46 protein-coding genes and 3 tRNA genes (1 of these 49 running past the window's edge) are annotated in these 57,671 nt (G+C 67.1%); 16 read left to right on the top strand and 33 right to left on the bottom strand.

What is annotated here, in order from left to right; all coding sequences use genetic code 11:
* Together VNF71_03480 and VNF71_03475 are read left to right on the top strand one after the other, a co-directional pair.
* Positions 1–227, top strand: partial view of a DUF167 domain-containing protein gene (locus VNF71_03480; GenBank protein HVA73605.1) — the 3' portion only. It extends 49 nt beyond the left edge of the window; 227 of the gene's 276 nt are visible here — the last part of the coding sequence; its start codon lies beyond the left edge, outside the window; its stop codon occupies positions 225–227.
* Between the two features lie 502 nt (positions 228–729).
* Positions 730–2,175 carry a hypothetical protein gene (locus tag VNF71_03475; protein ID HVA73604.1) on the top strand — a complete coding sequence of 482 codons (1,446 nt, stop codon included), beginning with the start codon at positions 730–732 and terminating at the stop codon, positions 2,173–2,175.
* A 507-nt stretch (positions 2,176–2,682) separates the two neighbouring features.
* On the opposite strand, the gene VNF71_03470 is transcribed toward VNF71_03475, so the two are convergent.
* The 3 genes from VNF71_03470 to VNF71_03460 are packed head-to-tail and all read right to left on the bottom strand — an operon-like array spanning position 2,683 to position 10,784.
* The gene (locus VNF71_03470) at positions 2,683–3,180 is read right to left on the bottom strand and encodes a DUF4143 domain-containing protein (GenBank protein ID HVA73603.1); all 498 of its coding nucleotides are present in this window, start codon (positions 3,178–3,180) and stop codon (positions 2,683–2,685) included.
* A 57-nt stretch (positions 3,181–3,237) separates the two neighbouring features.
* Positions 3,238–7,209 (bottom strand): DNA-directed RNA polymerase subunit beta', encoded by a 3,972-nt coding sequence (locus tag VNF71_03465; GenBank protein ID HVA73602.1) that lies wholly within the window; start codon positions 7,207–7,209, stop codon positions 3,238–3,240.
* Complete coding sequence (locus VNF71_03460; protein ID HVA73601.1) at positions 7,209–10,784, bottom strand: DNA-directed RNA polymerase subunit beta; 3,576 nt, start codon at positions 10,782–10,784, stop codon at positions 7,209–7,211. The genes VNF71_03465 and VNF71_03460 overlap by 1 nt, the downstream gene beginning before the upstream one ends.
* A 497-nt stretch (positions 10,785–11,281) precedes the next feature.
* On the opposite strand from VNF71_03460, the gene VNF71_03455 reads away from it, so the two are divergent.
* Positions 11,282–11,698: a hypothetical protein gene (locus VNF71_03455; GenBank protein ID HVA73600.1), complete on the top strand. Its 417-nt coding sequence runs from the start codon at positions 11,282–11,284 to the stop codon at positions 11,696–11,698.
* The gene (locus VNF71_03450; protein ID HVA73599.1) at positions 11,695–11,895 is read left to right on the top strand and encodes a hypothetical protein; all 201 of its coding nucleotides are present in this window, start codon (positions 11,695–11,697) and stop codon (positions 11,893–11,895) included. The genes VNF71_03455 and VNF71_03450 overlap by 4 nt, the downstream gene beginning before the upstream one ends.
* Positions 11,896–11,918: 23 nt before the next feature.
* Here the strand turns inward: VNF71_03450 and VNF71_03445 are convergent, their stop codons facing one another.
* The 3 genes from VNF71_03445 to VNF71_03435 all read right to left on the bottom strand — a co-directional run bounded on the left by VNF71_03445 (position 11,919) and on the right by VNF71_03435 (position 17,551).
* The gene (locus tag VNF71_03445; protein ID HVA73598.1) at positions 11,919–13,211 is read right to left on the bottom strand and encodes an alkyl sulfatase dimerization domain-containing protein; all 1,293 of its coding nucleotides are present in this window, start codon (positions 13,209–13,211) and stop codon (positions 11,919–11,921) included.
* A 48-nt stretch (positions 13,212–13,259) separates the two neighbouring features.
* Entirely contained in the window at positions 13,260–15,686 is a 2,427-nt protein-coding gene (locus VNF71_03440; GenBank protein HVA73597.1) for a bifunctional diguanylate cyclase/phosphodiesterase, read from the bottom strand.
* A gap of 83 nt (positions 15,687–15,769) precedes the next feature.
* Positions 15,770–17,551: an EAL domain-containing protein gene (locus VNF71_03435; protein HVA73596.1), complete on the bottom strand. Its 1,782-nt coding sequence runs from the start codon at positions 17,549–17,551 to the stop codon at positions 15,770–15,772.
* Between the two features lie 263 nt (positions 17,552–17,814).
* Between VNF71_03435 and VNF71_03430 the strand changes: the two genes are divergently transcribed.
* Positions 17,815–20,379 carry an EAL domain-containing protein gene (locus tag VNF71_03430; protein HVA73595.1) on the top strand — a complete coding sequence of 855 codons (2,565 nt, stop codon included), beginning with the start codon at positions 17,815–17,817 and terminating at the stop codon, positions 20,377–20,379.
* 134 nt (positions 20,380–20,513) lie between these two features.
* The gene (locus tag VNF71_03425) at positions 20,514–23,093 is read left to right on the top strand and encodes an alpha/beta hydrolase fold domain-containing protein (GenBank protein ID HVA73594.1); all 2,580 of its coding nucleotides are present in this window, start codon (positions 20,514–20,516) and stop codon (positions 23,091–23,093) included.
* On the opposite strand, the gene VNF71_03420 is transcribed toward VNF71_03425, so the two are convergent.
* From VNF71_03420 to VNF71_03400, 5 genes are all read right to left on the bottom strand, one after another.
* Positions 23,083–25,695: a hypothetical protein gene (locus VNF71_03420; protein HVA73593.1), complete on the bottom strand. Its 2,613-nt coding sequence runs from the start codon at positions 25,693–25,695 to the stop codon at positions 23,083–23,085. The genes VNF71_03425 and VNF71_03420 overlap by 11 nt on opposite strands.
* 62 nt (positions 25,696–25,757) lie before the next feature.
* Positions 25,758–27,017 carry an AAA family ATPase gene (locus tag VNF71_03415; GenBank protein ID HVA73592.1) on the bottom strand — a complete coding sequence of 420 codons (1,260 nt, stop codon included), beginning with the start codon at positions 27,015–27,017 and terminating at the stop codon, positions 25,758–25,760.
* 217 nt (positions 27,018–27,234) lie between these two features.
* Complete coding sequence (locus tag VNF71_03410; GenBank protein ID HVA73591.1) at positions 27,235–31,680, bottom strand: choice-of-anchor Q domain-containing protein; 4,446 nt, start codon at positions 31,678–31,680, stop codon at positions 27,235–27,237.
* 97 nt (positions 31,681–31,777) lie between these two features.
* The gene (locus VNF71_03405) at positions 31,778–31,969 is read right to left on the bottom strand and encodes a hypothetical protein (GenBank protein ID HVA73590.1); all 192 of its coding nucleotides are present in this window, start codon (positions 31,967–31,969) and stop codon (positions 31,778–31,780) included.
* A gap of 126 nt (positions 31,970–32,095) precedes the next feature.
* Positions 32,096–33,079, bottom strand: coding sequence for a D-2-hydroxyacid dehydrogenase (locus tag VNF71_03400; GenBank protein HVA73589.1), 984 nt, complete (start codon positions 33,077–33,079; stop codon positions 32,096–32,098).
* Between the two features lie 83 nt (positions 33,080–33,162).
* On the opposite strand from VNF71_03400, the gene VNF71_03395 reads away from it, so the two are divergent.
* The 4 genes from VNF71_03395 (at position 33,163) to VNF71_03380 (ending at position 36,646) form a co-directional block, all read left to right on the top strand.
* Positions 33,163–34,056: a patatin-like phospholipase family protein gene (locus tag VNF71_03395; protein ID HVA73588.1), complete on the top strand. Its 894-nt coding sequence runs from the start codon at positions 33,163–33,165 to the stop codon at positions 34,054–34,056.
* Positions 34,057–34,061: 5 nt separating this feature from the next.
* Complete coding sequence (locus VNF71_03390) at positions 34,062–34,835, top strand: alpha/beta fold hydrolase (GenBank protein ID HVA73587.1); 774 nt, start codon at positions 34,062–34,064, stop codon at positions 34,833–34,835.
* A gap of 131 nt (positions 34,836–34,966) precedes the next feature.
* Entirely contained in the window at positions 34,967–35,578 is a 612-nt protein-coding gene (locus VNF71_03385) for a sulfotransferase (GenBank protein ID HVA73586.1), read from the top strand.
* Between the two features lie 132 nt (positions 35,579–35,710).
* Positions 35,711–36,646, top strand: coding sequence for a hypothetical protein (locus VNF71_03380; protein HVA73585.1), 936 nt, complete (start codon positions 35,711–35,713; stop codon positions 36,644–36,646).
* A 38-nt stretch (positions 36,647–36,684) separates the two neighbouring features.
* Here VNF71_03380 and VNF71_03375 read toward each other — a convergent pair whose 3' ends face one another.
* On the bottom strand, positions 36,685–39,189 hold the full coding sequence (locus tag VNF71_03375) for a S53 family peptidase (protein HVA73584.1): 2,505 nt from the start codon (positions 39,187–39,189) through the stop codon (positions 36,685–36,687).
* Positions 39,190–39,271: 82 nt separating this feature from the next.
* Positions 39,272–39,715, bottom strand: coding sequence for a hypothetical protein (locus VNF71_03370; GenBank protein HVA73583.1), 444 nt, complete (start codon positions 39,713–39,715; stop codon positions 39,272–39,274).
* Between the two features lie 85 nt (positions 39,716–39,800).
* On the opposite strand from VNF71_03370, the gene VNF71_03365 reads away from it, so the two are divergent.
* Positions 39,801–40,109 carry a hypothetical protein gene (locus VNF71_03365; protein HVA73582.1) on the top strand — a complete coding sequence of 103 codons (309 nt, stop codon included), beginning with the start codon at positions 39,801–39,803 and terminating at the stop codon, positions 40,107–40,109.
* A 14-nt stretch (positions 40,110–40,123) separates the two neighbouring features.
* Here the strand turns inward: VNF71_03365 and VNF71_03360 are convergent, their stop codons facing one another.
* Positions 40,124–41,680, bottom strand: coding sequence for a long-chain-fatty-acid--CoA ligase (locus VNF71_03360; GenBank protein HVA73581.1), 1,557 nt, complete (start codon positions 41,678–41,680; stop codon positions 40,124–40,126).
* Between the two features lie 139 nt (positions 41,681–41,819).
* Here VNF71_03360 and VNF71_03355 point away from each other — a divergent pair, with 139 nt between their 5' ends.
* Together VNF71_03355 and VNF71_03350 are read left to right on the top strand one after the other, a co-directional pair.
* A complete protein-coding gene (locus VNF71_03355; protein HVA73580.1) occupies positions 41,820–42,698 on the top strand; it encodes a hypothetical protein in 879 nt (292 codons plus the stop codon).
* 43 nt (positions 42,699–42,741) lie between these two features.
* Positions 42,742–43,821: a type IV pilus twitching motility protein PilT gene (locus VNF71_03350; protein HVA73579.1), complete on the top strand. Its 1,080-nt coding sequence runs from the start codon at positions 42,742–42,744 to the stop codon at positions 43,819–43,821.
* A 195-nt stretch (positions 43,822–44,016) separates the two neighbouring features.
* Here the strand turns inward: VNF71_03350 and VNF71_03345 are convergent, their stop codons facing one another.
* Both VNF71_03345 and VNF71_03340 read right to left on the bottom strand, forming a co-directional pair.
* Positions 44,017–44,289 (bottom strand): DUF6295 family protein, encoded by a 273-nt coding sequence (locus VNF71_03345; GenBank protein HVA73578.1) that lies wholly within the window; start codon positions 44,287–44,289, stop codon positions 44,017–44,019.
* 2 nt (positions 44,290–44,291) lie between these two features.
* Positions 44,292–45,065: a dienelactone hydrolase family protein gene (locus tag VNF71_03340; protein HVA73577.1), complete on the bottom strand. Its 774-nt coding sequence runs from the start codon at positions 45,063–45,065 to the stop codon at positions 44,292–44,294.
* Between the two features lie 276 nt (positions 45,066–45,341).
* Here VNF71_03340 and VNF71_03335 point away from each other — a divergent pair, with 276 nt between their 5' ends.
* Positions 45,342–46,577, top strand: a complete 1,236-nt coding sequence (locus VNF71_03335; GenBank protein HVA73576.1) for a PQQ-binding-like beta-propeller repeat protein — start codon at positions 45,342–45,344, stop codon at positions 46,575–46,577.
* Between the two features lie 118 nt (positions 46,578–46,695).
* Positions 46,696–47,559, top strand: coding sequence for a DivIVA domain-containing protein (locus VNF71_03330; protein ID HVA73575.1), 864 nt, complete (start codon positions 46,696–46,698; stop codon positions 47,557–47,559).
* A 57-nt stretch (positions 47,560–47,616) separates the two neighbouring features.
* On the opposite strand, the gene VNF71_03325 is transcribed toward VNF71_03330, so the two are convergent.
* The 12 genes from VNF71_03325 to VNF71_03270 all read right to left on the bottom strand — a co-directional run bounded on the left by VNF71_03325 (position 47,617) and on the right by VNF71_03270 (position 55,521).
* Entirely contained in the window at positions 47,617–49,179 is a 1,563-nt protein-coding gene (locus VNF71_03325) for a hypothetical protein (protein ID HVA73574.1), read from the bottom strand.
* A 327-nt stretch (positions 49,180–49,506) separates the two neighbouring features.
* Positions 49,507–49,893, bottom strand: a complete 387-nt coding sequence (gene rplL, locus VNF71_03320; protein ID HVA73573.1) for a 50S ribosomal protein L7/L12 — start codon at positions 49,891–49,893, stop codon at positions 49,507–49,509.
* Positions 49,894–49,903: 10 nt separating this feature from the next.
* The gene (gene rplJ, locus VNF71_03315; protein ID HVA73572.1) at positions 49,904–50,515 is read right to left on the bottom strand and encodes a 50S ribosomal protein L10; all 612 of its coding nucleotides are present in this window, start codon (positions 50,513–50,515) and stop codon (positions 49,904–49,906) included.
* Positions 50,516–50,643: 128 nt separating this feature from the next.
* The gene (locus tag VNF71_03310) at positions 50,644–51,555 is read right to left on the bottom strand and encodes a sulfite exporter TauE/SafE family protein (GenBank protein HVA73571.1); all 912 of its coding nucleotides are present in this window, start codon (positions 51,553–51,555) and stop codon (positions 50,644–50,646) included.
* Between the two features lie 25 nt (positions 51,556–51,580).
* Positions 51,581–51,907, bottom strand: a complete 327-nt coding sequence (locus tag VNF71_03305; GenBank protein ID HVA73570.1) for a DUF3817 domain-containing protein — start codon at positions 51,905–51,907, stop codon at positions 51,581–51,583.
* Positions 51,883–52,425, bottom strand: a complete 543-nt coding sequence (locus VNF71_03300) for a hypothetical protein (protein HVA73569.1) — start codon at positions 52,423–52,425, stop codon at positions 51,883–51,885. The genes VNF71_03305 and VNF71_03300 overlap by 25 nt, the downstream gene beginning before the upstream one ends.
* 10 nt (positions 52,426–52,435) lie before the next feature.
* Positions 52,436–53,170 carry a 50S ribosomal protein L1 gene (rplA, locus tag VNF71_03295; protein HVA73568.1) on the bottom strand — a complete coding sequence of 245 codons (735 nt, stop codon included), beginning with the start codon at positions 53,168–53,170 and terminating at the stop codon, positions 52,436–52,438.
* Between the two features lie 63 nt (positions 53,171–53,233).
* A complete protein-coding gene (gene rplK / locus VNF71_03290) occupies positions 53,234–53,659 on the bottom strand; it encodes a 50S ribosomal protein L11 (protein ID HVA73567.1) in 426 nt (141 codons plus the stop codon).
* A gap of 11 nt (positions 53,660–53,670) precedes the next feature.
* A complete protein-coding gene (gene nusG / locus VNF71_03285) occupies positions 53,671–54,198 on the bottom strand; it encodes a transcription termination/antitermination protein NusG (protein HVA73566.1) in 528 nt (175 codons plus the stop codon).
* 257 nt (positions 54,199–54,455) lie between these two features.
* Positions 54,456–54,767 carry a preprotein translocase subunit SecE gene (secE, locus tag VNF71_03280; GenBank protein HVA73565.1) on the bottom strand — a complete coding sequence of 104 codons (312 nt, stop codon included), beginning with the start codon at positions 54,765–54,767 and terminating at the stop codon, positions 54,456–54,458.
* Between the two features lie 37 nt (positions 54,768–54,804).
* Positions 54,805–54,878, bottom strand: a tRNA-Trp gene (locus tag VNF71_03275).
* Between the two features lie 127 nt (positions 54,879–55,005).
* Positions 55,006–55,521 (bottom strand): hypothetical protein, encoded by a 516-nt coding sequence (locus VNF71_03270; GenBank protein ID HVA73564.1) that lies wholly within the window; start codon positions 55,519–55,521, stop codon positions 55,006–55,008.
* 149 nt (positions 55,522–55,670) lie between these two features.
* Between VNF71_03270 and VNF71_03265 the strand changes: the two genes are divergently transcribed.
* On the top strand, positions 55,671–56,189 hold the full coding sequence (locus VNF71_03265; protein HVA73563.1) for a MarR family transcriptional regulator: 519 nt from the start codon (positions 55,671–55,673) through the stop codon (positions 56,187–56,189).
* Positions 56,190–56,207: 18 nt separating this feature from the next.
* Here VNF71_03265 and VNF71_03260 read toward each other — a convergent pair whose 3' ends face one another.
* The 5 genes from VNF71_03260 to VNF71_03240 all read right to left on the bottom strand — a co-directional run bounded on the left by VNF71_03260 (position 56,208) and on the right by VNF71_03240 (position 57,669).
* Positions 56,208–56,606 carry a hypothetical protein gene (locus VNF71_03260; protein HVA73562.1) on the bottom strand — a complete coding sequence of 133 codons (399 nt, stop codon included), beginning with the start codon at positions 56,604–56,606 and terminating at the stop codon, positions 56,208–56,210.
* A complete protein-coding gene (locus VNF71_03255) occupies positions 56,590–57,210 on the bottom strand; it encodes an RNA polymerase sigma factor (protein ID HVA73561.1) in 621 nt (206 codons plus the stop codon). The genes VNF71_03260 and VNF71_03255 overlap by 17 nt, the downstream gene beginning before the upstream one ends.
* A gap of 104 nt (positions 57,211–57,314) precedes the next feature.
* On the bottom strand, positions 57,315–57,479 hold the full coding sequence (gene rpmG / locus VNF71_03250) for a 50S ribosomal protein L33 (GenBank protein ID HVA73560.1): 165 nt from the start codon (positions 57,477–57,479) through the stop codon (positions 57,315–57,317).
* 39 nt (positions 57,480–57,518) lie between these two features.
* Positions 57,519–57,595: transfer RNA gene (locus tag VNF71_03245), tRNA-Met, on the bottom strand.
* Between the two features lies 1 nt (position 57,596).
* Positions 57,597–57,669 (bottom strand) — tRNA-Thr (locus VNF71_03240).
* Positions 57,670–57,671 lie beyond the last annotated feature (2 nt).

Below are 57,671 nucleotides of genomic sequence, written 5' to 3'. Positions count from 1 at the left end.
GCCATGACGGAGCGCTCGTCGTACGCGTCGCCGAGCCGGCCGAGCGCGAACGCGGGACCCGTGCAGCGCTGCGCGCGCTGGCCATGTCGCTCGGCGTGCCGCCCTCGAGCGTTACCTTGGCCCGCGGGCCCACCAGCCGGAGGAAGGTCGTCGAGATCGCCACCACAGCCGAGCAAGAGCCGGTGGTCGAAAGCCGACTACGGAGGCTGCTTCACGGCGAGGGGTGATCGTCCCCGGGGATCGGGCGCGCGACAGGTAAGAGTGTCTCGCCACCCGACTCCGGGGGGCGCGCCACCTCGCCCCCTGGACCCCCCGGTGCCCGAGCCGGGCACCGGGGGGTTGAGGGCTGGGCGCTGCGGCCCGGACCGCGGCGGAGCCGCCGGCCGGGAGCGTCAGGTTCAGGGCGCTAGAGACCGAGGCCCAGTCGGGTGAAGGTGTCCTTGAGGAGGGTAGGCGTCGTCTGCTCGCTGAGCGCCAGGATCCGGGTAGCGGGAGCCTTCGTGGCGGGCGAGAGCTTCCTGGTTGTCCCCCCAGATACCGGCTCCGGAAACCGCCTGCGTTGCCGTCGCTCAGAGTCGGCAGTCCCTGACTGCCCCTTGGGGCAGAGGATGTGCCCCCATAGACATCCCAACCAGGACGATCATTGCCGGTGGTGGATTCGGCAACGTGGCGACAGCGGACGTAGTGCGGACATCGCTGTGCCGAGGACCTGACTACTGAGGAAACACGTTGGCAGATCGACAACGAGCAGGAGCGGAAGCCGCCGCTGGATCTGGTGACCGCCGGACGGAGCGTGCCGGCCAGACGAGTGTGATCGGCGCTCCTCTTGGTGCGCTCGTTCCCGCCGCTGTCCTCGACATCCAACGTCTCGCCGGCAACAAGGCCGCGCGCACCTTGGTGGTGCAGCGGCTGCCCGGGCAGACGGCGGACACCGCTCAGGCTGCCCAGCCGGCCGGTGGAGCCCAGAGCACCGGGTGGGTGATCCCGTTCAAGATCGGCACCGCCCTGACCAACGGCGACGCTGTTCGCGGCCTCGAGCGGATGGAAGACGTCTTATTGAATCTGAAAGAGGCTGTCGACCTGCCCGACATCCAACGGGGCTGCGATCAGATCATCAACACCTCACTCCGCTCGGAGATCGAGCGCCTGCTTCAGTTGAAATCTGCCGACGCCCTGAGCGGAGAAGAAACCGACGCCCTGCGCCAGCTCGGAAAGTACGTGGCAGACGACTACAGGGACTTGACGAACGCAGTCAAGAAGAAGGTGCAGGGCGCGCTCGAAAATGTCAAAGCCCGCTCCACCTCCGCCGAGGAAGCCCAGGTCGCCGAGGAGCTCCACAACCGATTCCTCGAAGGAGACAAGGAGGGAGTCGAAGCCGCCAAGGAAGGCCTCGAGGGGATCAAGAAGTACTCCGAGTCAGCGACCAAGGTCGCTCAGTGGGCCGACCGTATCCGGGGCGTCGTCAAGATCGTGGGCCCCGGGGAGGAGGAGGTCGAGGAGGACGAGCTCATGGAGCTACTGCAGGGCAAGAGCACGTTGTCGGAGGGCCTCGAGCACGTCAACCAGATGTTGTCGGCAGCCGGCGTGATCGCCGACATCGTGGGGATCGGACACGATCCGAAGGATTCCATCGACCGCACGGTCGACGAGATGGACGCCACCATGTCCGCCATCGGCGTGGGGCTCTCGTTCGTGAAGGCGGTTCCGTTCATCGGTGACCTCTGGAACAAGTACTACCTGCCCCTCACCCAGGCCTGTCTGAGAGGGATCAAGGTGCTGGCCCGCTATCAGGACGAGCAGAACCGCCAGTGGGCCTACGTGGACAAGAGCTCGACCCCGGCGGGCCAGGTCCCGATGATCCCCCAGGAGAGCCTCGCCAACTTCCCGGGAGGCCAGGAGGTCTTCGACTACATGTACCGCCTGGTCAACAACATGGGCCCGCGAATGAACGAAGACGTGTCGGATTGGTTCCTCGACCATCGTGAGATCCTCCAGGCGGGCGAGAAAGACGAGACCGGAGCAAAGGACGAGATCGACGTCGAGGGCGGATCCGTGTGGTGGGACCCTTTCACCTACGGTGACAAGGAAACATCGGCTGGACTCGAAGGATGGCTCGAACGCCACCGGGACACGGTCTGGGCGGAGTTGTACGGCAACATCCCGAAACACTGGTAACGGTGGTCGTTCCCCACGCACCGATAAGTAAGCACCTACTGACCTATATCTAGCCAGCCGCCGACCGGGTAGTCAACCGGCTCTTCCCGCCCCTTTCGATGACTGCTGACGCCGCCCGGCTCGTGTCGCTGTTCGAGCGTGGCGAGCGCCTGTCCGCCGCGGGCAAGACCCTGATGGCGGCCAGGGCGGTGGAGTGCCACCAGTGGGCGCGCGACGGAGCGCAGTCCCCCCGGGAGTGGCTGTCCCAGGTTTCTGGTGTTCCTCTCGGCTCGGCGCAGCGCACCCTGGACACCGCGGAACAACTTGTGGCCCAACCCGAGCTGGCCGGCGCCTTCAAGGCCGGCGACCTGTCGCCGGCTCAGGCGGCTGAGATCTCCTCCGCGGTGGCCGAGAACCCCGCGGCCGCCCCCCGGCTTCTGCGAACTTCTACCGGATGCGAAAGCGCGCGCTGCAGGCGATCGTCTCCACGCTCGTCTCGCAGGTCCGGGAGTCGGTTCCGGTGGGAGGCTAAGGGCCGAGCAGCGCGAGGGGAACGACTCCTATGCCGTCTGGGCGGCGGTACGCCTCTGCACCAGTTGTGAGGATTATGGCGTCCAGGAGGTCGTCTCCGATGCGCTGGGCGAGCCATCGCACATGCCGGACGTCGCGGTCATTGACCGCCTGGGACAACTTGACCTCCACCGCGACGACACGCCCGTCCCCCCGCTCCACGATCATGTCGACCTCCCGATCGCCTGAATGGGTGCGGAGGTGGGCGACGCCGGCATCCAGGCCTTGCGCGTACACGCGAAGCGATAGAGCGGCCAACGATTCGAAGAGCGCCCCGAGCAGGGTGCCGTCGCGTGGGACCTCCGGACCGGTCGGGGCGTTGTCGATCAGGCCGTCGGCGCCGATGCCCAACAAGCGTGCGGCTAGGGCCGGGTCGGCGAGATGGTGGCGTGGTGCGCTGGCGAGGCGGGACAGATGGTTGCGGGTCGGGAGCCAAGCCGGGAGCTCGTCGAGGATCCACAGCTGTTCGAGGATCCGGCGACTACACCGCTGTTTCGTGCGAAGCCGGCCTCGCTACGAAGCCGACTCCTCGTCGGACCCATTGAACCCGGCGCCGGCGCCGGCATCCCAGCCCTCGCTCCCGTCGGTCCCTTCCGAGCCGATCGACGCCAGCCAGGCGGCCAGGTCTTCGGTGCCGGCCTCGTCGTCACCCGACGTCCAGAACGTCATCCGCTCCGCCTCGGGGGCGTCCAGGATCAGGTCCCGGTAGCGGGGCATGCCGGTCCCGGCGGGGATCAGCGTGCCGATGATGATGTTCTCCTTCAGGCCGAAGAGGTGGTCTGACTTGCCCTCGATGGCCGCCTCGGTGAGCACCCTCGTCGTCTCCTGGAACGACGCAGCCGACAGCCAGCTGTCCGTCGCCAGCGACGCCTTGGTGATGCCCATCAGCTCGGGGCGACCCTCGGCGGGGCGCTTGCCCTCGGTGACCAGGCCCCGGTTGACCTCGGCGTAGGTTCGGGAGTCGACCCGCTCGCCGGGGAGGAACGGGCTGTCGCCCTGCTCCGCCACGAGGACGCGACGCAGCATCTGGCGAACGATCAGCTCGATGTGCTTGTCGTGGATCGACACGCCCTGGTCGCGGTACACCTGCTGAACCTCGTTGACGAGGTACTGCTGGGTCTCGCGGATCCCCTTGATGTCCAAGAGCTGCTTGGGGTCCTTGGGCCCGTCGACGATCGGATCGCCGGCGGCGATCTCCGCACCGTCGTGGACGCCGTCGGCCAGCTTCGAGCGGACGCTGATGCTGTAGGCCTCCTCGGTGCCGTCGTCGGCGACGACGATCACCCGGCGGGCGTTGTCCTCCTCCACGACCCTCACGACGCCGGAGGTGCGGGCGAGGATCGCGGCGCCCTTCGGTGTGCGAGCCTCGAACAACTCGACGACGCGCGGCAGACCGTGGGTGATGTCCTCACCGGCGATGCCACCGGTGTGGAAGGTACGCATGGTCAGCTGCGTGCCCGGCTCACCGATCGACTGGGCGGCGATGACACCGACCGCTTCGCCGAGCTCGATGTGCTGGTTGGTCGCGAGCGACCGGCCGTAACAGGCTGCGCACACGCCGTGCTCGGCCTCGCAGGTGAGCACCGACCGGGCTGTGATCTCGGTGACCGACGGATCGTCGCGCAGCGCGACCATGATCGCCGGGGAGATCTCCGTGCCCTCAGGCAGCAGCGTGCCGTCCGACAGCTTCACTTCTCGCGAGAGGATCCGCCCGTCGATGCGCGTCTCGAGGTAAGCCCTCACCTTCTCGTCGTCGGGCTGGATCTCGCCGATGCGGACGCCGCGGGTCGTGCCGCAGTCCTCCTCCCGGACGATCAGCTCCTGGGCGACATCGACCAGACGGCGGGTCAGGTAACCCGAGTCGGCGGTACGCAGAGCTGTGTCGGCCAGTCCCTTACGTGCGCCGTGGGTGGAGATGAAGTACTCCAGTACCGACAGTCCCTCACGGAACGAGGAGAGGATCGGCCGGGGGATCATCTCGCCCCGTGGGTTGGACACCAGGCCCTTCATACCGGCGATCTGGCGGACCTGCTGCGGGTTACCGCGCGCGCCGGAGTCGACCATCATGTCAAGCGGGTTGAACTTGAACGTGTGGAGGGTCTCCTCCATCGCCTTGCCGACCTCGGAGTTGGCGGAGGTCCAGATCTCGATTTCCTTCTGGCGGCGCTCGTCGTCGGTGATGATGCCACGCTTGAACTGGCTCTCGGCCTTCTGCGCCTCGTCCTCGTGGCGGCGGATGATCTCGCCCTTCGACATCGGGGTCTTGACGTCGTCGATCGAGATGGTCAGGCCCGACTGCGACGCGTAGCGATAGCAGAGGTCCTTGATCATGTCGAGGCTGTTGGCCACCTCGAATCGGTTGTAGCGATCCGCCAGCTTTTCGACGATCGAGCCGATGGATGTGTTGCGCTTCCCGACGATGTCGTTGACGTACTCGAAGTCCGCCGGCAGGGCGGTGTTGAAGATGATCCGACCCGGCGTGGTCTCTAGCTCCTCCCACGCCACCGCGCCGTCGTCCGCCTCGCCGTCAGCCGGGACAGGGGTCGGCCGGCGCCACTTGACCACGGCGTGCAGATCCACGTCACCGTTGTCGAACGCCCTCTCCACCTCGTGGATGTGGCGGAACACCCGCCCCTCTCCTACCGCGCCTTCCTTGACGAGGGTCAGGTAGTACGCGCCGAACACCATGTCCTGGGTCGGGGTCACGATCGGGCGACCGGTCGCCGGCGAGAGGATGTTGTTCGCCGAGAGCATCAGGATCCGCGCCTCGGCCTGCGCCTCCGCGGACAGCGGGAGATGGACTGCCATCTGGTCGCCGTCGAAGTCGGCGTTGAAGGCGGTGCACACCAACGGGTGGATCTGGATTGCCTTGCCCTCGACCAGCACCGGCTCGAACGCCTGGATCCCGAGACGGTGAAGGGTGGGCGCGCGGTTCAGCAGAACCGGGTGCTCTTTGATCACCTCTTCGAGGACATCCCACACCTGCGAGCGGCGGCGCTCCACCATCCGCTTCGCCGACTTGATGTTCTGCGCCAGCTCGAGATCGACGAGGCGCTTCATCACGAACGGCTTGAACAGCTCCAGCGCCATCTGCTTGGGCAGGCCGCACTGGTGCAGCTTCAGAGTCGGGCCGACGACGATGACCGAACGGCCGGAATAGTCGACGCGCTTGCCGAGCAGGTTCTGGCGGAACCGGCCCTGCTTGCCCTTCAGCATGTCGGAGAGCGACTTCAGCGGCCGGTTCCCCGGCCCCGTCACCGGACGCCCTCGGCGGCCGTTGTCGAACAGCGCGTCGACGGCCTCCTGGAGCATCCGCTTCTCGTTGTTGACGATGATCTCGGGGGCGCCCAGATCGAGGAGCCTCTTGAGGCGGTTGTTGCGGTTGATGACCCGGCGGTAGAGGTCGTTGAGGTCCGACGTCGCGAAGCGACCACCGTCGAGCTGCACCATCGGCCGGAGCTCCGGCGGGATCACCGGGACGGCGTCGAGGATCATGGCGCGGGGGTCGTTGACCCGCCGACCGTGCTCGTCACGCCGGTTGAACGCCGAGACGATCTTCAGCCGCTTGATCGCCTTCTGCCGGCGCTGCACCGACAGCGGCCGGCGCCCGTCGGACGCGTCGATGGCGTCGCGGAGCTTGATCTCCTCCTCGTCGAAGTCGATCTCGCCGATCAACGACGCGATCGCCTCCGCCCCCATCCCACCGCGGAAGTAGTCGCCGTAGCGGTCCTTGAGCTCGCGCCACAGCAGCTCGTCCTCGATGATCTTGCGCGAGTGGAGGTTACGGAATTCGTCGAAGGTGCGCTTCACCAGGTCGAGCTCCTGGTCGGCACGCTCGCGGATCGCGGCGAGCTCCTTGTCGACCTGGCGCTGGCGCGCCTTCAGCTCCGAGTCCTTGGCACCGTCGGACTCCATCTGGGCGAGTTCGTCTTCGAGCGCCTTGAAGCGCTTGTCGAGGTCGAGGTCGCGCGCGCGCTCGATCTCCGCCAGCTCCTCGGACAGCTCCGCCTCGAGGTTGGCAAGGTCCTCGTGGCGCTTCGCTTCGTCGACCCAGGTGACGAGATTTGCCGCGAAGTAGATGACCTTCTCGAGCTGCTTGGCCTTCAGCTCCTCACGAGCTTCCGTGCCCATCAGCAGGTAGGCCAGCCATGACCGCGTGCCGCGCAGGTACCAGATGTGCACGACCGGCGCGGCGAGCTCTATGTGGCCCATGCGCTCGCGCCGCACCTTCGACCGGGTGACCTCGACGCCGCAGCGCTCGCAGATGATGCCGCGGAAGCGGACCCTCTTGTACTTGCCGCAGTAGCACTCCCAGTCCTTGGTAGGACCGAAGATCTTCTCGCAGAAGAGCCCGTCCTTTTCCGGACGCAGCGTGCGGTAGTTGATCGTCTCGGGCTTCTTCACCTCGCCGTTGGACCACGTCCGGATCGCGTCGGCGGTGGCGAGGCCGATTCGCAGCTGTTCGAAATCGTTTACGTCAAGCATCAGAAACCCCTCTCGGCTGCGCGCCGCGCGTCTTCCTCGTCGGAACCTCGCTCCGGCCGGCTGATGTCGATGCCGAGCTCCTCGGCCGTGCGGAACACGTCCTCGTCGAGCTCGCGCATCTCGATCTCCTCGCCCGTGGTGGAGAGAACCTCGACGTTGAGGCAGAGCGATTGCATTTCCTTGATCAGAACCTTGAAGCTCTCGGGTATCCCCGGCTCGGGGATGTTCTCGCCCTTGACGATCGCCTCGTAGACCTTCACCCGGCCGAGTACGTCGTCGGACTTGATGGTGAGCAACTCCTGCAGCGCGTAGGCAGCGCCGTACGCCTCGAGGGCCCACACCTCCATCTCGCCGAATCGCTGGCCGCCGAACTGGGCCTTACCACCCAGCGGCTGCTGGGTGATCATCGAGTACGGACCCGTCGAACGGGCGTGGATCTTGTCGTCGACCAGGTGGGCCAGCTTCAGGATGTACACGTAGCCGACGCTGATCGGGTTGTCGTATGGCTCGCCGGTGCGACCGTTGTACAGCGTCGCCTTTCCGTCCGAGCCGATGAGCCGACCGCTATCCCCGTAGTCGGTACCGGGCGCCTCGGGAGTCAACGTCTCGAAGATCCGCTTGATGGTCGGATGCCGGCCGGCGTCCTCGGTCTCGTCCCAGTGAGCACCGTCGAACACCGGGGTCGCGATGTGGACCGAGGGCTCCGTCACGGGGCGGGTCTTGCGCTCCATGCCGGCGACGGGGGTGCGGGCGATCTCGTTTCCCTCCCATCCCCAGCGGGCGGCCCAGCCGAGATGGCTCTCGAGCACCTGGCCGACATTCATCCGGCTCGGCACGCCGAGCGGGTTCAAGATGATGTCGACCGGTGTGCCGTCGGCGAGGAACGGCATGTCCTCGACCGGCAGAATCTTGGAGATGACGCCCTTGTTGCCGTGGCGTCCGGCGAGCTTGTCGCCCTCGGAGATCTTGCGCTTCTGCGCCACGTAGACCCGGACGAGCTGGTTGACGCCCGGCGGCAGTTCGTGCGCGTCCTCACGGGAAAAGACCCGGACGTCGATGACCTTGCCCGACTCTCCATGGGGAACCTTCAGTGACGTGTCGCGAACCTCCCGGGCCTTCTCGCCGAAGATCGCCCTCAACAGGCGCTCCTCGGGAGTGAGCTCGGTCTCTCCCTTGGGGGTCACCTTGCCGACGAGAACGTCGCCGGGACCGACCTCCGCGCCGATGCGGATGATGCCCCTCTCGTCGAGATCCTTCAGGATCTCCTCGGAGAGGTTGGGGATGTCCCGCGTGATTTCCTCGGCGCCGAGCTTGGTGTCGCGGGCGTCGACCTCGTGCTCCTCGATATGGATCGACGTGAGGACGTCGTCGCGCACGAGGCGCTCGGAGAGGATGATCGCGTCCTCGTAGTTGTAGCCCTCCCAGGGCATGAACGCGACCAGAAGGTTCTTGCCGAGGCCCAGCTCGCCCATCTCCGTGGAAGGACCGTCGGCGAGGACGTCTCCCTTCGCGACGGTCTGGCCTTCCTCGGCGAGGATGCGCTGGTTGAGGCAGGTGTTTTGATTGGACCTCTTGAACTTGGCGAGCCGGTAGACCTTGCGGTTGAGCTGGGTGCCCTGCCAGTCGGTCTGGCCCGGCTTGTACTCGACGGTGACGTGGTCGCCGGAGACCTCGGTCACGACACCGTTACCTTCCGCTACGAGCACGTCGCCGGCGTCGCGCGCCGCGCGGGCCTCGACACCGGTGCCGATGAACGGCGCCTCGGGCCGCACCAGCGGCACGGCCTGCTTCTGCATGTTGGCGCCCATCAGGGCGCGGTTGGCGTCGTCGTGCTCGATGAAGGGGATGAGCGCCGTCGAGATCGAAACGATCTGCTTGGGCGAGACGTCCATCAGGTCCACTTCGGTGGGGGGCACGAAGTCGACCTCGCTGGTAGTCCCGTAGCTGGACCCGCCTGCGCCCATGCGAACGCCGGGACCCTGGGGAGCCCGGCGGACCAGGATCCGCTCCTCGGTGAGAGTGCCGTCGTCGGCCAGCTTGGCGTTGGCCTGGGCGATGACGTACTCCTCCTCCTCGTCGGCGGCGAGGTAGACGATCTCGGCGGTGACCTTGCCGTTGACCACCTTGCGGTAAGGCGTCTCGATGAAGCCGTACGAATTGATCCGCCCGTAGGAGGCGAGGTGGCCGATGAGGCCGATGTTCGGGCCTTCGGGGGTCTCGATCGGGCACATCCGGCCGTAGTGCGAGGTGTGCACGTCACGGACCTCGAACCCGGCACGCTCGCGGGACAGACCGCCGGGGCCCATGGCCGACAGGCGCCGCTTGTGGGTCAGGCCCGACAGCGGGTTGGTCTGGTCCATGAACTGCGACAGCTGTGACGTCCCGAAGAACTCCTTGATCGCAGCCACGACCGGACGGATGTTGATCAGCGTCTGGGGCGTGATGGCCTCGACGTCCTGGGTGGTCATACGCTCGCGGACGACCCGCTCCATGCGGGAGAGGCCGACCCTGACCTGGTTCTGGATCAGCTCGCCGACCGAGCGGATGCGCCGGTTGGCGAAGTGGTCCTGGTCGTCGGGCCGATAACCGGGTTCGCTGTTCGCCAGGTGCAGCATGTAGGAGCACGCGGCGAGGATCTCCGACCTGCTCAGCACGCTCTGGCCGGGCTCGGGCCTCTCGAGGTCGATGCCGAAAAGCTCCTCGGCCTTCGCGATCTCGGGGCCGAGCTTTCGGTCGAGCTTGTAACGACCGACCCTCGTGAGGTCGTACCTCTTCGGGTTGAAGAAGGCGTTCTCGAAGTATGCCCTGGCCGACTCCGTGGAGGGCGGCTCGCCGGGGCGGGCACGCTTGTAGATTTCGAGCAGAGCCTCTTCCTGGGTTGGGGCGAGTTCGCGCTCCTTGTCCCACTGTGCCTCGAGGAAGTCGAAGTGGCGGACGAACCGCTCCAGGAATCCCTCGTCGGTGTAGCCGAGCGCCCGCAGCAGCACGAACAGGCTGAGCCGGCGCTTGCGCGCCACCCGGGACCCGGCGGTGATGTCCTTGCCCGGTTTGGCCTCGACGTCGAACTCGATCCATTCACCCCGATACGGGTGGATGGTGCCGGTGACGTAGGTCTTGGCGTCACGGCCGGGCTGGAAGATGACACCGGGCGAGCGGACGAGCTGTGACACGACGACACGCTCGGTGCCGTTGATGATGAAGGTGCCTTTGTCAGTCATCATGGGGAAATCGCCCATGAAGACGGTCTGTTCCTTGATCTCGCCGGTGTTGGCGTTTTGGAACTGGGCGCGCACGAAGATCGGCGCGGCGTAGGTCATGTCCTTTTCCTTGCACTCCTCCACCGAGAATTTCGGCGGCGGGCGCAGGTCCATGTCCTTGGGGTCGAACTCGAGGATCAGCTTCAGCGAGCCGGAGAAATCCTCGATGGGGCTGATGTCACGGAAAGTGTCAGCGAGCCCCTGGTCTAGGAACCACTTGAAAGAGTCACGTTGGATAGAGATGAGGTCCGGCAGCGGCAGGACCTCATCGAGGTTGGCAAAGGAGAAACGCTCCCGGGACGCGGAACGAGTCGGCAAGACCTACTCCTGGGGGAGAACGGGCTGGAAGATGGCCGTGTGGACGCGCTGAAGCCGCGACGAAAAGTCGGGAGGCGCAAGGCGGGGGACCACGGCAACAGACCATCTTAGGACGGCCGGGGCGCTATGGCAAGGGGCCAGGGGCGCGCAGGGGCGTGGTTTTCGTAGAAGGGTACGGCAACCAGGCCGGTCGGTCAAGGTCTTCGGCGGAAAAACCCTTGCGGCTCGGGCCTTCCGCCGGTACTTCCTTCCGGCTGCCCCCCGGTGGTCGGGCTGCCCCCCCGGGGGGGCCGGGCTGCCCTCCGGGGGCTGCCTGCCTCCTGCCGTACGCCATCCGCCGGCCCCACCACACGGCCTTCTCTGTCCCTTTCCCCCGCTCAGGGCGCGCCCTGAACGGACACGGTACGAGCCCACCGGGGACACTTGCCCGCCACCCGCTGCCCCCCACGCCCCCGCTCCGGTGCACGGCGCCGCCTCCCCGGGTACGTCGTAGCGCGATGATCTACGCGTTGGCCCTCGTCATCGCAGCCTTCTACTCGTGGGCCGTGGCCACGACAGAGCCGTTCACCGTGACAGCCGACGTACTGGTCTCTGTGGGATTCGTGCTCATGGGGGTTCCACTGGCCGGCCGTCTTCGCCGGCGGCGCGAAGGACCCAAGACTGCACGCCCGGACAAGTACCGGACGGGCAAGCTCACCCCCTGGGTGGTCACGATCGGCGTCCTGGCCGTCGTCCAGCTGTCCGTCTACTTCGCCGGCTGGAGCGCCGGCCGCCACGATTACCCCACGCTGAGCTCGCTCTATGACGAGGCCACGAGCAGATCGGAGACCGCCAAGGCGGTCCTCGTGTTCCTCTGGATGTCCCTGGGCTGGGGTCTGTTCCGGCCCCGCCCAGCACCCCCGGAGCCTTCGTGACGAGGACCGCCGTCCTGGCGGTGTGGGCGGTTGTGGCGGCCCTGTTCGCCGCGTGCGAGCTCGTGTCGATAGCCACCCACCGCCGCTATACAGGGGTGCAGGGGTTTCTGGATCGTATCGGCGGTGCGAGCAACCGCCGGCTCGTGGTCCTCTTCGTCGGCTGGATGTGGGTCGGCTGGCACTTCTTCGCCCGTTGATCCGGCGCCGGCCGGTGCGCCGGCTACTGGTTGCCGGCGAGATCCCGTCGCATCCGCTCGCTCGACCGGGCAGCGTGGTCGAGGATGTTGCGGGCCATGGACGACTCGTACGTCTTGGCGCGTGCAGCGTAGACATCCGAGCGCACCTTGTGCGCTTCCGCCGAAGCAGGGTCGGCCAGCACCGCGAACTCGACCAGATGGCATGAGAGGCGGTGGTTGCCGGCCGCCGCCAGATCGGCCGCCCGAGTCAGCACGGCTTCGAGGCCGCCGGCCAGGCCCACCCATTCGCGAGCCTGCTCTGCGCGAGGGGCCGGGAGAAGGTTGTCCGGCTCGCCGTCGTACCAGCCCCCGTATCGGCGCCACACGTTGCGGACCAGGAACTGTGGGTGGTCGTAGACCGGGCGCAGGTACGGCCTCTCCTTCAAATGCGAAGGAACCTCGACGCCGTGGATCACCTCATCGAGCGTGCACCCCCGGTTCATCAAGGTGAGGGTCTGCTGCTCGAGCGCGTCGAGCAGGTCGGCGGTGTCGCCGAGCGCCTGGCGGATGCGATCCTGCCCGAAGATCGGAAGCCCGTGACCGCTCAGCATGACCTCCGCCCCGAGCGCCGCCATCTCCCGCAACGACTCCGCCCAGTCGCTCAGATACCTCTGCACCTTCTGGGGGTTGCCTGCGTTCGGAACCGCATAGATGAAGAGGTCGCCCGGGTGCAGCAACCGCCGCTCGGGCACCCAGGTCCAGGTGGCGTCGTCGGTCTCGCCTCGGCCGTGGTGCAGCTCGAAGGTGAGCTCACCGGCGCCGAAGGTGACCCGGTCGTGGTACGTGACGTCGGGGAACCGGTAGTCGACCGGCCAGTCGAACTGGTCGACCGGCAGACCGAACTGGCGCTTGTTGATCGCGGCGTTCCAGCCTGCCGTCTTCTGGTAGCGGCGGAAGTGCTCCGGGATAGCGGCGTGGCCGTAGACGACCGGGGGCGGCCATCCCCGCCCGGTCGACTCTTCCTCGAAGTGGGCGGTCCCGAAGACGTGGTCGATGTGATGGTGTGAATAGACGGCCGCGCCCAGACGCGTGTTCGGGCGCCAGTGACGTACTCCCTCGAAGACGACGTCCCGATCGAAGACCCCGCCCGTGTCGAGCATCACCAATCCGTCGCCGGTGTCGATGGCAGTGACGCTCGCGATGCTCTTCAGGTAGAGAACACCGTCGTCTATCTCCTCGGCTTGACGGCCTGACACCGGATGCACCGGGTGATGCTCGAACACGAGGTCGCCCTCACCGTTCCAATGCCTCTCCGCCAGCTCGCGGATGGTCGACATGTGCCCTCCCTCCCCTGCCTAGGGAGAGTGTAGGAGCGGGAATACGGATCAGCGCGCAGGCAGGGCACCCTGCGCTGGCACTACGCCCGCCGGCGGTTTCGCGGGTCCCGGGATCAGTACAGGGGCCGCCTCGCCGGCGCCGACGGGATAGACGTGCTCGCGCTCGAGTAGGCGTGCCATGTCCGATACGTGCATGGGCGGGCTGAAGAGGTAGCCCTGCCCGAGCTCGCAGTTGATCTCCTGGAGGATGCGCAGCTGGTCGATCGTCTCGATTCCTTCGGCGATCACCTGCAGACCGAGGGTGTTGCCCATCGCCGCTACAGCGCACACGAGGTCGCGGCTGGTGTTGCAGGTCATGACCTCCGAGACGAAGGTGCGGTCGATCTTCATGATCTCGAGCCGCAATCGCTGGAGGTACCGGAGCGAGGAGTAGCCCGTCCCGAAGTCGTCGACCGCAATCGAGACGCCGGCGGCGGCGAGGCGCCCTACCGACTCGGCGACCGGCTCGAGGTCGGCTTCGAAGGCTTGCTCGGTGATCTCGAGCACGAGCTGATCGGCGGCAAGGGAATGCCACTCGATGAGCGCGAGGACTCGTTCGACGAAGCCGGACGAGGCGAGCTGGCGAGGCGAGACGTTGACCCCGACGGCCAGCCGGTGGGCCGGGCGCAGCCCCTGCAGCTCCACCAGGTCAGCGAGTGCCGTCGCGAGGACGTGGTCACCGATGGCACCGATGCTGCCGGCCTGTTCGGCGAAGGGGATGAACACGTCGGGGCGGACCGATCCCAGCTCCGGGTGGCGCCACCTGGCGAGTGCTTCCACTCCTCTGATCCAGCCGGTCGCCAGGTCGACGACCGGCTGGTAGACGACATGGATCTGGCGCATCTCCGGCGCCGCTATCTCTTCCCTGATCCTCAGGTCCCGGGAGACGTCTCTGCGGTCCTCTCCGGTCAGCACCTTGACGGTGCTCGACCCGGCGCGCTCCGCCTTGGCGCGATACATGGCGGCGTCCGCGTGGGAGAGAAGCCCGCTGCCGCTTTCGCCCCGCTGGCCGACGACGATCCCGATGCTCGTCGCGACGACGAAGCGCTGCTCGCCGATCTCGATCGGCGCGTCGAAGCAACGAAGCAGCCTCTCCGCTAAGCGGTGGCGCCGCTCCTCGTCGACGCCCGTGGCGATGACCGCGAACTCGTCGCCTCCCAGGCGCGCCACGACGTCGTCACGCCGCACGGCGTCGGTGAGGCGGCGCGCGATCTCCTGCAGCACCCCGTCGCCGACGGCGTGGCCGTGGTTGTCGTTGATCAGCTTGAAGTCGTCGAGGTCGAGAAGGGCGATCGCGACCGGCCCCAACGACGCTCGCGCCAACGCGTGATCCAGCCACTCGGTCAGCCCGAGCCTGTTCGCCAGACCCGTGAGCTCGTCGCGCCGCAGGGCGGCTTCGAGCGATTTCTCGCGGTCGAGCAGGGCCAGGACCAGCCGCTGGCGGTCGCGCGAGGCCGCCAGCTGCCGTATTCCCAGGGCGATCGCCACTCCCAACGCGGGAATCACCTCGGCCCGAGGCATGCCCTCGTCTCTCAGGATCGTCCGCGTTGTCATCACCATGCAGGCGAACAGCGGGAGGAACGGCGCAACCGAGAACGCCCAGGACGATCCTCCGGCCAGGTCGTCCCTGGTTTCGGCTGGCGTGGGAGGCGTGGCAGCCGCGCCGACGAAGAGCACCAAAGCCGCCTGGTAGAGCATTTGCGAGCCCTTTTGCGCGGCTGCACCGTGGGACATCGCGGACCAGATGTCGTTGGCCGCTACCACGCCGAAGCCGGCCACCATCCACAACACCATCCGCCGGCACAGGGCGGACGTGCGGGCAAGGACCGCCAGGCCGGCGGAGAGAACGAATACGTCGCCGACTGGGTAGGCGAGGGCAACGACGCCAGCGATTCCTCGTCCGTCGGTCCCGCGGCTCACTCCGAGGGTGAGAAGCAGGTACCAGAGCGAGGTCCCGGCGAGCAGCCCGTCTGCGAGTGCCCTGGCACGGTGACCAAGTCTCGGTGACGCCGTCGGGAATGAGAGCAGCCCCGCGACGGCGAACGGCACGTAGCCGAGCCCTATGTAGTCCGAGATCCAGGGCGTTGGCGGAGCGTGGCCGACGACGGCGTCGTACAGCGGAGGCAAAACGGCAGCGGTGAATGCGGTGCCCAGGGCCGCCAGCAGGAACAGCCGGGTGCGCCTGAGAAGATCGCGGCGACGCGGCCCATGTACAAGAAGCGCGGCGACGACCATGATCGTGACGACATTGGTCGAGACACGTTCAGTGGCTCCGCGCTGCGTCGCCGCGAGCGACAGGGCGGCCACCCCTCCGCAGCCGATCGCGACCGGCACCCGGCGCAGGGCATTGGCGATCGTCCCGCGCCGCACTCGCCGGTCGCCGCGCCGCCCCCCGCCTTGCAGAGCCACGGCCGGGGCCCCCCAACGGATCGCCATCGCGGGAAGTATCGGTTCGGGCCTGCTATCTCCTGTAGCGGTCCACGTATAAATAGCCCGTTGTGACTACTCGCCGGTATGGGTCAGTCGTTGGCGCAGGATTGCGCCGGCGGCTCTGGCCGCCCGAGGAGGTAGCCCTGCGCCTCGTCGCATCCGGCCCGTTTGACCATCTCCAACTCCGTGGGCGTCTCTACGCCCTCGGCGACGACGGCGAGCTTCAAGCTGTGGGCCAGTTCGACCATGGCGGTGACGATCGCCGTGTCCCTGCCCTCCTCACCCAGACCGGACACGAAGCTGCGGTCGACCTTCAGGACGTCGATCGGCAGGCAGCGTAGGTACGCGAGGGACGAGTATCCGGTCCCGAAGTCGTCGATCGACAGCCGTACCCCTGTCGCCTTCAGGTCACGAAGTACCCGTTGTGCGGCCGATTCGACGGTGACGATCACACTCTCGGTGATCTCGAGCGTGACGGCGCTGGGCTTCAAACCGGTCTCCGCGAGGATGCCGGCGATGTACTCAGCGAGACCCTCGTCGCCCAACTGGCGCCCGGAGACGTTGACAGCGACGCCGACGCCCGGTCTTCCGGCCCGTCTCCAGCGAGCGCAATCCCGCAGCGCGCGCGAGAGAACCCACCTTCCGAGCCCGTTGATGACCCCGCTTTCCTCGGCGAGGGGGATGAACTCGTCCGGGCGGACCGGGCCGAACTGCGGGTGGTGCCAGCGTGCCAGCGCCTCCATGCAGACCACGTCCCCGCTGGCTAGGTCGACGACCGGCTGGTAGTGGATCGAAATCTCCCCGCGGTCGGCCGCACCGTGTAGGTCGTTGAGCAGTTCGGGGCGCCGCTTGATGCTCCGGTCGACGCTCTCGTCGTAGATCTGATGGCCGCATCCGCCGCGGTTCTTCGCCGCATACATCGCAGCATCCGCACGGGACAACAACGACTCGGCACTGTCTCCCGGAGCTGCCAGTCCGACCCCCACACTGGCGGAAACGTAGAAGTCCTGCGGCGGGTCACCCAAATGGAACGGCTGGCCGATCACCGCGGTCACCCGCTCCGCCACCGCCGATGCCTCCCGCAAAGGGTCGGCGAGGTCAGGGCAGAGGATGACGAACTCGTCGCCGCCGAGGCGGGCGATGGTGTCGCCAACTCGCACCACGCCTCGCAGCCGGGTCGCCACCGCAATCAACAGTTCGTCGCCGGTCGCGTGGCCCGCGAGGTCATTGACCGACTTGAACCGGTCGATGTCTATGAACAGGGCTGCGAACCGCTGCCGGCGATGCGGCTGGCCGACCAGTTGATCGAGGCGGTCGACGAGCAGCGTCCGGTTGGGCAGCCCGGTCAGCCCGTCGTGCACGGCGTTGTGTGCCAGCTGCTCCCTCAACCTCCGGTGGGCTGCGTCGAACTGCCGGATCACGTTGACGATCGAGCTGTCCGATCCCACTCTGGCGATGTCCTGAGCCGAGCGCAGAGCCTCTTTGCCGACTCCGAGTTGAGTTGCGTACAGAGCAAGCCGCTCGCACGTGATATCGCGCCAGGCGAGGTACAGCTTGGTCAGCTCCCCGATCGAGATCGTGTCGTGGAGAGGCGCCGCGCCCGGAGCAGCCATGTCGTCGCGTTCCTTCGAGCTGGGAAGCTGCCCTGTGACCAGGAAACGACCGAGCGTCGTGGCTCCGAGGCACGTCGTACGGAGGATGTCGTCGCGCACGTGCATGTCGGAAGTGCGCTTCGACTCAGGATGGCGGGCGAGCCACCAGTCGAGCACCGCGTTGGCAACCTCTTTGGAGTGAGCCTGCAGACGCTCGCCGAGCAGCGCTAGCTCAGACGACGAGCCGGCGCTCGTGTCGACGGACGCAGTGTCGATCACTGCTCCTCCCGCTGCGGGTCGGTCTTCCCCATTGGACAAGGGATTCGGCCAGACGATGGACCCCCTTTACCGGTTTTGCGCCCAAAGGCTGTTCACAATCGCACCTACCCGGAAGACGGCGAAGGTGCAAACAGGCAAAGCGTGAACCGAGAACCTGATTGAGCCTCCGTTTATGTCGCTGTGTGATTGCCGGCACACCATCAGTCGCCACTGGTCCGCATCAGAGAGATCGGATCGACAAGGGGCAAAAGGGTAGGCAGCGGATGAAGGCAGCTGTAGTGATCACAGCGATAGCGGGGAGCATTCGGCTCGCCACCGTGACCGACCCGGGTTTCACCGCTGTTGTCGTCGCGGTGCTCGTGTGCGGTGCTGCCGGTTACGGCCTGTGGTCTAACGGCCGGGCTGGGCTCGAGTGGCTGGCTCCGTGGGGGATCATCACCCTCGGACTCGCCGCGAACGTCGCCGGCGTGATCGTCGGGCGGGGCGACCTCGCGACTTTCGCCGCACCCTCCGCCCTTTCGCTGTCGCTGACGATCTGCGGCGAGGCAGTGGCCGTCGCCGGCCTGGCTCTCGCGCTGCATCAACGCCTGCCGGGTCGCTGGGTCGAATCGTTGGCGGGCGCCGCCGTTTCGATCCTCGCCCTCATGGTGCCGTTGGTCGCCCTGTTCGTCGTTCCGGAGCTCGGTTGGTATCCCGGACGGGAGCTCTCGACGATGGCCGCTCCTCTGCTGGCTTTCCTGATGCTGTGGATGGGCTGCAGCACCAGCGCGCCGGGACACCGCCAGCCCATCGCCTACCGCTACCTGCTGGGTGGGTTCGCGTGCCTGTTCGTGGCCCACGCCGCGGCGACGTCCCTATATCTCGCCGGCGCGCAGTGGTCCTCGGTTCCCGTTGACGCAGTCGAGCTGTTGGGCCTGTGCCTGTGGGCGTGCGCCATCTTGCACCCGAGTCAGCGTCGCCCTCTGGACCCCGTGCCGTTCCGTTCCTCACCACCAGGCTGGGCCCAGATCGCCATGATCCTCGTGGCGGCGCTGGTAGCTCCAGCAACGCTGGCGACGACAGTGGTTCTGCACGCTCGCGCGAACCTGGCGGTTCTCGCGACTGGTTCGGTAGTGCTGCCGATACTGATCGTGCTTTACCTGCTCTATTTGGTCTTCGCCCGTTCTTCAGCGGAGTACCGCGCGCAGCACGATCCCCTGACTGGTGTCTGCAACCGCAAGCTCTTTGACGACCGCCTCGACGCGGCGCTCATCGAGGCCGGTCGCGGCGGCAGCAGCCTGGCGGTGATGTTCTTGGATCTCGACCGGTTCAAGAGCATCAACGACAGCCTCGGCCACGCCGTTGGCAACCAAGTTCTGCAGGCAGTAGTGCAGAGACTGCAATCTCGGCTCCGCTCCTGCGACGTCCTCGCGCGTATGGGCGGAGACGAGTTCACCATCCTCATGCCCGACGTTGGGGGCAAGGAACGCGCGGCCAACCTGGCGCATCGGCTACTTGGCGCATTCGCAGAGCCGTTCCACGTCGGCGACAAACTGCTGCCGGTTCAGACCAGCATCGGCGTGGCGATCCACCCGGACGACGGAACGGACGGTGAAACCCTCATGAAGAACGCCGACACGGCCATGTACCAGGCCAAAGCGGCCGGCAGAAGCACCTACATGGTCTACAACTCCGCGATGAGCGCCCGTGCCGAGCTGCGATTCGTGCTCGAGTCGAGCTTGCGGGGGGCGCTTCAGCGAGGCCAGATGGCGGTGCACTACCAGCCCAAGTTCGGGCTCGGGGGGTTGGAGATCAAAGGTGTCGAGGCACTGGCCCGGTGGCACCACCCGCGTCTCGGCTTCATCCCGCCGTCGGCGTTCATTCCGCTAGCCGAGGAGACCAGCCTGATCGCGTCGCTCGGCGAGTGGGTGCTCGAGAGCGCCTGCCTGCAGGCGAAGGAGTGGCAGGAGAAGGGCTACCCGCGCCTCCCCGTCGCCGTCAATGTGTCCCCCCGCCAGTTCGTACGCCAGTCGGTGGTGCGGATAGTCGAGAACGTCCTCGCCCGCACCGGGCTCGACCCGACGCTGCTGGAGCTCGAAGTCACCGAGAGCGTGCTGATCGAGCACATGAAGGAGACCGCTCGCAGCCTCGGCGACCTTCGTGAGATGGGCGTGCGCTGCTCAATCGACGATTTCGGCACGGGCTACAGCGCCCTCACCTACCTGACCGACATGCCGGTGGATGCCATCAAGATCGACCCCTCCTTCGTGCGCAAGATCGACACCGGCGGAGGCGCCCCGATCGTCGGGGCGGTCATCGACTTGGCCCACAGCCTCGGCCTGTCGGTGGTCGCCGAAGGGGTCGAGACGCAAAGCCAGCTCCAGTTTCTCTCCGACCACGCCTGCGACCTGTTGCAAGGGTTCCTCTTCAGCCCAGCGGTCCCGGCCGGCGACATCGAGACTTTCCTCACCGACCCACCGCGAGTGCTTCTCCTAGACGGGCTCGACGAACCCGCGTCGCGGGCGCCCGAGCCGCTTGTGATGCCGCCGTGGCGGCTGGCGGAGGTCCTCGCGGGCATTGGACCGAACGGGACCTGGACCGACGTAATGATCCGCAACGTGGGGTCCGTCCTCTCGGCATTGCGTGAGGAGGAAGTGATCCAGGTGTCGGTCGCGCGAGCGTCGCGCCTGATCCCTGCTCGCCTGGCTATCGGCACCCTGGCAGGGTTGGCGTCGGTCACCGGCGGGCTCGGCCTCGCCGGCGGTTTGGCACCGATCCACAAGGTGGCCACCGATCTTCTCCAAGAGGCCGGTGCCGTCGCCCTGCCGAGCGCCCCGGCTGGGTTCTAGCAGCGGGATCAATCCGGGGTCCCCGCCCTGTCTCGACCGAACGGCGCCGGCGGTGAGAGACTGCACCCGGCGCCGCATGCAGGGCGCCGCTGGTCGGATGAACGGGGGATTTCACGGTGGCAACGACGAACGGCGTGGCAAAGACCGACAACACCGAACTCGACGTAGTCGTCGTAGGCGCCGGCTTCGCCGGCCTGTACCTGCTGCACCGACTACGCGGGCTAGGGTTCTCCGCGAAGGTCTTCGAGTCGGCCGACGACGTCGGCGGCACCTGGTACTGGAACCGGTACCCGGGGGCCCGCTGCGACATCCCGACCACTGACTATGCCTACAGCTTCGATCCGGAGCTGGAACGCGAATGGAGCTGGTCGGAAAAGTACGCCACGCAGCCGGAGATCCTGTCCTACCTGCAGCACGTAGCCAACCGCTACGACCTTCGCAGGGACATCGTCTTCTCGACCCGCGTCGACTCGGCAGTGTGGGACGGGGATGCCAACCGCTGGCGGCTGGTTACCGACAAGGGCGACACCGTCGTGTGCCGTCATTACGTGATGGCTACCGGCTGCTTGTCGCTGCCGAAGGCCCCCGACATCGAGGGAGTCGACCGCTTCCAGGGGGAGGTCTACTTCACCGGCCGGTGGCCCCACCACAAGGTGGATTTCACGGGAAAGAGAGTGGCCGTCATCGGCACCGGGTCGTCGGGCATCCAATCGATCCCTCTGATCGCCGAGGAGGCCTCGCAGCTCGTCGTGTTCCAGCGGACCCCGAACTTCTCGGTTCCGGCGCACAACGGCCCTCCAGATCCGGAGCGCTTGGCCGCCCTTGCCGCGGACCGCGAGGCTTACCGCGAGTCTGCGAGGTGGTCGCGCGGCGGAGTCCCGACAGAGATGACGGCGATCATGGGCGTCACCGCTCCGGAGGAGGTCAGGCGCCAGCGGTTCGAGGCGGCATGGGAGGCGGGAGAGCTCTTCGCGATCCTGAGCGTGTTCGCCGACCAAGGTGTGAACCTCGCCTCCAACGACATCCTCTCGGAGATGATCCGAGAGAAGATCCGCTCGATCGTCGACGATCCCGACACCGCCGAGGCGCTCTCCCCCAAGGACTACCCGTTCGGGACCAAACGGCCCTGCCTCGACACCAACTACTTCCAGACGTTCAACCTGCCCCACGTGCACCTGGTGGACCTTCGCAAGACACCGATTTCCACGATCACCGAGACAGGTGTCGACACTGTGGACGAGTCCTTCGAGTTCGACTCGATCGTCTTCGCCACCGGCTTCGACGCGGTGACCGGAGCCCTCGTGTCGGTGGACATCACCGGCCGCGAGGGTCTGACGCTCAAGGAGAAATGGGCGGACGGCCCTTCGACCTATCTCGGCCTGACCGCGGTGGGCTTCCCCAACTTCTTTGCGATCACCGGACCCCAGAGCCCCTCGGTCCTGTCCAACATGGTCGTGTCCATCGAACAGCACGCCGACTGGATCGCCGACTGCCTCGAGTACATGCGCGAACACAATTTCGAGACCATCGAGCCCACCCCGACAGCCGAGGCGGGCTGGAACCAGCACTGTGACGACTGCGCGGCCATCACCCTGTACCCGCTGGCGAATTCGTGGTACATGGGGGCCAACGTTCCGGGCAAGCCCCGGGTGTTTCTCCCCTATATCGGAGGTGTCGACAACTACCGCGGCGCGTGCGATGACGTAGCGGCGAACGGCTACCTCGGCTTCGAGCTGAACGGACCCGGAGGCTCACAATGCCAAGATGGCGTCGTTCGCCGCATGCAGCCGGACGTGGCCCTCGTGCTGCAAACGATGGAAGCCCTCGGGCTTCCCCCGATCGAATCGCTTCCCGTAGCCGATGCACGGGCCTTTATGGACGCGATCGCGACTCAGCGTCCCCCGGGCCCAGAAGTCGGCGAGATCGTCGACGGCGTGCTCCCGGGCCCAGCCGGCGACCTGGAGTACCGCCTCTACCGGCCGGAAGGCCCCGGGCCGCATCCCGTGGTCGCCTACTTCCACGGGGGTGGCTGGGTCCTGGGTGCCAAGGATTCTGACGAGCCGTTGTGCCGCGATCTCTGCGTCCGGTCGGGCGCGGTGGTCGTCTCGGTGGACTACCGCCACGCTCCCGAAGCCCGCTTCCCCGCCGCGGTCGATGACGCGTTCGCGGCAGTCGAGTGGATCGCTTCGCACGCGACCGAGCTCGGAGGTATACCCGGACAGCTGGCCGTCGCCGGCTGGAGCGCCGGTGCCAACCTCTGCGCGGTAGTGTGCCAGCTTGCCCGTGACGCGGGCGGGCCTGACATCCTCGGGCAACTCATGCTCACTCCCGTAACGGACTGCGACATGGGACACGCCTCGTACCAGGAGAACGCCGAAGGGTACATCCTCACCGCCGCGCTCATGCGCTGGTTCCTCGACCACTACGTCGAGCCAGCAGACCGTCAGGATCCTCGTGTCGCGCCGCTACGGGGTGAGCTCTCAGGCCTTCCGCCGGCCGCGATCGTGACAGCCGACTTCGACCCCCTGCGCGATGAGGGTCAGGCATACGCCGACGCGCTCGAGGCTGCCGGGGTGCCTGTGCGGCGGATCCGGGCGCGCGGGCACACCCATACCTCGGTGACCATGGTCGACGTCGTGATCTCGGGAGCGCCGGTGCGCGCCGAGATGACCGAGGCCTTGACGAGCTGGTTTCCCGCGCCGGTTAGAAGCTGACCGGTAACGCAGACGGCGCCACGCCGACCATCGGCGCGTTGATCGGGGCGCCGCCCGTGGACCCGTAGAAAGGAGCGTTGTAGTTGAAGATCCCACCGTCGGAGGCGTCGAGCCAGTAGCCACCGGTCGCGGGGTCGACTGACATTCCGACGATCGGCTTGTTCAACGGCGACCCGCCGTGCGAACCGTAGTACACCGCCCCCGGTCCGTAGTTGAAGATCCCACCGTCCGACGCGACCAGGTAATACCCGCCGCCGCCGGGTGCCACCGCCATGCCCACTATCGGCTTGTTCAACGGCGACCCGCCGTGCGAACCGTAGAAGGGCGCTCCACCTAGGGCGAAGATCCCGCCGTCGGAGGCCACCAGGTAGTAGCCGCCTCCCGGTGCAACAGCCATCCCCACGATCGGAGCGTTCAAGTGCTGGCCGCCCTGCGAGCCGTCGAAGGGGGCTCCCCCGTAGGCGAAAACCCCACCGTCCGACGCCACCAGGTAGTAACCGCTCTGCAAGTTGGTCAGCTGGAACGGGACGGAAAGGGCACCAGTCACGGCTGCGGTCACGCTGAAGGGGCCTGCAGCGGTGCCCGCTGCCAAGGCTGAAGAAGTCGCGACACCATTTGCGTCAGCAACCACCACGCACTGGTTAACCGTGGGATTTCCCCCCGCGCACGGCGCAAAGGTTGCGGTCGGCCCACCACTGGGCGTTGAGAAGGTCACCTGGGCGCCAGCGACGGGGTTGCCATTGCCGTCGATCACCTTCACGCTCAGGGGGGAGGCGAACCCGCCGGCGGCGAGCGCCTGCTGACCCGAGCCGCCCACCACTGAAACCAATACGGCGGAACCCGCGATATTGGTGAGGGAGAAGGCGGTCGAGGCGGCACCCGAGACGGCTGAAACCGCCACCGCACCCGTGGTGGTGTTGGCCGTCACTACGGACGAGGTGGCGTTGCCGTTCGAATCCGTCGACACGGTGCATTCGTAGGGTTGAGGGTTACCTCCAGTGCAGGAGGCGAACGTCACGCTCGCGCCTGATGACGGAGCCGACAACGCCACAGAGACGCCGGGTTCCACGTTCCCGAAGGAGTCCGTCACCTTGACCTCCAGCCGGGTCCCGTATGCGGTACCGACCGCCGCGCTCTGGGAGTTGCCGGCCTCGAGCACCATCTTGGATGGGTTGCCCGCCAGGTTGTCGAGGCTGAACGAAGATGGCGTGGCCACCCCAACAGCCGACGTGCTCACGCTGAACGAACCAGCTGTAGTGCCTGCGGTCAGCGCCGGCGAAGTGGCGTTCCCCTTCGAGTCTGTGGCGACAACGCAGCGGCTTCCGGAACAGGGCGAACCGAACGTGGCGGTGGGTCCCGATGTGGGAGCGGTGAAGGTCACCGAGAGCCCCGTTACGGGGTTGCCGTAGGGGTCGGTGACGTTGACCTCGAGTGCGCCGTAGACGGCCTGGACGGTGGCGCTCTGGGAGTTCCCGGAAAGGATCGTCATGGTGCCGTCGGGGTGCGAAAGGGCGCACTGGTTGGTGTCGTTGGACCAGGTCGACTGCATCGCGAACGAGCCGGTGGCCATCGTCACGTCGGCCGAAGGCCCATTGTTCAGCCCCCAGGCGCACTCGTCCGCATCCTCGTTGCCCGAAGCGCTCGTCCACCCTCCGGCTGGGTTCTGGTCGGTGAGTGTTTCGGCATACTCGTGCCCTGCGACGATGCTGTACCCGTCAAGAGTGCCGGGAGAGTTGACATATCCTTGGCCACACGCACTCCCGACATCCATGAGATAAGGCATGTTCGTGAACGCGACGTCGCCGTACGGCGATGTCACCGGACCTCCCGTGAATGAATCCCCGCTGTAGTCGTGCCACGCGCAGAAGCCGTTCCGTGGACTTTGGTATCCGTCGGGATCCGTACCGGGAGACGAAAGCACGAAGTACTGGGCGTAGCGGTTGGAAGCCGCTGTGGTGTTCCCGAAGTGGGCCGCTGCGGCGACCGCTTCCTGTCCGATCTCAGTATCGCTCGCCGTTTGCGGCTCAGCCGAAGAGTTGTCGAACCAGACGCCGGCGAGTGCCCCGCCCAGAGGGAAACCGACGTGTGCCGAGCCGGCCGGGCACGTCGTCGCACCGGTACCGACCGAACCATCGCAGTACTGCGTCATGGTTCCCGACCACAGCTCGCTGCCGGTGCCGAGTCCCTTGAACATCTCCTGTATGTACGGTGCCCCGTTGTCGTAGTCACCGGTGAAGGTGAGGTCGCCGTTGCCGTCGGTTCCCTGCGTACCCCATTGCGAACCCCAGAAGACGAGGTACACCTTCGGGGTACCACTCGTCACCCCGATGCCGTCGATCCCTCCGCCGTACGACAGGGTGTTGCTCGAACTCGCGGTCGTGCTCGCCTGTGCCTGCTCGTAGGCATGCATCTTCTTCGCTGTAGCGATGGTCGGCACGACCCCGTGGCGGTAGGGGTGTCCGTACGCCGGCGAATAGGGGTTGGCCGGCGGAGTCTGCGGGCTCGAAGCGGCCACTGCCGGCGCGGCGGGCGCGGCGAGGAAGCCGGCGAGAAGCGCGACGAGGCCGGCGAGCTGAGCTAGGCGGGAAGCGCGCAACCGCATGCTTGGTTCAATATCGGACGGTTATGAAGCGGGCCTGAGAGAAAGATCGCCCCTCGGTTGCCTCATTCGGACAGCGTCTCCAGCATCTCTGCAACCGCCGGGGAGGTCGGCAACCCGAGCCGGCCCATGGCGGCTTGTCCCCGACGGATCATTGACAGTGCCAGGCTGGTAGATCCTCGACCTGCCAGGAGCTTGGCACCCCTCAAATAACGAGCCTCGTCGTAGGGGTCGAGTTCGATGGCGCGCTCGATGACCTGTAGAGCCTCGGCGATTTCACCACGCTTGCTCGCGTCCATCTCGAGGGTGTCGAACAGCGAAAAGTACAGCCGGGCGAGGCGTTCACGGGCCGCGGCGGCCCAGTCCGCGTGTCGGTCGACGGGTAGCAGTTCACCCGTGTAAAGCGATATCGCATCCCATGCCATCTCCGCGGCGTCCACGACGCCGGATTCGACGGCCACGATCGCCTTGATCGCTGTTTCCTCGAAGACATGCACGTCGACTCGGACACCGGGGGCCAGTCGGAGTGTCCGCCCGTCCCGCACGACCAGGGGCCCGCAGGACGTCCTGATCCGATGGACAACATTGCGCATGCGTGCACGACCGAGGCCCGGCTGGGCGCCGGGCCAGAGGATCTCCTCCACCTCTTCTGCCGGAACGTGTCCTTTGAGCGCCACCACCTTCAGGAGGGTCGCGGCCAAACCGTCGCTGATGCGAACCGGCCGCCCACTGGTTCGCACGGCGAACTCGCCCAGCATCGCCACCTCGGCGAACCCTGCCCGGCCGTAGCCCGGTTCGAGGAGCGACTTGGCCCCGAACGCCTCGTCGAGCACGATCACATCGACTCCCGTCAGGCTCCGGTTGGCTCGCGTTTGGGGCTCGCCTGCCAGCAAGAAAGCAATCGGCTGCTCCTCGATTCGTCGAGCCACGATTCCGAACACATCCAGAGTGAATCTATCCAGCCAGTGAGCATCATCGCCCACGACGGCCACCGGCCGATCCTCCGAGAGTCGGCACAGCTGCTCGAGTAGGACCAGGCCGGCCCCTAGCGGGTCGTCCCACGCAGGTCGGCCGGGGGACCTGGTCGGGGCGAACCTCTTCAGGCGACGCTGCAGTCGGGACAATCCGGCGGAAGCCAAGGTGCTCTCGACCTCTATGCCGTCGACACGCAGGACAACCATGCCCCCGACAGTGGCAAGTGCCTTCTCGAGGAGAGCCGTCTTGCCGTTACCAGGTTGCCCCTCGATGAACAGAGCTCCGCCCTGCCCGTGGCGGGCCTGCTCGAACAGCGATTGCACGCGCGCGAGTTCCGCTGCGCGGCTCACCGTCTGGGATGAGGCTATGCCCACCCGATGATCCAGATTCATGCCCCTCTGCTGCCCTTGCTCGAACTCGAGGGGAAGTCCCCCGACCGAACCCATCGGGTCGGGAGGTTATCAGCTGAGCGGGCCGCCTCTAAGGAACATCTGAGATTTGTACGCGCCGGTGGCCCCGCCCCCCTTGTCAGGGGAACGGGGCCACCGATCGAGTTGAGCTCGGTTGCTAGAAGCCGGACATACCGACGACCGGGGCGTTCAGATGCTGACCACCCTTGGAGCCGAAGTACCCGGCATCCCCATAGTTGAAGATGCCACCGTCGGAGGCCGCCAGCCAGTAGCCACCCAGATCAGGCGCCGCCATGCCCACTACAGGCTTGTTCAATGGCGACCCGCCGTGCGAGCCGAAGAACCCGACGTCACCGAACCTGAAGATGCCACCGTCGGAGGCGACCAGCCAGTAGCCACCCTGGTCGGGGGACGCCATGCCCACGACCGGGGAGTTCAGGTGTTGGCTGCCCTCGGAACCGAAGTATCCGGCATCACCGTGGGTGAACACCCCTCCGTCGGAGGCGACCAGCCAGTAACCGTTGCCACTTGCTGTGACCGCCATGCCAACGACGGGTTTGTTCAGCACCGTGCTGCCTTCGGAGCCATAAAAGGCGGCTCCTGGTCCGAAGTTGAACACGCCACCGTCTGCGGCGACCAGCCAGTAACCCATGCCGTTTGGTGCCGCCGCGATCCCGACTATTGGGGCGTTCAGGTGCTGGCCGCCCTTGGAGCCGTAATAGGTGGCGTCACCGAAGTTGAACACACCACCGTCGGAAGCGACCAGCCAGTATCCCTTGCCGCTGGGCGTCTCTGCGATGCCGACGACCGGGGCGTTCAGATGCTGACCGCCCTTGGAGCCGTAGTACCCGACGTCGCCGAAGGTGAAGACTCCACCATCGGAGGCTGCCAGCCAGTAGCCGTGCGGTAGCACGGCCGGGCTCTGGTAAGCACCGGCATCACAACCGGTGACCCCCAGGATGCTGGTCGGGCGGGCATCTCCACGCTGGTCGTAGCTGCTCGGGCAGCTATTCGCCACCTTGATGTTGACAGCCGGGCTGTTGACCGGCAGTGCCATCGTCTCGGTGGGCCCACCGTTGTCGGCCAGGGGCTCGACGTTGGCGTTGACGCCCGTGTTGTCACCCTGCGATTGAACGCCGCAGGTTGTATCCGACACCACGTTGTAGCCCGCGGATCCCAACGGGAGGCCGTCACCGGCGCACTCGACGGGAGTGTCGCCAGAGAGGATCGAGTAACCCGCCGTGGCGGTCCACTCGTCGTCGATGCCACCCGCACCGGTGGAAGCCGTGTTGGAGGCGACCGTCACCTCGGACATGTCGAGGTTGTAGTCGTTGTAAATCGCACCACCGGAACCGTTGGTCACCGAGTTACCCGTCAGGGTGTCGTTGGTCAGCGACGTCAACCATCCGTCGTTGTAGATGGCGCCTCCCCCACCGTTGTCAGCCGTCGTCCCGGGAGCGGTGTTGCCCGAGAAAGTCGAACCGGTGATATGGACGGCCTCGTCGTAGTCATCCACGTAGAGGGCTCCCCCCCAGTCACCGCTGTCAGCGGAGAAGCTGTCATTCGTCAGTGTGAGCTGCTCGTAGCCAGCTTCGTATATGGCACCGGCACCGTTGTATCCAGGGTCGCCTGTGCCGCTGTCGTTGGCCAGGGTCGCACCGGAGATGTTGGTGACTTCGGGCTCGTCCTGCTCGTCGACCAGGGCGCCACCCCAACCACCGCTCGAGGAGCTGGCGGTGTCATTGGAGAGAGACCCTCCGACGACCTTCAGCACGCCTCCGTCGTTGTAGATACCACCGCCGTACGTGGCGCTGTTGTGGTCGACGGTCACATTTGACAGGGTCGTCGTCGAGTAGTTGTCGTAATCGTAGATAGCTAGGGCACCACCAACCCCATAGGGAGCCTGGTTGTTCGACAGCGACCCTCCGGTCATGTCGAAGCTGCTGTACTCGTACTCGGGGTAGAGATATACACCGCCCCCATCGCTGTCGGCGTAGTTGTAGTCGACGGTCGTGTTAACGAGGCTTGGTACGGCGTAGCCGCCCCAAATGCCGCCTCCTTCGCCACTGCCGTCGTCGCATGCAGCGTTACCGGACATGTTTGAGTTGGTGATTGTGAGTCCCGACTCGTAGTTGTAGTCGTTGAAGAAACCACCGCCGTATTCCGCGACATTGCCGTCGATGGTGAGTCCGTTAAGGGCGATCGTGCCGTTGTAGCTGCTGTCCTCCAGATAGAACCCGCCGCCCTCGTAGCTGGCGGTGTCGGAGGACGCCGTCCCGCTGGAGCACGATGCGGTAGAGCTCGGGGCGATGGCGGATCCGAGCGTGCCACCGTTCCACGTGAGGTTGCCGGAAACCTCGTAGGCATAGACCCCGCCGCCGTTATAGGCGGTGTCACCGGAGGCGGAGACATTGGTGAAGTGAGCGCCGGCGGTGAAGTCGATGTTGATTCCACCACCTTCGTCGGAGGCCGTGTCGTTGTTGGCCGTGACGTTGGACAGGATATCGCTGTAGTCGTCGATGTAGATGCCGCCGCCGTCGTAGGACGAGTCATTCGAGAAGTCGTTGACAAAGCCCGGCGACGAGTTGAGCGTGACCGTGTACGCATCCTCGTACCAGCCTCCGCCCTCATTGCTCGCCGTGTCATGGTCGGCCACGACATTGGTGAGAGTGGCGGAGTAGTCATACTCGTAAATGCCACCACCGCTGGCGGCCGAGTCGTAGTTGGCGGTGACGCCACTCAGCTGGGTGTCGTAAGTGTCGAGGTAGAGACCTCCGCCGTACTCGCTGCTATAGCCGACGCTGTCGTAGTTGGCGGTGACACCCGAGCCGGAGAGGATTCCCTCGAAGTCGGCACCGCCACCGTAACCGGCGTAGCTGTAGTCGAAGGTCACGTTGTTGACCAGGACGTCGCTGCCGCTGTGGGCGTACAGACCCCCGCCGTCATAACTGCTCTCAGTGCTGAATGTGTCGTTCGACAGGTAAGCAACGCCGTCGACATAAGCACCGCCGCCGTCACTGCTGGCGTAGTTGTCGAAGAAGTTGTTGTTGTCGAGCTCAACCGGGCCGTTGCTGCCCTGGTAGACGCCGGCGCCATTGGACGTGGCGCCGCCGACCAGGCTCAGGCTGTTGATCTCGCTGAGACCGCTGTTCGACGACGTGTCGATCGAGAAGATGCTCCCGTCGCTGGAAGCTGTGGTCGAGTACGCAGACGACCACGTGGGAGTGGTGTCCTGTGAGGTCACGACGCTGAGAACCTCGGCCGCGGACGGTGCGGGCGGGTTCGTCACATTTGCAGCCTGGACCTTAACTGGCTGGCCGGCGGGAAGGCTCTGACCAGCCGCCAACGTGAGGACCACCTGGTTGTCGGTGCTCGAGCCGGGACCCGCGGCTGGAGCAGCCGAGGCGAAAACCGCAGAGGGGGTGCATCCGGAGCCGGAGCACGCCGTGTAGTCGGTCGCGGTGCTGGACGTGAAGTCGGTTCCCGCAGGAGCTGTGATCGTTACGGTGTCCGCCGGCGTGGCGTCACCGGACAATGCCGTAGCGGGCGTGAAGTTGACCGTGTAGGTCGTCCCGGTCGCCTGAGCGGCCAGCGAGCTCGTGCTGGCCGAGACTCCGGTGACCTCGCCGCTGGCAGCGACGATGCTGTAGTCGATCGACGACACCGGGGTCGTGTCCGCGCTGGTCGCAACGGTCAGGTTCGCAGGCGAGGTCGCCGTCGGGTTTTGCACCCCGGGGATCGATACATGAAGAGCCTGCGCCGGCGGCACCTCGGGGTATCCGGTAGCCGGGGTGAGCGTCAGCGTGGCGGTGGAGCCGCTGTTCGAGCGGCTGACCGACGCGACAGTCGGGCTGAAGTCGCTGGAAATCTCGTCCGTCACCGTATAACCGCTCGCTGGCAGGACCGTGCCCGCCGGAGCGGCGATCGTGATCGTCGAGGAGCCCGGAAGCGCGCCACCCACCGAGGTGGTGAAGTCGACGGTGTAGTCACTTGTGGCGCTGTCGGCGTTGTCCGTCTGGGAGACCACCGGAGTGGAGACCGCGCCAGCGGGCCCCGCGGGGTCGGAACCCTCCGGGATCGCCACGACCGTCCCGGACGCGTCACCGCTCGTCGGTTCGACGAGGGTGCCGTTGGGGTTGGTGAGGCTGAGGGTCCCGTACACCAGCTGGTAGAGACCGGGTGCCAGCTTGATGACAGCGGCCTGGACGGTCGAGCTGTCGTCGGCGGCCGCTACCGCGTCGCGAAGGGTGCAGGGCGTCGCACTGCCTGACGCGCAGTTGGCCGCAGTGCCTGAAGCGTCGTCAGCAAAGGTGTTCACCGTGAAGACGACCGGATTGGTCGTCGCGAAATTCATCTTCGACGAGGCCGTGATCACACCCGCCTTGTTGGCCGGCGAGGTGTGCCTCGCGTTGAACGCCGTCTGGCTCCAACCCGTCCCCGAGGAGGTGGGCTTGGTCGGCGCCGGCGCGGGCTTGGCGGTGTGCTTCGCCGGATGCGGCGCCTTCGAGGCCGCGCCACCGCTGGTCGCTGCGGTGGAGGCGCTGGCTGCGGTGGTCTGCATCGCGCCCAACACACCCCACATCACGAGCGATGTCGCTGCCACCACCCGCCAACTCCAAGCGCGAAAACGCGGCGCCTCGGCGTTACGCCCGCGCCGCATAACGCCTCCACCACGGCCCGTCGTTCCGGGCCGACCCTGGTCACTTGACATTGCTGCCCTCCTCAGTCGAGCCAGGCTCGAACTTTTGTCCACACTCGATGCAGAACATGTTCACTTCGTCGAGGCTCCGGATCGCTCTTCGCTCACCGGACACAACTTCTTCCATCTCTCCTGTGATCCGGCCTTCCGCCAGTTCCTCCGCGCGAAGTCGCAGGACAAAAGACACGATCACGTCGGGACCTTAAGAACGCGCTGTACCGCTGGTGTACCAGTGGCGTACCAACGCCGTACCAATCCGCAGGATTGCTGCCGTGTAGTTCGCCCGTTGGGTTCGCGTTGGGTTTGGGTTCGCGTTTCGCTAGCCGGCGGCCAGATCAGTGATGTCGTTCTGCATCGGACGACCCCTCAAGTAGAGGTCGAGGTTGATCTCGAACAACTCTGCCTGGCGGCCGTAACGACCGGTACCTCCGGCAGAGTTGTGTGGGCTCACTCTCACGGAAGGGTGTGTCCAAAACGGGTGGTCGGCTGGCAGCGGTTCGGTCGCAAAGACGTCGAGGACCGCCGCCTCCGGGACGCCCCGCTCGAGGGCCGCCAGCAAGGCGTCCTCGTCGACCAGGCTTCCCCGCGCCACGTTCACGAGCAGGGACCCGGGTTTCATCGCATTCAGGAAGGCGGGGCCGACGAGACCCTTCGTCACCGAAGTAGCCGGCACGGCGAGCACGACAACATCAGCGTCGGGGACGACAGATACCAGTTCTGCCAGCCGGACAGAGCGGTCGACAGGATCCGTGGGTTCGGGATGTCGCCTACAGCCGATGACCTCAGCCCCGAAGGCTCTCGCTCGCCTTGCAACGCCGCCACCAATCGATCCGAGTCCGATCACCAGCCAGGTGGTGCCGCTGATCTCCCGCCAGTCGTGTGTCTTCCAACTCCGTGCCGCCTCCGCGTCCCGCCAGAGACCGGCGGCCTGGAAGTGGTCGAGCACCGCGCGCATCACGAACTCTGCAATCGGGACGCCGTTGACGTGCGCGTTGGTGATCCGTACACCTCGTCGAGCCATTTCGCCGAAGATGGGATCGTCGAATCCCGCCGCCGGCGACTGGAACCACTTCAGCGACGGCGCCCGCCGGATCAGACCGAGGAACGAACGGATGGGCGATCCTTCTGCATACAGGTCGGAGGTTCCCCATGCGACCTCGGGGTCCGCCGCGTCCCGGTCGACCGTGTCTCCGGTTTCCGTACGCAGCCGTCCGTCTTTCTCCATGATCAAGGCCTCGACCGCCGGCCGCGACAACTGCCGCCAGAAGCGTTCGTACGCGACCGACGTCAGGAGCACTCGCACCCGGCGAGACTAAGCCAAGGTCCTGGCTGCGGATCGCCCGGTCAGAGTGGCCGTCGCAGTTCTGCCCAGTTAGCCTCCCGCGCATGACACGTGCTGTGGTCCTGGGTGGAGGTGGTCCGGTCGGAATCGGGTGGGAGGCCGGACTGCTGGTCGGTCTCGCGCGGAACGGCGTCGACATCGCCGCCGCGGACAGGATCGTCGGAACGTCGGCCGGATCGGTCGTGGGGTTCACGCTCGCATCCGGAGGGGACCTGACTGAGGCCAAGGAGCTCGTGAACCGGGCCAGCGAGGGCGGCCCGCTCGCGGGCGACAGCGACCCCGCGAAAGCGGCGCAGGATCTCGAGATCCTCCTCGCCACCGTCGCCGATGCCGCCGCCCACCCCGACGAAGCGGAGGAGATCCGCTCTCGCCTCGGGAAGATGGCTCTGGCAGCAAGCACCGTCGACGAGGACCGCTGGCTGGCCGGCTTCGCCGACTTCGCGGGAGCCGATTGGCCCGAAGGCTTTGCGTGCACGGCGGTCGACACGGCTACAGGTCGTTTCAAGGTTTGGGAAACGGACTCGGCCGTCGACGCACAGCTGGCGATCGCGTCCAGTTGCGCGGTGCCGTGCGTGTTCCCACCCGTGACCATCAATGGCAAGCGCTGGATGGATGGAGGGCTGCGCGACATGCTCAACGCCGATGTGGCCGCGGGTGCGGGCACGGTTCTAGTCGTCTCTTGCACAGTCCTCGAGGTCCCCGAGGGCTTCGCGATCCCCGGTCTCGACGCCATGCTCGGCGCGACCCGCGCGCAGCTGGACATGCTCCGTGACGGCGGGTCTGAAGTCGAGTGTGTCGTTCCTGGCTCCGAGATGCTCGAAATCAGCGGGTGGGGCATGAACCTGATGGACTTCGCGAGCACGGGAGCGGCATACGAGGCCGGGCTGCGCCAAGGACAAGCGGAGGCTTCCCGCCTCGCCGGCTTCTGGACGAGCTGACCGCCATGCCCGAGCTCGACCGCGACGGCGTCGCTATCCATTACGAGGTCCATGGCCCCCACGCAGGCGAAGCCAGGGGGCCGGCGCTGCTGCTAAGTCACGGCTACGGCGCGACGACCCAGATGTGGAACGGAAACCTTCCGGCCCTCGCCCGGGACCGGGTAGTGGTCACCTGGGACATCCGGGGGCACGGCAGGAGCGATTCGCCGGACGACCCAGCCCTCTACAGCGAGGAGCTTTCCGTGCAGGACATGGCGGCCGTCCTCGACGCCGTGGGCGAGCAGACCGCCGTCATCGGCGGGCTCTCGCTTGGCGGGTACCTCTCGCTGGCGTTCAACATCCGCTACCCCAAGCGGGTCACGGCGCTCGTCCTGTGCGACACGGGCCCCGGCTACAAGCGGGACGAGCCGCGAGAGCAATGGAACGACACGGCCCGCCGCCGCGCCGACCAACTCGACACGAAAGGTCTTGCCGCGCTGGGCGAAAGCGCAGAGGTCCGCGACAACCCGCACCGCAGCGCGCGTGGTCTGGCGCTCGCCGCACGGCACATCCTCACCCAGCGCGACCCCAGCGTCATCGAGTCGCTTCCGACCATAAAGGTTCCGACGCTTGTGCTGGTCGGCGCGGACGACAAGCCCTTCCTCACGGCAGCGGACGTGATGGCGGCGAAGATCCCGGGAGCGACCAAAGCCGTCATCCCCGGAGCCGGCCACGCCGCCAACATCGACCAGCCCGAAGCATTCGACGAGGCTGTGCTCGGCTTCCTCGCGACGCTCTGAGCCACAAGCCCGACGACCTCCCCGCCTTCTGTTCGAAGCTCGTCGAGGTATTCGCGGGCAAGGCCGGCATCAAGGAGGAGAGCAAGACCGGATAGCGCCGCCCGGGTGACGTCCCGGCTAGCGTCTCGGCCATGGGGCTCACAGTCGTAGGAGCCGGGCTCGGCAGGACCGGGACCCACTCGTTGAAGATCGCGCTCGAGAAGCTGCTCGGGGGCACCTGCTATCACATGACGGAGTTGTTCCCGAGGCCGCAACACATAGCGCTGTGGCACGGAGCGATCAGGGGCGAGCAACCCGACTGGGAAGCCATGCTCGAGGGGTTCACCGCCGCGGTCGACTGGCCGGCGGCAGCGGTGTGGGATGACCTGCACAGGGCTTTCCCGGATTCGGTAGTGCTGCTTTCGGTCCGCGACGACGCCGCGGCGTGGTGGCGCAGCTTCTCCGAGACGATCCTGAAGGTGATGCAGCGCGGGCCGGGAACCGCGGACGACCCCTGGTTCGCGATGTCGGTGGACATGCTCGACAAGTTCACCCCGTCCTACGCTGACAGAGACGCCGCCATCGCCGCGTACGAAGCGCACAACCAAGCGGTGCGCGACTCGGTCGAGCCGCGACGCCTGATCGAGTGGAGGCCGGCGGACGGTTGGGGCCCGATCTGCGAGGGGCTCGGTATCGCCGTTCCTGACGAGCCTTTCCCTCACGTGAACACCACCGACGACTTCAAGGCGATGGCTGGCCTGTAAGCCGTCCAGTCGGCACCACCCGTCCCCCGCCACCCCGTCCCGCCGGCCGTGATACCGGCGCAGGCGCCAGCCGTCTAGAGTCTGGTGCCGACGGAGGCAGGGCGGCTGCAGCCGGAGAGGGGACGCACAACGATGAGAAGCAGGATGTTCACCCGGCCGCTGGCAGCTGTCGCATTCGCCTCGACACTGCTCGCAGGCGCCACCCCTGCCTGGGCGGCCAACCACGGCAAGCCCGGCGGAGGCGGTGGAGGTTCGGCCCAACCGGCCGGGATCGACGTCTCCTACCCGCAATGCCCGGGGACGAGCCTCCCGTCCGGCGAGGCGTTCGCGATCGTGGGAGTGAACGGTGGCCTGGCCAACGACTACAACTCCTGCCTCGGTGCCGAGTTCGCCTACGCCCAGCAGTCGGCGGGTGGGACCAAGCAGGCTCTGGCGCAGCTGTACCTGAACACGGCCGACCCCGGCAACAGTGTGGCCGACTGGCCGTCACCTACCCAGCTCGGCGCCTATGCGAGCGCGTCCACGCCCGATGGCGATTGCGGCTATGCCTCAGGCCCCTCCGGCCCGGGCGCGAACAGCCCAGCCTGCGCGTACATCTACGGCTTCGACATGGTCGCGGGCATCGCCTACAGCGGCGGTGACATCGTTGGTGATCTCTCCGACTTCAACTCCGTTACCGGAGGTCGCCTCTTCAACTACCCGGTATGGCTCGACGTGGAGACGGGCAACAGCTGGCAGAGCAGCTCAGTCCCCGACGGCCTGGCGATGAACATTGCAGACCTGCAGGGCATGGTCGACGCGGTGAACGCGGCCGCCCAAGCCGCCACTGGTTCGCCGGCGCACCAGATCGGCATCTACTCGACGAGCTACCAGTGGAACCAGATCACGGGAACGCCGACAGGTGCCGCGGCGGGCAACCTGGCGAGCCTCCCCGACTGGGTGCCCGGCGCGCGCGGGGAGAGCGGCGCTGTGTCGGACTGCTCGCTGGCGCCCTTCACCGCCGGCGGGGTGGAGATCACCCAGTGGGCCGGCCACCCCTACGACGGCGACTACTCCTGCATCGGCTGAGTCGCCCCCAGCACCTCAGCCGATGCAGGTAGCCGGCGCTACTCGGGAAGAGTGCACCCGCTCGTGCCGGTCGTGCTTCCGACCGAGTAGTTGTTGGTCGGGCCGCCGGCGTCGACTCCCTGCAAGGACGCCACCCCCGCCCCGGTCGGGTTCGGAGGCACGCCGACCTCGATGTAAGTAGCCCCGGCCGGCTGGCTGAGCGTCGCGCCCGCCGGCGGGTTGCCCACGTTCTTGAGCGGGACGTCGATCTCGACCACCCCGTCCTTGCCGAGCTTGAAGCTACCGGTGTCGGTGTTGGCGGCCTGGTACTGGTTGCTCGAGCCGACCTTGTTGACGGTCCCGTCGTCGAACGTCGGCGCCACCCCCGGTGCCGGGCCGATCTGCGCCTGGGCGAAGTACTCGGTGCCGTTGTAGGTCCAGGTCATGTACCAGTCGGCGCCGGTGGCCCCGGCCGGCACCGTCTGCGACAGGTTCTCGACGGTTAGCTTGACTGCGAGCGTCCCGTTGGGTCCGGGAGCCATGTCACCCTCGAGCAGGGTGAGCTGAGGGTCGCTGTTGCCGAACAGGTCGGTGGCGGTGTGGGCTTGGCTGATCCACAGCGCGTTGCAGCTCCCGGTCGACGGGGGCGGTGGCGGCGTCGGGCTGATGTTGTTGACGGGTTTGGTGTTGCCACCGTCGAGCGTCTCCATCAGGTTGGTGACGTCCGGTACGCCCCAGCCCGACACGTAGTCCCAACCGGGAGCCGCGTGGTAGACGCCGTTGTCCCCGAGGGTGACGTCGAAGAAGTCCTTCGCGTAGTCGGTGGCGTTCTCGGCGGTCTTGTAGATGAGCGGGTCGGCGAAACCGAGACCCGGATACGCCATCGTCCCGTCAGCCTGAGTGGCCCCAGGCGCAGCCGCCTGGATACGGCTCCACATCCCGACCCACAGCGGCGAGCTCAGGCTCGTCCCCGCCCCCCCACCTTGGACCAGCGCTCCGCTCTCGTAGATGTTGTAACCGTTGTCGCTGATGTCGCCCGACATGGCGGCGACGTCCGGCGCACCCCGGCAGATCGTGCCGGGCGCGAACGGGCTTACGGTGTAGTCGGCGACGCACGGAACGTTGATCGCGCTGACACCCTTCTGGAAGGCGGGCTGCGCCTGGAACAGGGCGGCGCCCCCGCCGGTGAATTCCCACGCCCGCTCGATCGCGCGCTGCGGCGGGGTGTTGCCGTCGGACCACAAGACGGTGCCTCCGACACACACCGCGTAGTCGCTGGCGCAGGGGTAGTTGTCGAGCGGCACACCCTGGTTGGCGACGCCGTTGCCGGCGCCGACGACCGGCAGCACGATGGCCGGGCAGGACGACCCCGTGTCGCCGGCGGACGCGAAGAGGGTCTGGCCCTGGGTGGTCGCCTCCAGCAGCGTCGCTTCGGCGACAGGCTGGAGGTCGTCACCGAGCTCGGATCCGTAGGGCAGCTGCGCGAGCGGCCCGGTGACCGGGTTGGTCGGGTTGGTCTCGCACTCCCCGAAGGACGCGTTGGCCTGCTTGTCGATGTTGTCGGTGACCCACTTGGTGAAGAGGCTCTCGACCGACGCGTCGTACAACGAGTTGGCGAAGTACAGGTCGACGTTGTAGAGACCGGGCGCCACGCCGGTGCTCGACTGCGTGTCGAGGTCCCACTCGACCTGACCCGAATTGTCGCTGAACGGGCCGGCTCCCACGTTCTTCACGGTGACGGGAACCTGGGGCAACTTGTAGTTGTTCTCGAAGTCGCGCAGGTCGGAGATGACGTTGTCGGTGCGGCCCTCGCCGAAGATGGCGAGGCTCTGCCCCTGGCCAGTGTCGCTCGCCGGCATGTCGTAGACCGACCACATGTCGGACGGGCCGTAGGTACACGACGGCAGGCAGCCAGGCACCGACGGCCCCGACGCGGCCGGGACCGCGGCGCCCGCGGGCGCCTTGGGAGTCGAGAACCGCTGGAGGGTGTTGAGCCCTACGACAGTGAGGATCGAGTCGCCGGCGGGAACCGTCGGCGCGGTGGTGTTGGCGACAAAGGACACGCCCTTCACCGAGTACGAGTCGATGCTCGTGGAGAACAGCTTGTCGAGTTGCGCGACGGTGCCCGACGCCGCCACCCAGTCACCTGCTCCGGTCGTCTGGGTGATCGTGAGACCACCCGATCGCAGCCAGGACACCACACGGTCGTATGTCTGGGCCGGAACCCCGAACATGGAGTCGAACTGCGCCGGGGTGAGGAAGTGGTGGTAGTTGGGGCTCGATGGGTCGTACTCCGACTGTTCGTACGTCTTGGCGCCGGCCAGGTTCGGCAACGACAGCCCCACACCGATCTGCAACACCTGCCCCGCCGGCGCGGCCCCGGTGGGTGCCAGCAGGTTCAGGCCCGGCAGCACGTCCACCGGCAGCTGCTCGACGCCGGAAGGGGCAGAGGGCAGGCCGACCGACGCCAGCGCCGGCAGCGCCAGCCATCCGCTCAGGCCGACCGCCACTGCCGCCGCGAGCAATTTTCTCACGCCGATCTTCCGCCCACGCTCCTCGAACACGCCGCTGCTCCTCCTCGCACCGGCCCCAGGCAGGTATGGGTGCATTGAGCGGAATTTCGTTATAAAGACCGACTTTTCCTGCCTAGAAGGCCAACTTGCCCGCCACCGCCTGGTTGGCTTCGGGGTTGGAGGACTGCCCGGCGCAAGCGGGCGACGACCCGCCGACCGGGCCTGGACACGAAGCCGCGAAGCTCGCCCACGGCGTTCCGGCCGGTGTGATGTCCATTCCTATGTAGTCGTCGCGGGCCGCCGGTGGGGCGCTCGTGCGGACAGGGTCCGAAGCTGCGTTGAGGGCGGACCCGTAGAAGACGGGGTTGGCGTCCAGCGCGTCGAACGTGACGCTGAGCCAGGCAGGGATGAGCGGCGACGGCCGGAGGGGCGGCCGTTCCGCCGGAGTAGTACGCGGCGGCAGTGAGCGCCGAGTCGCAGCCCGGGCCGGCGAGGTCGGCTTTCGCGGGGCCCTCGGCCGCCCAGGCCAGCCCCGCCACCAGAGCCGCCGCCACTCCGATCCGTGCAAATCGCCCAAAACCCATTGAACGTTGTGTTCGCCAGGCCGGCGGTCGGCTCCTTTAAGGAAAACCACGCTGCCTTCGCCTCCTGCACTCCAGGCGGTGGTTCCAGCCGCCGATTCCGCTCAGGTGCGAGCGCGGTTGATGCTCAAGGTGGTGACGCTGTTCGTGCTGCTGATCTGCACGGTCATCGGTGCCCGCTCCTGCAACTCGTCCAGCCCCGCCTCCCCCCTCAACCCGGGCAACGTCGCCCGCAACGGGATCAACAGCGTGTGCGCCAACCAGCAAGCGGTCGCCGACGCCGGCGGCGGCTCCGCCAGCGGCATCCCGGCTGCGGTGCAGCAGCAACTCGGGTCGCTCGTCGGCAGCTCGCTTTCCTGCCCGACGACCACGACCGACACGCAACCGTGAGCGCGCGCACCTCTTTAGTGGACGGCGCGCTCCTTCCCCTCCCAGTAAGGGGCGCGCAGCTCGCGCTTGAGCACCTTCATCGCCCCGGAGAGCGGTAGAGGCTCCGCGCGAAACTCGACCTGCTTGGGCACCTTGTACCCGGCGATCCGCTCGCGGGCCCACTCCGTTATGGCATCCCCGTCGAGGTCCGCGCCCTCCTTCGGCACGATGATCGCGAGCACCTCCTCACCCCACTTCTCCGACGGCACGCCGATGACCGCGACCTGCGCCACGCCGGGGTGCGACGAGATGGCGTTCTCCACCTCCGCCGAGTAGACGTTCTCCCCGCCCGTGACGATCATGTCCTTGACCCGGTCGACGAGGTAGACGTAGCCGTGGTCGTCGATGTAGCCGGCGTCGCCGGTGTGGTACCAGTCGCCGGCGAATGCCGCCGCCGTCTCATCGGGGCGGTTCCAGTACTCACGCATGTAGTTGCCCGCACGCGCGCAGACCTCGCCCGTCTCACCCGGTGGAAGGAGGTTGCCCTCCTCGTCCTGGATGCACACGACCGAGCCCGGAAGCGGCCGGCCAGCCGAGCGCAGGATGTCGCCGCCCCTCCGGTGCTCGTCGGGTCCGAGAGCGGTGAGCAAACCGCAGTTCTCGGTCATCCCGTAACCCTGGAACAGCGCCATGTCGGGGAAGAGGGAAAGCAGCCTCTCGACCAGTGCCGTCGGCATCGGCGAGGCGCCGTAGGTGAGGACGCTCAGCGAGGCGAGACGCTCGGGTTTGAAACTCGGGTGGTTCAAGAGCATCGAGATCATCGTCGGGACCATCACCGTCATGGTCACCTTGCGTGCCTCGATCACGTCGAGCACCGCCGGCGGGTCGAACAGCGGCACGAACGTCGTCTGGCCGCCGACCGCGGGGATGGCGAGGATGGCTCCTAGCGACGCTGCGTGGAACATCGGGGTCTGGTGCAGGTAGACGAATCTTTCGTCCATCCCCCAGCGGGTTGCAACCTTGTAGAGATCGAGCATCAGTGCGCGGTTGTCGATGACTACGCCCTTGGGCAGTCCCGTGGTACCTCCCGTGTACATCAGGATCGACGTGTCGTCCTCTTCGGGCTCGGAAGGAAGCACGTCCTCGCCCGCGCCGACGACCGACTCGTAGTCCAAGTCGTGGGGGACGTCGCCGGCACCGATCAACACAATCTTCTGCAACCCCGCCTCGGCCCTCACCTTGTCGATCAGGGGGGCGAAGAAACCGTCCGCGAAGCAGACCGTCGCGCCGGAGTCCTTCAATATGAAGGCGAGCTCCTTGGCCGCGAGGCGCAGATTGAGCGGGTTCAGGATGCTTCCCGACAGCAGCGACGAGTGGTACAGCTCGAGGTACTGGTGGCCGTTGAGTGCCATGACCGCGAAGCGCGAACCTTTGTCGACGCCGAGTTCCTTACGCATCCCGGAGGCGAGCCGGTTGACCCTGCTGAGATGCTCGGCGTAGGTCGCGGTGAAGTCGCCGTCGAGGACCGCCGGCTTGTCCGGGAAGCGGGCCACGGCGGGCAGCAGGTACCGGTGATAGACCAGCTCTTTCATGGCTTCTTGCCTCGCAGCACTCGTCTCACCGTCCTAGGATCCGTTCTCGCTCGATTGAGCATCCCATAGATGCCGAATCGCGCAAAACGCAGGCGGCGTCGCTCAAGGTGGGGGGCCCGTCGTTCGACGGGGAGGGACAATGAGGATTCGAACGGGGGCATCGTTTTCGAGGTCCCGTGCTGTCCGCTGCCTGGCGGTCGCGGCAGTCGGGGTTACGGCGCTCGCGGGAGCCTGCTCGCGCGCGACGACGCAGTCGGTGACCGTCACGCCGGCAGCCCTCGTCGCCGAGTCGGCCCACACCACCCTCGACCAGAAGACAGCCGACCTGACGCTCAGCGGCACGATCTCGGTCGCCGGCCAGCACCTTCCCCTCACCGGAACGGGTGCTGCCGACTTCGTTTCGCAGGCGATGTCGCTGAACCTCTCGACCAAAGTCTCCGGCCAGTCGATCAACATCAAGGAACTGCTCGCCTCCGGTCAGCTGTACATGGGAGGCAACTTCGGGAGTTCGAGCTTCGCCGACCTCACCGGCAAGGACTGGGTGAGCCTGCCTGTGCCGAGTTCCGGTCAGGACATCTTCGGCTCCGACCCGTTCGCCCAGCTCAAGGTGCTCGAACAGCAGGGCGCGTCGGTCACTCCCCTGGGTCAGAAGACGATCGACGGGAACAGCACGACCGGATTCTCGATCGTTCCGACCAAGGCATCGATGCTCAAAGCCGCCACCACCGAGCTGTCCCAGATGGGATTCGACTCGAGCCAGGCATCTCAGATCCAGAGCGCGATCCAGCAGATGCAACCGCCGACGATCACGATCTGGCTCGACTCCTCGCATCTGGTCCGCCAGATGTCGGTGAACCTCGACATGGGGGCGGTCTCATCGGGCTCGTCCGTGGTGATGAATCTCAATGTTGACCACTATGGGGTTCCGGTGAACATCTCTGCGCCGCCGTCGTCGGACGTCGTCAGCTTCAAGCAGTTCCTCCAGGACGTCCAGCAGGCCGGGTCGAGCAGCAGCTGACTCTTCAGTACAGGCACCCACCCACCCTGCCGATAACCCGCGGGTGGACCTAGCATCAATCCTGTCCCACCTGATCGAGCAGGGAGGTTCGGACCTGCACCTTGGCGCGAACAGCCCGCCCCGGGTGCGAGTCAATTCCGACCTGCGCCCGGCGCCATTCCCCCCGGTGAGCGCCGGAACCATTCAAGCGATGCTGGCCAAGGTGCTCCCCAGCGACCGCTACGCCGAGTACGAGCGCACCGGTGAGGCCGACTTCTCTCTTTCGATCACCGGAGTCGGGCGATTTCGCGGCAACGCGTGCAGGCAGCGCGGTAGCGCGGCCATCGTCTTGCGCCGCGTGCTGCCGGTCGCCGTCACTGCCGACGAGCTGGGGCTCCCCCCGATCGTCACCCGCCTCGCCAACGAGCACCGGGGGATGATCCTGGTGACCGGACCGACCGGTTCGGGCAAGACGACCACCCTCGCCGCGATGATCGACCACATCAACAGCACACGCGCGTGCAAGATCGTCACGATCGAGGACCCGATCGAGGTCATCCACAGCGACAAGCGCTCGGTCATCTGGCAGCGCGAGATCGGCACCGACACCGAGGACTACTCGCAGGCGATGCGCCGGGTGCTGCGCCAGGATCCCGACGTCATCTTCATCGGCGAGATGCGCGACACCGAGACCGTCAACGCGGCCTTGAGCGCTGCCGAGACCGGCCACCTGGTCCTGTCGACCCTCCACACCGCCAACGCGACCGACACGGTCAACCGCATCGTCGACTTCTTCCCCTCCTACCAGCAGCGCCAGGTGCGACTCACACTCGCCGGTGTCCTCAAGGGCGTGATCTCCCAGCGCCTGGTTCCGCTGGCCAGCGGAGAAGGCCGCGCTGCGGCGATAGAGGCGATGGTGGTCACCGGACGGATCGCCGACAAGATCATCGAGCCCGCCGCCAGCGGCGACTCGATCGAGGAGCAGATATCGGACGGCGAGTACCTCGGCATGCAGACCTTCGACCAGAGCCTCTTCGGGCTGGTCAAGAGCGGCACTATTTCGCTGCGCTCTGCGCTGGCCGCCTCCACCAACCCGCACGACCTGCGCGTCGCGCTGGAAACTGCAGGGGTCCTCGCGGTCTAGAACCCTCCCGTAAACACGTCCGAGTTCCCCGGTTCGGCGGGCGGAGACGCCGGCGCCCGTGGCGGAACGGGCGCCGGCGGGACTACTGGGTAATCCAGCTATCGAATTTCGATACTTGGGCTACCCACTCGCATCGATCGGGCCACCCGCATCGATCGGCCACCCGCATCGATCGGCCACCCGGCCGGGAGCGCTTCAACTCCCGCCGGCGAGAGGCGCCGCCGGCGCCGAGTCCAGGATCTCGAGGATCGCGCCGGCGAGTGCCCGGGCCGACGACGGGTCGAGCTCCAGGGCGACCCGCGCTGATGGCCCCAGCTGCGGGTTGGCAAGGTCGATGTTGAGGGTGTGCTCCGCTTGGGCGTGGACCGGGTGATCGAAGTACACCGTCGCGCGCGCCAGCTTGAACCAGCCGCTGGCGCCTTTGCCGCTGCCCGTCGCCTCGACGTTGACGGTCTCGTAAGTGCACACGATCAGGCCGCCCTGCCGCCGGCGAGGTGCCGCCCGAAGAAGTCCCAGATCATCGCCCAGCCCTCCTGCGCCGCCTCCTGGCGGTAGCTGGGGCGATCCACGGAAAAGAACCCGTGTCCGGCGTTGTCGAACGTGTGGAACTCGAAGTCCTTGCCTGCTTCTTTCAACATGGCGGCCAGCGCCTCGGTCTCCTCGGACGCCGGATACTTGTCCTCCGCCCCGAACAGCCCGAGCAGCGGGCAGCCAAGATGAGGCGCGAGGTGGGCGACCGGGCCGACCTTCAAGGGCAATCCCTCCGGGGGTCGCGAGACCACGAAGGCGCCGTAGCAATCCGCAGCGGCATCGAGCGCAAGGCTGCAGGCCGCCAGAAACGACTGCCTCCCCCCCGAGCAATACCCGATCGTCCCCACCTTGCCGTTCGACGCCGGCAGCGATCTCACATAGTCGGCTGCACCGCCGACGTCGCCGAGCAACCGCTCGTCCGCAACCCCGCCGGCGGCGCGCGCCGCGGCCGCCGCGTCGTCCGGGTCGGCCCCCGGGGCCTCCCGTGTGTACAGGTTGGGGCAGATGGCGATGTAGCGGTGATGAGCGAAACGACGGGTGATCTCCTTGGTCGCCTCGTCGTAGCCGGGCATGTGGTGGATGACCACCACCCCGCCGTACGGGGCGTCGTCACCGGTGGGCTGGGCCAGGTAGGCCTCGATCGGGTCACCGCCGGCGCCCGTGATGGTCACGGTTCCAGCGATCAGGCCGTCATTCGGTGCGGCGTCGCTCATTGGACCTCCTGGTTCGTCGTCTCGAACTTCCGTATGTCTAGTCGTGGTACCCGCCGCTCCCACTAGAGCAGCCCGCACAAGCGACGGGTCCTCTGGGATCCTGTAGTCGTGCGCCGGCAGCTAACAGCCATCTCCCTGATCACGGCCGCCGCCACAGCAGGGTGCTCCTCGACCCAACCCGGCGGCCCGGTTCGCACAGCGCCACCGCAGACGACACGTGCGACGGCTGCACCGGGAGCGACGGCTGCACCGGGGGCGAACAAAGAACCTGGGCCGGTGGCGCAGTCTGGCTGGTTCACCTACGGCCACGACGCTCAGCGCAGCGCCGACGATCCGACATCGCCACCCGCCGGCAAGATTCGGCTGTCCTGGACCAGCCCAACCCTCGACGGCGCCGTCTACGCGCAGCCGCTCGTCACGAGCCAGGCCGTCGTCGTGGCCACTGAGGACGACTCCGTCTACTCCCTCAACCCCTCAGACGGCATCATCCAATGGCGCCGCCACCTCTCGAGCCCCGTGAGCGGCTCGTCGCTGCCGTGCGGTGACATCGACCCATCGGGAATCACGGGCACACCGGTGATCGACCCGGCATCGGGGTTGGTCTGGGTGGTGACCTTTTCCGGGTTGCCGGCGAAGCACACACTCTGGGCGCTGCGCCTCACAGACGGGAGCATTGCCGCATCACGGCCCGCAGACCCCGCCGGCTCGAACCCGGCCACCGAACAGCAGCGCGGCGCGCTCGCACTCGCCCACGACCGCGTCTACATCCCCTACGGAGGGCTTTACGGCGACTGCGGCGACTATCACGGCCAGCTCGTCGGCTTCTCGACCAAGAACAGCGCGCCGCGACCGGTCACCTACACCACCCCGGCGGCCCGGGCGGGAATCTGGGCTCCGCCGGGCGCGGTCGTCGACAGCGCCGGCGACCTCCTGGTGACCACCGGCAACGGCCTGCCGGTGAACCCGCCCGGCGACGCCAACAGCGTCATCCGCCTCGCGCCCGACCTCACCGTCGTCGGCACCTTCACCGCGCCGGACTTCGAGACGCTCTCGGAGACCGACGGCGACCTCGGGTCAACGTCGCCGGCGATCACCGCCGGCGGAGACTTGCTCCAGGTCGGCAAGGAGGGCGTCGCTTACCTGCTCGGTCCCGACCTGCGCGCCATCGACACCACGAAGGTCTGCGCCGGCGGTTTCGGGGGAACGGCGGTTGCAGGCACCACCGTCTTCCTCTCCTGCTTCGACGGGCTCTACGCGCTGCGGGTCGACGCGGGAAGCATCGGCGTCCTGTGGAAAGCCACGTCGCTCAGGCCCGGCCCGCCCGTCGTTGCCGGCGGCGTCGTATGGGCCGTAGACCGAGGCGGGCACCTCGACGGGTTCGACGCGCGGACCGGTGCGCTCACTTACACGCACGCGATCACGATCGCGGGGTCCTTCCCGACCCTCGCCGCGCACGGCGGGACACTCTTCGTGCCTGCCGGCGACCGCGTCGAGGCATTCCGCGGGGCCTGACGAGCCGGCGGGTGCTTGCGCGCAAATGCTTGATAAGCGAGGATGAGGGGCGGGGAAGGCTCCCGGCGGGAACCGTGGGCGGTCGTCGAGCAGTGCCGCGCCAAACGAGGGAGTCCCCATGGAGACCAAGACCCACAACCCATCGTTCACGGTGAGCCTCCGCGGATACGACCGGGAGGAGGTCGACGAGTACCTCGACTCCCTGGCCGAAGCCTTGGAGCAGGTGGACTCCGCAGAGGAGCACACCCGCCAGCTGCAGTCCCACATCAACCGGCTCAACGCCCGCATCAAGGAGCTCGAGGACCGGCTGAGCTCCGAGAAGCCTCGCTCAGGCTTGGCCGTCGGCGAGCGGATCGGGATCCTGCTGCGCCAGGCCGAGGAGACCGCCGAGGAGACCGTCATGCGTGCAGAGACGCGCGCGGCAGAGATCGTCACAGCGGCCGAGCAGCGCGCCGAGAACGCCGAGCAGCTGGTGCGTTCGGCTACCTCGCGCGCCGAGGAGCAGGCGCGCCGGATCGAGGCCGCGGCGCGGGCCGAAGCCTCCGACATCGTGGCCGAAGCCGACAGCCGCGCTGCTGCGCGCACCCGCCAGATCGAGCAATGGGCAGAGCAGGTCATCTCCCACACCCGCGCAGAGGAGGCGCGCATGGCCGCCGAGCAGAAGGCGACGCGTGAGGCGTTCGACACCGAGATGGCGCGCCTCTCGGATCAGCGGACCGCAGCGCACCGCACTCTCAACGACCTGCGCGACTCGCTCGCCACAGCACTCGGCATCATCCCGGACGCCGAGGCCGAAGAGCCAGAGGAGAAAGACGCAGCCCTCTCCGAGCCTGAGCCCACGGCCGCGGTCGACCTCAGCGACGCGCACGACGAGGACGCGCACGCGCCTGTCCCGGCCGGCAGCGACGACGACGAGGACTACGAGGAGAAGCTCGAGGCCTGGGTCAACTGGGGTACCGGCGGAGACGCCGTCGAAGGGTGAACACGCGCCCGCCGGCACCGCCAGGGGCCAAGGCGGTACCGGCGGGAGGTTTGGGGATCAGTAGTTGACGACGAAGAGCTGGGTGAGGTTTGGAGATCCGCCGTTGTCGTAGAGGGCGGCTCCGGCGTGGCCGCCGCCTTGTATGAGGATGTTGTGGCGGTGCCCCCAGCAGCCCGAGTCCCCGGCCGATTGGCAGTCCACGTTGGGGCTGTTGGTCCCGTCGTCGTACATCCACACGTAGTCGGCTGACAGGGCGGTCGGGTATCCCATGGCGAGGTTGGATCCCCACGCGTAGCCCGACGGGCCGGTGGGGTCGCTGCCCGCCTGCGCTCCCTGGTACGCCCTCGAGTCGAGACTGCCGTTCTCCGGCATCGCCGGCAGACCCCGGACGGTGCGCTCGGCGTTGGCCACCGCGATCAGCTGCGCCGCGATCGACAGGTTCGAGTAGTTGGACGGCAGCGACAGCGGGCCGTATCCCTCGCTGGCAAGTGCGTTGTCGACGTTGGAGAGCGCCGATTGATCACACGCCGAAGCACTGTACGAACTCCCGAAGCAGGCGGAGTAGAAGTCGGATGACGGAGGCTCGGACTGGGAAGGGTCCTCGTTGACCGGCATCGGCGACCCGCCCTGGGCGGTCGGTGCGGACGACGCGGCCACTGGGGCGTCCATGGAGGTCACGGCTCCGGCGTCGTTTTCGATCCAGTAACCGCCGCCGCCGGCGGAGGCGACGCCGATGGCATGCTCGCCGGCTTGCGGGTAGCTGTTGGCGGCCGAGCCGTGGAAAGCGGCGTCGCCGAAGGTGAAGATGCCGCCGTCGGAGGCAACCAGCCAGTAGCCGCTCCCGTCGGGCGAAGACGCCACGCCCACCACGGGTTGGTTCAACTTCACGGATCCGGTGGACCCGTAGAAGCCGGCGTCGCCGAAGTTGAACACGCCACCATCCGAAGCCACCAACCAGTAGCCGTGACCATCGGGAGTCGACGCCATACCTACCACCGGCCTGTTCAACTTGATGTTGCCAGTCGACCCGAAATAGCCAGCATCACCGAAGCTGAACACCCCGCCATCCGAAGCCACCAACCAGTAGCCATGACCATCCGGAGTCGACGCCATACCTACCACCGGCCTGTTCAACTTGATGTTGCCAGTCGACCCGAAATAGCCGGCGTCGCCGAAGTTGAACACGCCACCATCCGAAGCCACCAACCAGTAGCCGTTGTTGTCAGGCGTCTCGGACATTTCCACTACGGGTTTCGAGAGCCGTGTGCCCGCCATGTCTCCGAGCACGGGCGCCGGCGAGTTGGCGACCACCGCGCCGTTGCCGTATGCCGTCCAGTATCCGTTGCCACCGGGGCGGATCGCCTCGCCGGCCGCGCGCGCACCCTGCGTGCCCCGAACGCGCGCGCCGGTGAGGCTCGGTCCGGGTTGCAGGTTGGAGGTCGCCGCCGGCGCCAGAGTGCTGCCCACCGCAGGGCTCCTGCGGGCTGAAACGCCGAGCGCGGTGACGCCGCCAACACCGAGAGCCAGCAGTGCCGCGACCGCAGCGCCAAGAGCTCTTACCTTGCGTGATTCGAGGGCAGCGGGCCCTCGGTCCGCCCCCGTGAATTCTCCGATAGCCATGCCTGCCTATCGGGCAATGACTAGGCGAATGGTTAGAAGGTCGTTTTGTCCGGCTCTGTATGACTAGCCCCTGGGCGCAAAAGACACGGCCCGTCCCGAAGTCGAGAGACGCGCTATCTCGGAAAATGCGGTCATGCGAGAAGGCGCGAGACCGGCGCGTTCGCCCCCTCTCAGGGCACGCCGTTCAATTCCCTGCTTGAGTGCATTCTGGGCTAATGGTGCCGACTCGGAACCCCGTGCTTGCCGCGCGGGGGCATGCCCAAACCCGAAAAACAAGAGGACGGGGGCCCAAGTCGGCCCCCGTCCTCTCAAAGAGCGTCGGTCGCGCTACTTGAGCTCGACGGTGGCGCCGGCTCCCTCGAGCTGCGCCTTGGCCTTCTCGGCGTCTTCCTTGCTCACCTTCTCGAGCACCGGCTTGGGCGCGGCATCGACGAGATCCTTGGCCTCCTTCAGGCCGAGGTTCGTGAGCGAACGCACCTCCTTGATCACCTGGATCTTCTTGTCGCCGGCGGACGCCAGGATGACGTCGAACTCGTCTTGCTCCTCCTCCGCTGCCGGTTCGCCAGCGCCGCCGCCGGCTGCGGGGGCCGCGGCCACCGCGACGGGCGCGGCTGCGGTGACGCCGAAGCGCTCCTCGAAGTCCTTCAGCAGCTCGGAAAGCTCGAGAACGGTGAGTGCGGCGATGCTGTCGAGGATCTCTTCTTTGGTTGCCATGTTGGTGCTCCTACTCCTGGGTCTGTGTTTCGTCCGTGGTCTGTTCTGCGGTCTCGGCGGCCGGTTCGGCGACCTCCGCCGCGGCTGCACCGTCGCTTTCGGCCGCCTTCTTGTCACGCAGGGCAGCGAGCCCGTACGCCATGTTGCGCGGGAGCGCCTGCATCAGGCCGGCGAGCTGCTGCAACGGCGCTGCCATCGCACCGGCGAGGTGTGCGAGCAGCACGTCGCGCGAGGGCAGGTCCGCCAAGGCGGTGGTTTCCCTCGGTCCGATGACCTTGTCGCCGAGGACGCCGCCTTTGATGACGAGCAGCGGGTTGGTCCTCGCGTACTCACGCAGCGACTTGGCAACGGCCGCGGCGTCGCCGCTCACGAACGTTATGCCCGTCGGCCCCTCCAGCAGGCTCTCGAGCTCCTCGAGCCCAGACTGCTTGGCAGCGAGGCGGACGAGCGTGTTCTTGAAGATCTTGTACTCGCCGCCGTTGGTGCGAAGGGTCCTCCGCAGGCCCGCCAGGTCCTGGACCTTCAGCCCGCGGTACTCGGTCAGGATCGCGGCGTCCGAATCGGCGAAGTGCTGGCGCACTTCCTCGACGACCGCCACCTTCTCCGGTCTCGGATTCTCCAACTGGTCACCTCCTCCTTCACGTGTGCTGCCTGGCGCGCGGGCGGGCACACCCCGGGAGGGGGGATACCTCGTCGCCTCGTCAGGCCGGGCTCATCGCCCGCTTAGGCGCCCGGGGGCGCACCGGATGTCTACGGCTTGGAAAGCTCGACCATCATAGCGGCCCGCGTTCCCGCCCGGCGAAGGGCCAGCACCGCGGCTGCGATCAGGGCCGCCACGCAGAAACCGGCCGCGGCCCACAGCACGGTTTCCGTCGCCACCCCGAGCATCTTCAGCGCTGTGGCGGTCAGCACGATCACCAGCGCCGGGCGGATCAGGCCCTCGGGGGCGCTCGACGAAAGCCGCGCCCCGAGGTAGATGCCCGGCACGCTCCCGATCACCAGCGAGGCCGTCAACCCGAGGCTTATGTGGCCGTACAGGGCGTGCCCGAGGGTGGCTGCCGCAATGAGAGGGACCGCCTGAACCAGGTCGGTCCCCACGAGACTCTTGGCTGCGAGCCTCGGGTACAACGCCAGCAGAAGCACGACCATGAGCGAACCCGATCCCACCGAGGTCATCCCCACCATGAACCCGCCGGCGACGCCGACCGCGACCGTGGGCAGTGGCCTGGGTCTCACATCGCTGGCATGCCGCCGAACCGCTCCCGCGCCGGAGCGTCGCGACCCGATGGCGGCCTTCAAGACGATCGACGCCACCGCCGCAACCAGCGCCCAGGCGATGGCCAGCTGCACGTCGCGCTGGACTTCGTGGCCATTGCCGAGAGCGCGCAGGACGAGCACGCCGGAGAACCCCGCCGGGACCGAGCCCAGGCAGAGCCAACCCACGAGCCGCCATGCCACCGTCCGACGCCGAACATGGACCGCTCCACCTACCGGGCGCATGATCAGCGACGTCAGCAGGTCACTCGATACTGCGGTCCCCGGGTTGATCCCGAACACGAGGATCAGGAGCGGGGTGAGCAGCGCCCCGCCGCCCATCCCGGTGATCCCGACCATGATCCCCACCAACCCGCCGGCGAGGGTCTGCCACCAGTCGATGTGCACATCCGGCACTCTATACCGGACTTAATCAATCAACAATACCGGAAAGGTTGGTTAGCCGCCGGTGCACCCAGCGCTCCACGATGAACGCCAGGAAGGGAACCCACCCCCCGGCGACCATGGCCAGGAGCGTCGGCAAGCGCAGGCGCCATCTCACGAACACGTCGAGGACCGTGATCAGGTAGACGATGTAGAAGACCCCGTGTATCGGCCCGACCACGCTCTCGACGGAGTCGAACGGGATGGCGCAGAACACGATGATCAGCATCACGCCGACCACGTAGGACATCACCCTGTAGCGAGCCAGCGCGGCCTCGGGCCGCTTGCCGATCAGAGCCCGCGCGGGTTGCGCCACGTCTTTGCCTTCCCTTTCACGGCGAGCAGCGCCAGGTAGCGGTTGTACTCGGTCATCTCGTCCGCCGGCAGGTCTTCACCGGGGTCGGGCGGGACCAGCGTCGCCTCGGTCCGTACCGCTATCGCAGTGTCACCGCCGCCGTCCAGCGCCGGGTCGGTCAGGGCGCGCCGCTCCTCCGCCGCCCCGAGCACGCGCGACCCGGACTGCGTTGACCCGACCTCGATCGCGAACGCCGACCTAGGCAGGGTTCGCGCGACGACCTCGGCACTGGCAGCTCGCATCTGAGCGCGGAACCGGCGTCTTTTCTCTATGTCCTCGGGGGTGTCGCGGACCATCTGGAACCAGCCGATGCCCGCAACGACCACGAACGCCGGCCACTCGACCGAGTACAGGTAGCTGAGCGTGTTGCCCTGCATCGCCCGCTGCACCTGCCACCACCCCGCCGTCAGGCAGCCGGCGGCGATCAGGAGGAACGCCAGGTGCAGCAGCAGCGCCCGCGGGGTCACCCACTGCTTCACAGCTTGAATGCTAGGACGCGCCGGCGTCTACCAGGTCCTCGTCGGTGATCCGCAGGGTCGCCGGGTCGATGTCCACGCCCGGGCCCATTGTCGAGCTCAACGACACCGATTTGATGTAGCGGCCCTTCGCCGCCGCCGGCTTGGCACGGTTGACCTCATCGACAACTGCCCGGAGGTTGGCGAGCAGCTGCGGCCGGGTGAAGCTCACCTTGCCTATCGGCACCTGCACGACGCCGCGGGAACGGGTATCCGCGCGGTACTCGACCCGGCCGCCCTTGAAGTCGGTCACCGCCTTACCGACGTCGGTCGTGACGGTCCCTGTCTTGGGGTTGGGCATGAGCCCGCGGGGGCCGAGCTTGCGGCCGAGCCGTCCAACCTGGCCCATCAGCTCGGGTGTCGCGATCGCGACGTCGAAGTCCATGAAACCTCCGTCGACGCGAGCAACCAGGTCATCAGCTCCGACGACGTCGGCACCGGCGGCGCGCGCCTCTTCGGCGGCGGGGCCGGCTGCGAACACCGCGACGCGCACCGACTTGCCCGTCCCGGATGGCAGCGCGACGGTGCCGCGGATCATCTGGTCGGCCTTGCGCGGGTCGATTCCCAGGCGAAGCGCCAGTTCTACGGTCTCGTCGAACTTCGCCGGCGCCAGGCTCCTCACCAGCTCCACCGCCTCGGCGGGCGGGTAAGCGCGGGTGCGGTCGAAGCGCTTGGCGGCGTCCTCGTACTTCTTACCTTTTTGCGACATGGTCTGTCTCCCTCTTGGTTCAGGGCGGGCGGGGTGAGGTATTCCTGCGCCTCGCCGGGTGGATTATCCGACCTTGATGCCCATCGATCGCGCCGAGCCCGCTACCTGTGCCTTGGCGGATTCGAGGTCGTTGGCGTTGAGATCGGGCATCTTGATCTGGGCGATCTCCGTCAGCTGCGCGTCGGTGATCGTCCCTGCCGTCTCACGTCCGGTGGTCTTGGCACCCTTCTCGACGCCCGCTGCCTGGCGGATCAGGACGGCGGTCGGGGGCGTCTTCAGCACGAAGGTGAATGACCGGTCCTCGAAGATGGTGATCTCCACCGGGATCACCTGACCGACCTTGTCCTCGGTCGCGGCGTTGTACTGCTTGACGAACTCCATCGTCTGCACGCCGTGCGGGCCGAGCGCGGTTCCGACGGGCGGCGCAGGGGTGGCCTTCCCGGCGGGCAGCTGGATCTTGACTATGGCGGTTACGCGCCTCTTTGCCATCTGGACTCCTGTTAGAGCTTCGCCACCTGGGCGAAGTCAAGTTCGACGGGCGTCTCCCGCCCGAAGATGTTGACGAGGACCTTGAGCTTGAGCTGGTCTTCGTTGATCTCGGCGATGGTGCCGCTGAAGTCCGCGAACGGCCCCTCTCGCACGCGCACCGATTCGCCCAGTTCGTACTCCAGGCGCGGGCGGCTCTTCTTGACGCCGGCTCCCTCGCCCTCCTCCGGCTTGACTTGGAGGATGTTCTCCACCTCGCGGCGGGTGAGCGGGGTCGGGCGCGCTCCGAGGCCGACGAACCCGGTGACCCCCGGCGTGTTGCGGACCACGTACCACGAGTCGTCGTCGAGGTACATGCGCACCATCAGATAGCCGGGGAAGACCTTCTTCGAGACGACCTGCTTCTTGCCGTTCTTGAACTCGATGACGTCTTCCATCGGGATGACGACCTCGAAGATCCGCTCCTCCATGTTCATGGAGGCGATGCGGCTCTCGAGATTGGACTTCACCTTGTTCTCGTAGCCCGCGTAGCTGTGGATCACGAACCACTGCCCGGGACGGTCGTAGGCGCTCTCCGGGGCTGCCGGCTTGGCCTGTTCGGCGCCCTCCTCCACTTCGCCATCGGCCGGCTGCTCCTCCCCACCGGCGGTCTCCGCCGCGCTGGCTTCGAGCGCGGCCACGCCGCTGTCGGGCGCGCCCGCACCGTCGGCGGCGTCGTCCACGGCGATCGCTGTCTGGTCGCTCGCCTCGGCGGCGAACGCGTCGTCATCATTGGTTGCGAAGTTGTCTGTCATTCCCGCTACTTGAAGAGGAATACGGCCAGCTTGGAGAAGCCCAGGTCCAAGCCGAAGATGAGGGCCATCAGGATAGCCAGGGTGACGAACACGACCGTCGAGTAGTTGATCGTCTCCGCCCGTGTGGGCCAGGCGACCTTGCGCATCTCCACGTTCACCTCGTGGAGGAACTGGCGGGGCGAGGTGCGCCGGCGGGGCGCGCCGGCGACCACCCGCGCGGGCCGGCGCTCGGGCGGCTCGGGACGGTTGGCCTCGGGCGTGCCGTCTTCGCTCACTTGCCCCTGGCGCTGCAGGGAACGCCTCTGTTGTCGGTTCATGCTCACGTGTGGGACCTTCTCACGGGAGTCGGGCTTGCAGGGCAGGAGGGACTCGAACCCCCAACCGCCGGTTTTGGAGACCGGTGCTCTGCCAAATTGAGCTACTGCCCTCTGCAGGGTGGTGGTCTGCTTTGGTCGGGGGCCTTACAAGGTTCCGAGGATAGCACCAGCACCAGGTTTGGCTGCCGGCGCGGTCACGCCGCCAAAGGCCGAAGGGTGCTCCGGCGCGAGCCGCAGGTCAGACGAGCGCTGCGGGCGTCAGCGGGAGGCCGAACACCCCTCCGTCGCGCGCCTGGCCGCCCCAGTGGTCGAGCAAGCGGACCCGTGAGCCGAGCAGCACGAACTCCCGGGCGGCGCCGGCCTGCGGGCCCGACGCGACGGCAACCCGGAAGCGGAGCACCCAGGAGCGGTGGTAGCGGCCGGCGCCGGCGAGGGTCACCGCCGCGCCGCGCCACGCCCCGACCAGGGACTCCCACGCCGGCGCCCACACGGCCGCGACGACGACGCGCTTGCCTCCTGCGCTGAACTCGACCGGCCCGGCGAGCCCGGGCGCCGTCCCGGCGGTCCCCTCGAGCGTCTTCGCCGACCGCTCGGACATCCAGTCGAGCTGTACGCCGGAACCGGCCAGCGAGCGAAGATCCGCGAGCGTCTCGGCCTCGAACTCCCGGACCACGCGGCGCGCGTGGAGCGACCATCGCCGGCGGTCCAGCCAGGAAAGCCGCCGGAACGGGTCGGGTAGCGGGGTGGCGGGCATCATTGACTCCCTTGGGGCAGGAGCTTTGGGGGCACATTTGGGACACCGCCGAAATGTCGGGGGGACCGGCGGGCCCACCGTCCATTTAGAACCTCGAAACTTCATTTTGTCAAATGAATTTTCTTGCGGCCTCCGGTACTGTACGAACCATGACCTCACCCGCTCCTGCCGAAGCGGTCGAAACCGCCCGCACCGCCGGTAGCGGCGACCAACCCGGCACGGCCGGTGGGGCCACCGACCTGCGTCTCGCCGGGCTGGTCGTGGAGTTGATGGACCGCACCCGCCAGACCGTGCGGGAAGTCGGAGAAGAGGAGGGGCTGAGCATCCCCCAACTCGACGTTCTGCGACGGCTTCGGCACGGCCCCAGCCCGATGCGCCGGCTGGCGATCCAGATGAACTGCGAGGCGTCCAACCTGACCGGTCTGGTCGACCGGCTCGAGGCCCGGGGGCTGGTCGAGCGCCGGCCCCACCCCGAGGATCGCAGGGTGAGGTGCGTCGCGCTCACCGAGGCTGGCGAGACGTTGGACAACCAGGTCTGGCTGGCTGTCGCGGGACGGTGCGAACTGAACCAGCTCAGCGATTCACGCAAGCAGATGGTCGCCGCCGCGCTGCGCGACGCCATGCGCGACGGTGAGGAGATCGACCTCCGCCAGGGGGCCGGCGCCTAAGAGGCTCGCAGAACCTCTTTAGCTCGCCGGCGCGAGACGCCGGCGGCTCATCCACACGAGCACACCTGCGGCGCCGGCGGCGGCAGTGGCGACGGTGATGCCGCCCACGTAGGCCGCCTTGACCGCCCACGTCGACGCAAACCGCTGCTCGGCCATCGCCCGCAGCAGCTCGGGGAGGGCCCCCTCATGCGGGGCGATCTCGTCGTGGCGCATGGCACGCAGGTGTTCGAGCAGTCGGCGGTACGCGGACAGCTCGGCCTGGCAGCGGAGGCATTCGGACACGTGCTCCGATGCGACGATGCCGGCGGGGAGCTGCACGCCGACCGGTTCCTCGCCCGCCGCGATCGCGGGGAGCACGGCAGCGACCCGGTCGCAGGCAGGTGTTCGCAGTGAGACGATCTCAGCTAGCGATCGCATCGCTGGACTCCTCCCGCGTTCGTCGATCTGCGCCGGCAAGGTCCTCCCGGGCGGTACCTGGTTCCCCGGAGCCGGTTGCGTCTCCGGCCTCGCTGAGCACTTCCTTCAGCCGCCGGCGGGCGCGGTGCAGCCGGACCTTCGCCGCCGCTTCTGAAATGCCGAGCTCCGAAGCGATGGACCCGTGCGGCAGGTCGTAGATGTCGCGCAGGACGATCACCTGGCGCAGCTTCCACGGGAGCAGGGCGAGGGCCCCGGCTACGCGGGCCCGCTCGGTTTCGCCGGCGAAGCGCTCCTCGGGGTCGCGGTCGGGGCAGCCGTCGATGATGGGGGCGTCATCGGGTAGCGCCTCGGTGCGCGTTCGGGCCCGTTTGGCGAGCAGGTTGGCGGAGCAGTTGGCGGTGATCCTGTACAGCCAGGTCGTGAACTGCGAGTCCCCCCGGAAGCGACGCAGGCCCCGGTACGCCCGGAGGTACGCCTCCTGCACGACGTCCCGGGCGTCGTCCTCGTGGCCGGTGAGCCGGTACGCGAGGGTGTAGGTGTCGGCATAGGTGATCCGTACGAGCTCGTCCACCGCGGCGCGGTCGCCGCCGCGCGCCGACTCCACGAGCGGCCCGAGGTCGTCGCCCCGCAGCGGGACGACCCTCGCGCGCTGCTTGCCCGCGCGCCGACGAGCGCCTCTCTCAACGGATGTGGAGTGCTCGGGCTGGATTACCTCGTCTCCTTGTGGAGCGTGTGCTGGCGATCCCAGCGGCAGTACTTCTTCATCTCGATGCGCTCGCGGTCGTTCTGCTTGTTCTTCATCGTGATGTAGTTGCGTCGCTTGCACACGTCGCATGCGAGCGTCACCTTTACACGCTTCTCGTTCTTAGCCACGGATGGGGCCCTCTCCCTGCGTTGACCTGCGGTTTCGTGTGGTAGCGGCGGTCGGACTTGAACCGACGACAACTCGATTATGAGCCGAGTGCTCTGACCAACTGAGCTACGCCGCCGAGCCCCCTGTCGGAATCGAACCGACGACACCAGCCTTACCATGGCTGTGCTCTGCCGACTGAGCTAAGGGGGCGC

Source organism: Acidimicrobiales bacterium (genome assembly GCA_035533095.1).
In the GTDB taxonomy this organism is placed as follows: domain Bacteria; phylum Actinomycetota; class Acidimicrobiia; order Acidimicrobiales; family Palsa-688; genus DATLUM01.
This window is presented reverse-complemented; position numbering and strand designations above follow the sequence as displayed.

Bases quoted from the DNA above. Each gene is read 5' to 3' on its own strand.
- VNF71_03325 (HVA73574.1), bottom strand. From the start codon at position 49,179: ATGGCTATCGGAGAATTCACGGGGGCGGACCGAGGGCCCGCTGCCCTC.
- VNF71_03420 (HVA73593.1), bottom strand. From the start codon at position 25,695: ATGCGGTTGCGCGCTTCCCGCCTAGCTCAGCTCGCCGGCCTCGTCGCG.
- VNF71_03390 (HVA73587.1), top strand. From the start codon at position 34,062: ATGCCCGAGCTCGACCGCGACGGCGTCGCTATCCATTACGAGGTCCAT.
- VNF71_03360 (HVA73581.1), bottom strand. From the start codon at position 41,680: ATGAAAGAGCTGGTCTATCACCGGTACCTGCTGCCCGCCGTGGCCCGC.
- rplA (HVA73568.1), bottom strand. From the start codon at position 53,170: ATGTCGCAAAAAGGTAAGAAGTACGAGGACGCCGCCAAGCGCTTCGAC.
- secE (HVA73565.1), bottom strand. From the start codon at position 54,767: ATGAACCGACAACAGAGGCGTTCCCTGCAGCGCCAGGGGCAAGTGAGC.
- VNF71_03395 (HVA73588.1), top strand. From the start codon at position 33,163: ATGACACGTGCTGTGGTCCTGGGTGGAGGTGGTCCGGTCGGAATCGGG.
- VNF71_03265 (HVA73563.1), top strand. From the start codon at position 55,671: ATGACCTCACCCGCTCCTGCCGAAGCGGTCGAAACCGCCCGCACCGCC.
- VNF71_03440 (HVA73597.1), bottom strand. From the start codon at position 15,686: ATGGCGATCCGTTGGGGGGCCCCGGCCGTGGCTCTGCAAGGCGGGGGG.
- VNF71_03340 (HVA73577.1), bottom strand. From the start codon at position 45,065: ATGAGCGACGCCGCACCGAATGACGGCCTGATCGCTGGAACCGTGACC.
- VNF71_03455 (HVA73600.1), top strand. From the start codon at position 11,282: ATGATCTACGCGTTGGCCCTCGTCATCGCAGCCTTCTACTCGTGGGCC.
- rplL (HVA73573.1), bottom strand. From the start codon at position 49,893: ATGGCAACCAAAGAAGAGATCCTCGACAGCATCGCCGCACTCACCGTT.
- VNF71_03430 (HVA73595.1), top strand. From the start codon at position 17,815: ATGAAGGCAGCTGTAGTGATCACAGCGATAGCGGGGAGCATTCGGCTC.
- rplK (HVA73567.1), bottom strand. From the start codon at position 53,659: ATGGCAAAGAGGCGCGTAACCGCCATAGTCAAGATCCAGCTGCCCGCC.
- VNF71_03270 (HVA73564.1), bottom strand. From the start codon at position 55,521: ATGCCCGCCACCCCGCTACCCGACCCGTTCCGGCGGCTTTCCTGGCTG.
- VNF71_03330 (HVA73575.1), top strand. From the start codon at position 46,696: ATGGAGACCAAGACCCACAACCCATCGTTCACGGTGAGCCTCCGCGGA.
- VNF71_03445 (HVA73598.1), bottom strand. From the start codon at position 13,211: ATGTCGACCATCCGCGAGCTGGCGGAGAGGCATTGGAACGGTGAGGGC.
- VNF71_03355 (HVA73580.1), top strand. From the start codon at position 41,820: ATGAGGATTCGAACGGGGGCATCGTTTTCGAGGTCCCGTGCTGTCCGC.
- VNF71_03385 (HVA73586.1), top strand. From the start codon at position 34,967: ATGGGGCTCACAGTCGTAGGAGCCGGGCTCGGCAGGACCGGGACCCAC.
- VNF71_03380 (HVA73585.1), top strand. From the start codon at position 35,711: ATGAGAAGCAGGATGTTCACCCGGCCGCTGGCAGCTGTCGCATTCGCC.
- VNF71_03465 (HVA73602.1), bottom strand. From the start codon at position 7,209: ATGCTTGACGTAAACGATTTCGAACAGCTGCGAATCGGCCTCGCCACC.
- VNF71_03260 (HVA73562.1), bottom strand. From the start codon at position 56,606: ATGCGATCGCTAGCTGAGATCGTCTCACTGCGAACACCTGCCTGCGAC.